The following is a 57,273-nucleotide window of genomic DNA, read 5'->3' as shown; positions in this document are numbered from 1 at the left end:
TCCGACGCCCACACGCGGTCGGTGCGGCCCAGGATCCCCAGGTCGACGCGGCCGCCGCCGCTCGCGCAGCTCTCGATCTCCAACGTCGGATGGCGGAGACGCAGCTCGTCGAGCAGCCGGTACAGCGCGAGCGTCTGAGCGCGCGAGCCGGCGCGGCCCGTGACTCGGTCGTACGCCTCGTGCAGCTCGCGGTTGTGGTCCCACTTGAGGTAGTCGACGCCGTACTCGCCCACCAGTGCGTCGAGCGAGTCCAATAAGTACTGGTAGGCCTCGGGGTGCGCGATGTTCAGGGAGTACTGGTTGCGCGAGGACGCGCCCAGGTCAGCAGGCCCGAGAAGCCACGAAGGGTGCTCCCGGGCCGTGTCGGAGTCGAGGTTCACCATCTCCGGCTCGACCCACAGCCCGAACTCCATCCCCAGCGCGTGCACGCGTTCCACCAGCGGCGTGAGGCCCTGCGGCCACACGGCGCGATCGACGGTCCAGTCGCCGAGGCCCGCGGTGTCGTCGCGCCGGCCGCGGAACCAGCCGTCGTCGAGCACGAGCCGCTCCACGCCGACCTTCGCGGCCAGCTCCGTGAGCTCCAGCAGGCGGTCGAGATCGTGCTCGAAGTACACGGCTTCCCACGTGTTCAACGTCAGCGGCCGCGGTTTGCCCGTGTGCGTGGCCCGTGCGCGGTGATACGCGTGGAACCGCGTGGCAAGCCCGTCGAGACCTTCGTCCGACCAGGCGAAACACACCACGGGGGCCACGTACGACTCCCCCGCCGCGAGCCGGACCTCACCGGGCCGCAGCAGCTCTCCGCCGCCGAGCACGCTCGCGTGCACGCCGGCGCCTTCGGGCAGCTGCTCGGCGAACCACTTCTGGTCGCCGCTCCACGCCACGTGCATACCCCAGACTTCCCCTGAGGCGAAGGAAAACCCGGGCTCGCCGACCGTCAACAGGTACGGCGAGTCCGCGCCCGGCTTGCCGCGGCGCACCTCGCGCACGTGGCCCCCGTACGCCAGCGGCAGCCGTTGCGGGCTGCGTTCCCGGCACCATTTGCCCGTGAAGTCGAGCACCTCCGCGGCCCGCCGGGGCAGCGGCAGCACGGCCACCACCCCGGCGAGGTCGTACGGTTCGGCGCCCGCGTCCGCGTGGCGGGTCACCTTGGTCGCGACCTCCAGTACCCCCGAAGGGGTCAGCCGGTAGATCAGCTCCACGTCCAGCCCGGACGACGCGTCGGTGAGCTCCAGCGTCAACGCACCGTCGTCCTGGGAGAAGCCCCGCAGCACCGGCCGCGGCACCGCGCCGCGGCCGGCGGTGTGGCCCGACACCGCGGGGGTGCCGGACCACGTTTCCGCTTCCGTGGGCCACACGGAAAACGCCCGCGGCACGTCGGGCGCGTTGTTGAGCACCGCGCCGCCGGCGGTCAGCCGCAGCGCCGTGGTGTCGACTTCGGACAGCTCGCCGAGGTCGGCGCCCCAGTGCAGCACGCGCGGCACCGGCCGGCCGAGTTCCACTGCGAAACTCGTACCGGCGGCCCGCAGGCCGACCACCGTAGGGCTGGACATGTCCTCACTCCTGACTCCCGGGCGTTCCTACTTCTTGGCGAGCAGCGAAACGCTCTGCTTCTCCATGTCGGGGAACACGTCGTCGTTGCGGTTGTGCGAGTAGAACGACTCGAGCAGCGGCTCCTCCGCGGCCTGCACGGCGGCGCCGTTGGCGTAGACCTCGGCCGGGTAGAGCGAGCCGTTCTTCAGCATCGCGGTGAACACCGACAGGTCCACACCCTGCGGCTTCATGGCCGCGGTGGTCGCGTCCATCGAGGCCGGGATCGACGGGAAGAACGTGCCCGTCTTCGACGCCGCGGTCTGGCAGTCCTGCGAACCCATGTAGGAGACCCACTTCCAGGTCAGGTCGGGGTTCTTCGTGCCGGCCCAGATCGTGTTCCCGTTGGAGTTCGACGTCAGCGCGCGGGTCTTGCCGTCGGGCCCGGTGGGCGGCGCCGCGATCCCGATCTTCACACTGGGCAGCTTCGCGAAGCTCGGCGCGGACCAGGAACCCGAGAGCTCCATGGCGACCTTGCCAGAGCCGATGAGGTCGGCGTCGCTGACGGTGGACTGGCCGCCTCCGGTGGTGAACGTGCCGATCTTCGGCGCGAGGCCGCGGTCGGTGAGCGTGCGGATGTAGTTCACGGTCTTGACGAACCGCGGGTCGCTGTAATTGAACTTCGTCGGCCATTCCGGCTTGTCACCGAGGCGCCAGCCCAGCGTCGAGGCGAACGCGCTGAAGGTCACCTGGCCGATGAAGTCCTTCGCCGCGAGCTGGCCCATGCCGTAGGTGGCGACGTTGTTCTTGTCGAAGCCCGGCTGGTCACCGCGCACGCCCTTCTTGTCGACAGTCAGGTGCGCCACCATCTTGTCGAACGTGCCGCCGTCGTCGGGGTTCCAGCTGAGGTTCTGCACGTCGGCGGCGGTGTAGCCGGCCTTGGTGAGCGAATCGGTGTTGTAGTAGAGACCGGCCGACGCCCAGTCGAGCGGCAGGCCGTACTGCTTGCCGTCGGTGAACTTCCACGAGTTGACGCCCACGGAGAACTTCTTGAGGTCGAAGTTGTCCTTCTTGATGTAGTCGTCGAGCGGCAGCAGCTGGTGCTGGCTCGCGTAGGCCTGCAGGTACTGCACGCTGTCCTGGAACGCGTCGGGCGCGGTGCCCGCGACGAACCCGGCGGTGAGCTTGGTGAAGTAGTCGGCCACGGTGTACTGGGAGATCTTCACCGTGGTGCCGGGGTTGGCCTTCTGGAAGGCGTCGGCGCACACCTGGTAGGCGGCGGCCTGGTGGTCGTCCCAGGTCCACCAGTTCACGGTGTTGCCGCCGGCGTCGGCCGAGCCACCGCCGCAGCCGGCCAGCACTGCTCCGAGCACCGCCGCCAGCCCGGTGGCGGCCCAAGTGCGGATCTTCATGGGATTCCTCGCTTCCGCGCCACTCGGACGCTTCTCCACTCCACTGTGGATTCGAAAACTAGGGATTTGAAACTGTGAATTTCAAAAATGCGGATTTGAAAAGGTGAGTTTCAGGTGCCCGGGTTGAGCAGCGGCGCGAACGTGGCGAGCACGTTCTCGAGGTCCTGTCCCCCGCCGGCTTCGTGCCCGTTGTACTCCCACACGTCGAGGTGTTTCCGGCCGCGATAAGCGTTGTAGGCGCCGAAAACCGTCGACGGAGGAACGATGTCGTCCATCAGCCCGATCGAGAAGTGTGCCGGGGCGATGGCACGGCTCGCGAAGCCGACACCGTCGAAATAGGACAGCACCTCGAACGTCCGCTCGACCTCGTGCCGTTGTGCGGCCAGGTAACCGGCAAGCTCGGTGTATGGCGGCTTGCCCGCGATCAGCGAGGCGCGCCGGAGGTCACACAGGAACGGCGCCTGCGCGTAGAGCGCCGCGACGTCGGGCACGAGTGCCGCCGCGGCCAGCGCGATCCCGCCACCCTGGCTGTTGCCCGCGACCGCGACCCGGTCCGGGTCGACGACGTCGAGCGCCCGCGCGGCCTCCACCGCGCGGGCCGCGTCGGTGAACACGCGGCGGTAGTAGTACGTTTCACGGCTTTCGATTCCGCGGGTCAGGAACCCGGGGAACGACGGGCCGCTGCCCACCGGGTCGCCGGTCGTGCCACCCGCGTGAGCGCCGCCTTGGCCGCGGACGTCGACCTGCAGCTGCGCATAACCCGCCGAAGCCCAGACCAGCTCTTCGAGCGCGCTGCCGCGGCCGCTGCCGTAACCGTGGAACTGCACGACGGCGGGCAACGGACCGGACTGGTTCCGAGGCACACGCAGCCAGGCGTTGATGGGGTGGCCGTCGAAGCCAGCGTAGGTCACCTCGAACACGTCGAGCGTCCGCAGCGCGGTCTCGACCGGTGTCACGGTCACGTCGAGCTCGAACTTCGCCGCTTCCGCGAGGGTTTCCCGCCAGAAGTCGTCGAAGTCTTCCGGAGCTTGGTACTCGCTGGTGTAGGTACGCAGCTGCGCCAGCGGCAGGTCGGTCAACATCAGAACTCACCGTCCAATTCGGACACCTCGCCGACGGCGATCTTGAGCGTCGTGCCGCCACCGGGCCACCGGACCACGACCTCGTCGCCGGCCTCGCCGGACAGCCGCGTCACACTCGCCGACACGACCTTCCCGGCCTGCCAGCTGACGTCGACCGCGAGCCCGCCCCGAGCCCGTAGCCCGTGCGCCGTACCGTCCGGCCAGGCCGAGGGCAACGCGGGCAGCAGGTCGATCGCGCCGGCGTGGCTCTGCACCACGAGCTCCGCCAGGCCGGCCGGGAAGCCGTAGTTGCCGTCGATCTGGAACGGCGGGTGCGTGCTGAACAGGTTGGGCAGCAGCCCGCCCCACTCGGAGCCGTCCACGGGCGCGTCGCGGTGGCGGTCGCCGGTGAACGGCTGGGTCGCCTCGGAAAGGAGCGAACGCGCGGTGTCGCCGTCGCCGAGGCGGGCGCGCAGCGCGATCTTCCACGCCCACGACCAGCCCATCGCGCCCGGTCCGCGGCGGTCCATCAACGCGGTCGCGGCCGCGCCGAGCTTCGTGCCGGCGGTGATCTGGCCGAGCGGGTAGACGGCGATCATCTGCGACATGTGCCGGTGCTGGGGGTCCTGCTCGTCCAAGTCCTCGGCCCACTCCGCGAGCCAGCCGCCGTCTGTCACGCGCAGCGGACGCAGGCGCGGCAGGGCGGCAGTGATCTCGGGCGTCACCGGGTGCTCGATGCCGAGCGCTTCGGCCGCCGCGAGCGTGCGGGAGAAGACCGCGCGGATCAGTGCCGTGTCCATCGCGACGGACCAGGTCAGCGACTCGGGCTCGCCGGCCTCGGAAACGAACAAGTTCTCGGGCGACGTCGACGGGATCGTGTCGAGGAAGCCGTCCGGGCCTTCGGTGAGCCAGTCGAGGCAGAACTCGGCGCAGCCCTTGAGCAGCGGCCACGCCGTGTCGCGCAGGAACGCGGTGTCGCGAGTGAAGTCGTAGTGGTCCCAGGCGTGCTGGACGAGCCAGGCGCCGCCCATCTGCCAGATCGCCCACGACGGGTTGCCGTGTCCCATGCCCACCGGCAGCGCCCAGCCCCACGGGTCGGTGTTGTGGTGGGTGACCCAGCCGCGGGTGCCGTAGAGCTCACGCGCGACGTCGGCGCCGGTCACGGCGAGCTTGCCCAGCAGGTCGAACAGCGGCGTGTGGCATTCGCCGAGCCCGGTCGTCTCTGCGGCCCAGTAGTTCATCTCGGTGTTGATGTTCACCGTGTAGTTCGACGACCACGCCGGGCGCAGCTCTTCGTTCCAGATGCCCTGCAGGTTCGCAGGTGGCGCGCCTGGCCGGGACGACGTGGCCAGCAGGTAGCGGCCGTAGGCGAACATCACCGTGGCGGTGAGCTGTTCGTCCTTTCCGGACAAGATGTCGGCGGCCACGTCGTAGGTGCCGGCACGGTGGTGCCCGAGCTGAAGTGTCGCCGCGGCGAGCAACGGCCGGAGGTCGGCTTCGTGCGCGCGCAGCAGCTCGTCGGCGCCTTCGGCCAACGCGGTCGCGGCGGTTCCGGCGGCGACGGCCTGGTGACGTTCGCGCGAACGCGGCGCCGTGCCCGTCCAGACGTCGGCGGCGTTGGTGGAGCTGGACACGGTGAGCAGCACCCGGGTGGCACCGGCGATCGCCAGCCGTCCGTCCACCGTGGACACGGAGCCGTCGGTGTCGAGCCGCAGAGCGAGCGCTCCGAATGGGTCATAGCCCGGCCGCGCCCGGTCGGCGTAACGCAGCGGTTCGGCGACCTCCGGTTCATGCTTGGGCGCGCCGTCCACCGGCAGCTCGATCCCGAGCGTGATCCCGCTGTCCTCGACGAGCCGCGTCACCCCACGCAGCGGCGTGCTCAGCTCGACAAGAAGGTCGATCGGCGCCGACGCCGTCAGCGACACCACCAGCGCACCGGCAGGCCGGCTCGCCCATACGGCACGGTCCACAGTGGCCTCGCCGAGCGACAACCGTTCAGTGACCACGCCGTTGGCCAGATTGAGCTGACGGCCGTGGCTCTCGCCGTCCGGCAGCGTCACCCAGACGTCTCCCCACGGCAGGAACTCCTGGCTGTACGGCCCTTCGAACGACATCAGCAACGCTTCGGCCCGCCGGTAGTCCCGCGCACGCACCGCCTCGCGGATTTCCGCCAGCCGCTGTGGTCCGGCGCCGGCGGCGACGACGTCCGCCAGCGCGTCGACCGGGCCCGCTGGCGTGCCGGACCAGACCGTCGCGTCGTTGAGCTGCACGCGGCTGCGGCCGCCGCCACCGAACACCATCGCACCGAGCCGGCCGTTGCCCACGGGGCTCGCCTCGGTCCACTCGAGGGCGGGCGCAGCCCAGCCGAGGCACAGATCTTCGTTCGTCACGGCAGTTCTCTCACTTGAGCCCGGTGAACCCGATGGAGTTCACGATCCGCCTGCCGAACACCATGAACACGAGCAGCATCGGCAGCGCGGCGATGATGGTCGCGGCCATCAGGCCCGACCAGTCGAGCGCCTCCTGCGGCGACGACTGCTTGAACACCGCCAGCGCCAGCGTCAGCGGGCTCGTGGACGTGTCGGAGGAAACGAGCAGCGGCCAGAAGTAGTCGTTCCAGGTGTTGATGAAGGTCAGCAATGCGAGCGTCGCGATCGGTGCCGAGCACATCGGGAGCACGATCCGGAAGCACACGCGCAAGGGTCCGGCGCCGTCGATGATCGCGGCTTCCTCGATCTCCGTGGAGAGCCCGAGCATGAACTGGCGCAGGAAGAAGATGTTGAACGCCGAGAAGAACGCGTTGGGCAGCACCAGGCCGGCGAACGTGTTGAGCAGGCCGAGGTCCTTCACCAGCACGAAGTTCGGCAGCAGCGTGAGCACCTGCGGCACCATCAGCGCCGTGAGCAGGATGGAGAACACGGTGTTGCGCCCGCGCCAGTGCAGCCGCGCGAACGCGTAGGCCGCGATGGCGGAGAAGAACACCGTGCACACGGTGAGCAAGGCCGCGTAGATGATCGAGTTGCGCAGCGCCAGCGTCAGGCCGAGCGACGCGCCGGAACCGCCCTGCGCCGCGGCTTCGGCCGGCGACGCGAGCCCGAGGGCACGCTTGAACGCGCCGAAGGTGAAGTCGACCGGGAAGAACGACGACGGGTCGGTGGAGAGTGAGTAGTTGTTGGACAGCGCGGTGCGCAGCATCCAGTAGAACGGGAAGATCGTGATCAGCAGGATCACCACGACGTAGGCCCAGGCGAGGATCCGGCCTGCGGACACGGGCTTGCGTGTGCGGGCGGGTGCCGGTCGAGTCAGCGTAACCATGTCCCTGCCCTAGTTCGTGTCGGATTCGTTGGCGCGCGCCATGCGCAGCTGCGTGAACGTGATGGCTATCAGGAGGACGAACAACGCCAGCGACATCGTGGCCGCGTAGCCGAAGTCGAACTGGCGGAACGCCTTGTTGTAGATGTACATCTGCAGCACGTTGGACGCGTTCTCCGGCCCGCCCTGCGTGGTCACGGCCACGATGTCGAAGATCTGGAACGAGCTGATCACCGTGAGGATCACGACCATCACGAGGATCGGGCGCAGCAGCGGGATCGTGAGGCGGCGGAACATCTGCACCTCGCTCGCGCCGTCGATGCGGCCGGCCTCGTAGATCGTGGCCGGGATCGTCTGCAAGCCCGCGAAGATCAGCACCGCGTTGTAGCCCATGGACTTCCACACGTTGATCGCCGCCAGCGTCGGCACGGCCCAGCCGCCGGAGCCGAGGAACAGCACGGGCTGGCCGAAGATCTTGGTGAGCAGCACGTTGAGGATGCCGAGGCTCGGGTCGAGCATCAGCGACCAGGTGAGCGCCGTGACCACGCCGGAGATCAGGAACGGCAGGATCATCAGGCCGCGCACGGTCGTGGACGCCGCGAGCCGGTGCAGGATCACGGCGGTCAGCAGCGACACGAGCATGCCCAGGACCACCGACAGCACCACGAAGTAGATCGTGACGAGCAGCGACTTCCAGAACACACCGTCGGCGATGAGCTCGGTGAAGTTGTCGAGCCCGATCCACTTCGGCGCGGACAGCACGTGGAACTCGGTGAAGCTCAGGTAGATGCCGCGGATGGTCGGGTAGGCGAAGAACACGCCGAACCCGAGGATGGCCGGCAGCACGAGCAGCCACGCGATCTTGGCGTCGTGCCGGTGCGCGGCCGCACCGGCGGGCCGTCGTTTGCGGGGTCTGTCCACACGGGACGCCGCAGTGGCGCCTCGCACGGGAAGGCTGTTGTTGTGCGTGGTCACCACCACGGCATCTCCTCACTCGTGTCCGTGAGTGGCGGCTCTCGCCGCCACTCACGGGGTTGTCAGACGGTCAGTTGGTCCACGTCGAACACGCTGTCGCTCGGGTTGCCGAAGATGACCTGGTTGTTGCCGGCCATCAGGTAGATCGGCACCGTGATCGTGCGCGCGGTGTTCCAGTCGTTGTCGTTCGTGCCCGGCGCAGGCAGCCGGAACGAGCTGCCGTTGACCGTGACCACGGCCGAGCGGCTGGTGTCACCGTCGACGTAACCGAGCTTCACCAGGTACGTGCCTTCGGCGGCGACCTTGATGTTGTTCATGGTCAGCAGACCGCTGCCGCCGATGTAGCCGACCTTCTTGCCACCGGAGCAGGCGCAGTCGTACACCGTCGCGCCGCCGCCGGGGCTGCCGTTCTCCGCCTCGTAGACGACCGGGCCGGAAGCCGCGGGCGTCACGTAGGACACCGCGGTGCTCGCGGCGGAGCTGCGGCCGAGGCGATCGTGGGCCACCACTGTGAAGGTGTACGACGTCGAGGGCTTGAGGCCGTTGAAGGTCGTGCTGGTGCCGGTGGCGGAAGCGACCTTGTGGCCGCCGGCGAACACGTCGTAGCCGGTCACCGGGGCGAGCTTGCCCGCCGATGCGTCCCAGGCCAGCGAGACGCTGGTCGGGGTCGAGGCGGTGCCGTGGACCACGGCGGGGGCGGAGACCTGCACCGGGTTGACCGGGGTCAGGCGCAGCAGCTTCGAGCCGTGGACGGGCAGGGTCGCGGTGAAGGAACCGTTGGACAGACCCAGTTCCTGGTGGCTCCAGAGGTCATGGGCCTTGGCCGCGCCGGTGAGGCCGAAGTCGCCGAAGTTCGCGGTGACCGACGTCGGGGCGGAGCCGAGGTTGAACAGCGCGACCGTGTAGCTGCCGTCGGCGTTGCGGGCGTACCAGACCTGCTGGTCGCTCTGCTGGCTCACGGGCTTGGCCGGCACACCGGCCTGGTCCACGGCGATGACCTCGTCGTTGGTGAGCAGCTTGGTGCCGTAGTCGTCGAGCTGCGTGAGGTCGTCACCGAGGTAGAGCGGCGCGGCTTCGATGGCCCACAGCGTCATGTAGCTCTGGCGCTCGGCCTCGGTGATGCCGTCCATCTTGCCGCTGCCGACGTCGAGGGAGTCGAGGTTGTTCCAGTGGCCCGGGCCGGCGTCGGGGATGTACTGCACGACGTCGTTCCAGCGGCCCTTCACCGAGTTGTTCCAGGTGACGAGGGTGTCGCAGTAGCACTCGACGTCGGTGTCGATGCGCCAGCCGTTGGAGTTGGCCTTCCAGGTGTCGATCTGGTTGTGCGACAACGACCACGACAACACGAACTGCATGGGCCGGCCGGTCTTCTTCAGCGCGGCGGACCAGGCCTTCACGTCCGGGGTGTTGTCGTGCGCCGCGTCGCCCTTGAACGAACCCGGGCCGACGCCGTCGAGCTTGAGGAAGTCGACGCCCCAGCCGGCGAGCACGTCGGCCTCCGACTGGATGTAGGCCTGGGCGCAGGGGCTGGCGAAGTTGATCTGGTACGACTGGTTGTCCCAGCCGCTCGTCTGGCGCAGGTCGGGGTAGACGAGGTCGCGCGTGTGGCAGTCGGTGGTGCCGAAGATCGGCGAGTTGCCGTCGTTGTAGGCCTTGAGGTCCAGGCCGACCGCGAGGTAGGAGCCGAGCTTGAGGCCCTTCTTGTGCACGTAGTCGGCGACGTAGGCCATGCCGTCGGGGAACTTCTTCGCGTCGACGACCGGGCGGCCGTACTGGTCGAAGGAGCCCACCCAGCCGGCGTCGATGTTCACGTACTCGTAGCCGTGCTGCTTGAACTTCGCCGCCAGGATGTCGGCTTGCTGCAGCACGTGCGCTTCGTTGAGCCAGCTGCCGCCGCCGGTCGGGTTCACGCCGGGGTAGTTCGTGGACTCGAGACTCCAGCTGCTCCAGCCCATGTACGGCTTCTGGGCGATCTGGGTGCTGGTGCTGCTCTGGGCCGGGCTGTTCTGGGTGGGAGCCGCCGGTGCGGCCGTGGCGGGGATCTGGATCGCCGAAAGCGTCAGCATCGAGGCGGCGATCCCGGTGAGTACGGCGAACTTCCGTCTCCCGGTTCCGCCCGATGTTGGCCTGACAACCATGACCACTCCTTTGAGGTCGGACCTTGGCACCGGACGGCCCGCGCGCCGCCCGGCGTTCCTGCTGACTTCAGCCACTTCGGGGGTGGGCTTCAGTCGCTGTGCGCGCCCAGACATCGGAGGTCCTGGCGCGGAAAGTCACTCGTTGACGGCGTTCTTCGCGAAGCACTCCCGGGTGTGCGACGGTGACAGATCGCCGTCCCGTGTCCCGGGACCACGACCTTTCGCCCCGCTGCCACCACCGACACCTCTTTCGGACCGAAGATCCTATAGGATATGTGAAACGAGATTCTCACCTCGCGCTTCGGCGGTGTCAACGAGGTCGCGGACAAAGATCTGACGAATAGGGCTCGGAGTCCAGTGGCCGCGAACACGGACAGAATTAATTTGACAACTGACGGTGAGAGCTGCAGGTGAGAGCACCCGGGGTCGGGAGCTTCGTAGTCACGATCGTTATCTGTCGGTGCGGCCGGATAGCGTCGGCCGCGTGCTGAAACCCTTGCCGTGGAGAACTACCGGTCGTTGCGTGATCTGGTGCTGCCCCTGTCGGAGCTGACCGTGGTGACCGGCGCCAACGGGAGCGGGAAGTCGAGCCTCTACCGCGCCCTGCGCCTGCTGGCCGACGCCGCGCACAACGGCGCCGTCGCCGCGCTGGCCCGCGAAGGCGGCCTGCCCTCCACGCTGTGGGCGGGCCCGGAGGCGATCGGGCGCGCGGTCCGTTCCGGGCGCTCTCCCGTGCAGGGCACGCGCCGCACCCAGCCGGTCGGCCTGCGGCTGGGGTTCTCGGGTGACGAGTTCGGCTACGCGCTGGACCTGGGCCTGCCGATCCCGGGTACCTCGATGTTCTCCCTCGACCCGGAGTTCAAGCGCGAGTGCGTGTGGTCCGGCCCCGTTTTTTCTCCGCGTACCCTGCTCGCCGACCGCGCGGGCCCCACCCTGCGCGTCCGCGACACGAGCGGCGCCTGGCCTTCCGAACCGCAGTCCATCGGGCTGACGGACAGCATGCTGAGCTCCTTCCCCGCCCCGGAGCTCCTCCTGCTGCGCGAACGCATCCGCGCGTGGCGCTTCTACGACCACTTCCGCACCGACGCCACCGCCCCGGCCCGCGAATCCCGCATCGGCACCCGCACCCCCGTCCTCGACCACGACGGCGCCGACCTCGCAGCGGCGTTGCGGACGATCCAGGAATCGGGTGATGCCGACGCGTTGGCGTCCGCCGTTCAGGACGCCTTTCCGCGGGCCACGGTCGAGATCACGTCGGCCGATGGCCGGTTCGAGCTGCGGTTTCAGCAGCACGGGCTGCTTCGGCCGCTCACCGCGGCCGAGCTTTCGGATGGGACGTTGCGGTATCTGCTGTGGGTCGCCGCGTTGTTGAGCCCGCGGCCGCCGGAGTTGCTGGTGCTGAACGAACCCGAGACGAGCCTGCACCCGGAGCTGCTGCCGGCGTTGGCGGCGTTGATCACCCGGGCGGCCCGCCGGACGCAGCTGGTGGTGGTATCGCACTCGCAACCGCTGGTCCGGGCATTGGAATCGACGGGCGCGGCTTTGCTGGAATTGGAAAAGGACTTCGGGGCGACTGTCCTTTCCGGACAGGGGAGGCTGGATCGGCCTTCGTGGCACTGGCCGAAACGGTGAGCTCGCCGGCCACCCAGCCGCGAAAACCCACCCGGGCAACGATCTCCGACCGGCGCAGGACCCAGCGCCACTCTCGGTGCCGCGTCCTTTGCGGACTCGGCAGGCGCCGGTGCTGTCGTGGCCCTGCGCGGTGAAAATCGGTTGCCCACCGACCCGTCCGCGGTCAGGCTTCCGGACATGACCACGACCACCACACCGCACCGCACGCCGATCGCCCCTGCCCGGGTGCGGCGTGGGCAGCAGTGCGAGCCACGGGGGCGTGGTCGGGCGCGGTCGTGACGGCGGCGGTGGTCGCCGGGGCGCTCGCGGGGTACGGGATCGCCGTGCCGGTGGGAGCGGTCGGGGCGGTGCTGGTGGGGCTGGCGGCGCGGACGTCGCCGCGGGTCGCCGCGGCGGCGGCGCTCGGAGTGGCCAGTGCGGATGGTGTCTACGCCGTCGTCGCGGTGAGCGGTGGGGCGGCGCTCGCGCCGGTACTGGCGCCGGTCGCGGGGCCGTTGCGGTGGGCGTCCGTGGTGGTGCTCGTGGCGCTCGCGACGCACACCGCGGTGGGCGGGTGGCGGAGGTACCGCGCCGGCGCAACGCCCGAAGCCGAGGCCGCGCCGCCGGGACCAGCGCGCGCGTACGTGAGTTTCCTCGGCCTCACTTTGCTGAATCCGGCAACGATCGTGTACTTCACGGCCCTCGTGGTCGGCGGTACAGCGACGGGCACGGTGTTCGCGCTGGCCGCGTTCGTCGCGTCGGCGAGTTGGCAGCTGCTGCTCGCGGGCGGCGGGGTGTTGCTGGGCCGCGTACTCGCCGGGCGTCGCGGGCGGTTGGGGACCGCGCTGGCATCGAGCGTCGTGATCGTCGTGCTGGCCATCCGGCTGGTCGTGCCGTACTGAGCGATTTACATCCGCGCCGGCAGCCGGTAGAGATGATCATCAAGTGAACCGGAGGTTCCGACGATGGTGCGTCCTGCCGTAGTGCTCGCGGTGCTGCTGTTCGGACTTTCCGGCGTGACCCCGGTCGCGCAGCCGCAGTGGCACCGGCAGACGCCACCGTTGAGTACACCGTGGACGGACGCCGTCTCCCCCACCAACGCGTTGCCGGAGTACCCGCGCCCGCAGCTGACGCGCGACGAATGGCAGAACCTCAACGGAGTCTGGGAGTTCGAGACCGGGACCCCCGGACCACCCTTCGGACGGCAGCTGCCGGAACGGATCCTCGTCCCCTACCCCGTCGAATCGGCGCTGTCCGGCATCATGCGCCACGAGACTCGCATGTGGTACCGCCGCACCTTCGACGTCCCGGAATCCTGGCGCTCCCAACGAATCCTGCTGCACTTCCAGGCCGTCGACCACGACACCGCCGTCTACGTCAACGGCCGCGAAGTCACCCACCACACCGGCGGCTACGACTCCTTCACCGCCGACATCACTGACACCCTGACCACCGGCCCGCAGGAACTCGTCGTCGGCGTCACGGACGCGACCGGCAATGGGCAGCCGCTCGGCAAACAACGCGCGCCAGGCGCCGGAGTCTTCTACACCGCGTCGTCCGGAATCTGGCAGACGGTCTGGCTGGAACCGGTGGCGCCCGTGCACATCACGCGCGTGGACACCACTTCGAACACCACAACCGGCGAGGCCACCCTCACCGTCCAAGGCGCCGACGGCACCCCCTTCCGAGCCACCGCCTCCGACCACGGCCACGTCGTCGCCCGAGCCGAGGGCACCGCCGGCCACCCCACCACGATCACCCTCCCCCACCCCCACCTGTGGTCGCCCGGCGACCCGTTCCTCTACGACCTCCGCGTCACATTGTCCACAGGAGACACCGTCGGCTCCTACTTCGGCCTGCGCTCCATCACGGTCGAAAACCACCGCATCCTCTTCAACGGCAAGCGGTTCGTCCAGCTCGGTCCGCTCGACCAGGGCTTCTGGCCCGACGGCCTCTACACCGCCCCCACCGACGCCGCCCTGGAATTCGATCTACAACAGGAAAAGGCCCTCGGCTTCACCATGGTCCGCAAGCACCTCAAGGTCGAACCCGACCGCTGGTACTACCACGCCGACCGCCTCGGCCTCCTCGTCTGGCAGGACATGCCGGCGATGACGGAGAACGTCACCCCGACACCTCAGGCCCGCGCGAACTTCGAGGCCGAGCTGCACCGCGTGATCGACCAGCACCGCTCGTTCCCCTCCATCGTCACGTGGGTCCCCTTCAACGAGGGCTGGGGCGACTTCGACGTCGCCCGCGTCGCCGACGAGGTCGCCGCCTGGGACACCACGCGCCTGGTCGACGCCGAATCCGGCGTCAACTGCTGCCGCTCCCAGCCCGACACCGGCCACGGCGACCTCCTCGACGACCACACCTACCCCGGCCCCGGCACCCCACCGCCGGACCTGCTCCGCGCCACCGTCGACGGCGAGTACGGCGGCCTGGGCCTCAAAGTCCACGGCCACGAGTTCGACCCGTCAGGCAGCTTCGCCTACGAGCTGGAACCCGACAGCGCAACTCTGACCAGGCGTTACGTCGAGCACCAGCACCAGCTCGCCACCGAGGTCCGCCGCGGCCTCTCCGCCGCCGTCTACACGCAGCTCACCGACGTCGAGAAGGAAGTCAACGGCTTCCTCACCTACGACCGCCGCGTCCGCAAGCTCGACTTCGCGGTGGCCCGTCGGGCGAACCTCGCCGTGCGATCCGCCGCGACTTGACCCCCGATCGGCCCGCACACCAGCGATCCGGTGCGGGGAAGGCCGTTCGGCGGCCTTCCCCGCACCGGATCCCATACGGTCGGAGCATGACCGAAGAAGAGCGTTACGCACTCGGCCTCGAGACCATGAACGCCGTGAACGAAGGCAGCGCCCAGAAGGTGCTGGACGGGCTGGGCGACATCGCGCCCGACCTGGCGCGGCAGATCGTGTCGTGGGGGTTCGGGGAGATCTACTCGCGGCCGGCGCTCGGGCCGCGCGACCGGCAGCTGCTGACGATCGGCATGCTGACCGCGATGGGCGGGTGCGAGCCGCAGCTGGAGCTACACATCGGGACGGCGCTGAACGTCGGCCTGACGCCCGCGGAGATCGTCGAGGCGCTGCTGCAGTCGGCGGGGTACTGCGGGTTCCCCAAGGCGCTCAACGCGACCGCCGTGGCGAAGAAGGTCTTCGGCGAGCGCGGACTACTGCCGGTGGGTGAAGCGTGAAGGTCGTCCTGTTCGGGGCGACCGGGATGGTCGGCCAGGGCGCGCTGCGGGAGTGCCTGCTGGACGGTCGCGTGGAGCGAGTGCTGACCGTCGGACGGACAGCGACCGGCGACCGGCACTCGAAGCTGACCGAGCTGGTGCCCGACGATCTCGGCGACCTGAGCCCACACGCCGAGCAGCTCGCGGAATATGACGCGTGCTTCTTCTGCCTCGGGGTCTCGTCGGCCGGGATGCCGGCGCCGGAGTACGAGCGGATCACCTACGCTCTCACCCTTTCCGTCGCCCGCACCTACGCGCAAGCGCGGCCGAACGCGACCTTCCTCTACGTCTCGGGCGCCGGCACCGACAGCACGGAACGCGGCCGCGTGCGGTGGGCGCGGGTGAAGGGCGCCACGGAGAACGCCCTGGCCCGGCTGCCGCTCGACGCGTACGCGTTCCGGCCCGGCTTCATCCAGCCACAGCACGGCATCACGTCGAAAACGCCGCTGTACCGCGGGATCTACCGCGTCACGACGCCGCTTTTCCCGTTGCTCCAACGGTTTCCGGCGGTGTTCATCACGACCGAGGTGCTCGGGCGCGCGATGATCTCGGTCGCGGCCGACGGCTACCCCCGGCGGATCCTGGAGTCACGCGACCTCAACGACGTCGGGCGACGAGACCGGCCAGGAGGTTCGCCAGGCCCTCGGTGAGGTTCTCCGCGAACAGGTCGGCGCCGGGGGCCACGCCCATTTCCGCGCTGGCCGTGGCGACCGCCTCGGTCGGGTTGGCGTAGGGCCACAGGCCGGCGACGATCACGAACACCGCGCCCGCGAAGTGCGCGGCGCCGGTGTGTGAGAGTTCCGGGACTTCGTCGCGCACCAACCCGGCCAGCCGGTCGATGTTGGCGGCCGCGCGGTGTTTGAAGCTGCGCGCGGTGTCCACGGAGATGTTGCGTTCCAGCACCGACGCCATGGAGCTGACCAGCTCGCACAGCAGCCGGTCTTCCTGCAGCGTGCGGGCGATCGTCGCGGCCACGCGTTCCTCGCGCACGAAGCCGGGGCCATCGACCGACACGACGGTGAGCGCCCGCGCGGCGACGTCCAGCCACCGCCGCCACACCTCGTCGAGCACCTCGAGGAAGATCGCTTCGCGGCTGTCGAAGTAGCGCAGCACGTTGGACTTCGCGAGGCCGACGCGATCGCTCAGCTCACGCAGGCTGATGTCGGCGACCGGCCGTTCGCGCAGCATCGCCGTGGCCGTCGCGAGGATCGTGGCGCGCCGGGCCTCGACCTGCTCGGGGCGGCGGGCGCGCTGGAAACCGGTGCTCACGGGCCCGAGGTTAGCAGCCCAGCAGTCTGTTAACCCGCCGAGATGGCCCGCGGGCAGACGCTGAAGAACCACCGGCCTCTTGAGCAGAACGCTGTGGCCCATGTCCCACGGACCCGCGGACGTCCGGCTTCCCGAACGCCCGCGAGCCCGGGTCAGGAGATGACGAGGCTGGCGATCTTGCCGTCGCGCAGGTCGATCGTCATCGTGCCGGTGCCGTTGAAGCGGTTGCTCTTCACGCCGAGCGTAAGGACGTAGTTGTCCTCGCCCTTGCCAGGCTTGATGCCCTTCACGATGAAGTTCGCCCCGACCCCGATGTTGTCGGTTTCGTTCCAGCTCAGCACGCCTTCATGGCCGTGGAACTTGCGTCCCCAGTCCTCGAGGAACGCGTCGGAGGTGAAGGCGTCGACGAAGCTCTTGGCGTCGGCCTTGTTGGTGGCGTCCACGAACTGCTGGATCGCGGCCGGCACCTGCGGGGAGTCCGAAGTGGTCATACCCGGATTCTGCCCGGCGGGCGACGCGAGCGCCTCCCCCTCACGGGACTTGACCCGTCGGTAGCTCCAGATGAGCAGGGCGAACAGGATGACGCCGGAGAGGATGATGCTCGACCCGGTGCTCCAGCCGCTGAACGGCAGCCAGTCGAGGGTGCCCCATACGATGCCGGCGGCGAAGAGCGCCAGGCCGGCGAGCACGGAACCCGCGATCCGCAGCGGCGAGGCCACGCTGTCCTCGGCGGCCTTCATCGCCCGCGTGCGCACCGGGTCGACGAACCGTTCCAGCGCCGGGAACTGCGAGGTCAGCACCACCAGTCCCGCGAGCACCAGCAGCAATCCGGGTCCCGGCAGCACCAGCAACGCGATCCCGACGAGGACCAGCACGCCGCCCACCACCGCGGCGATCGCCTGCTTCACCGGTTTGCCGAGTTCCACGCGGCCCCCTCCTGTCCGTTTCAGCCAGTGTGCCTGGCTCACGGACCGGGCGCCCGGAGAAACTCCGGATCACCCCGGGATCGGCGCACACGTCCGAAGTGGACCGACCGCAAAACCGGCTGCGGTCCCGAACCGGTATCAGGCCTGCGCGCCGAGGTGCGCGCCGAGTTTGTCGAGCCAGTCACCCGTGCCCTGCTCGCGCCACGCCGGCTCCTCGTGTCCGTCGAGGAACGTGCCCTGTTCGGTGAGCACCAACCGCGTGCCGGCGCCGTCCGGGACCAGCTCCACTGTGGTGACCGACACCGTGGCGAGGCCGGCCGGACCGCTGAGCGCCCCGGCGTAGACGATCCGCTCGCCGTCGACGATGTCGTGGTACTCGGCCGTGAACGAGAGGTCTCCGGCACTGTTGGTCTCGCGGCCGCCGACCCGGAAGTCCAGCGAGTGCTCACCGGCACCGAACCAGCTCGCCTTCGCGGCCGGATCCGCCCATGCGGCGAACACGCGCGCGGGCGGCGCGGGGTAACGGCGTTCGAGAGTGAACGTGGAATGTTTGACGTCGGTCATGACGTGTTCCCTTCCTGTCGGTCGGTGGTCAGAAAGCCACCGAGACGGTCGAGCCGGTGTTCCCAGCCGGTGCGCTGCTCGCCCAGCCACTGCTCGGCCAGGCGCAGGCCCGCCGGCTCCAGCCGGTACGTGCGCACACGACCGGCCTTCTCCGAGGCCACCAGCCCGCACGACTCGAGCACCCGCAGGTGCTGCATCACGGCAGGCAGCGACATCGCAAACGGTTGCGCCAGCTCCTTCACCGCGGCGGGTCCGGTGACCAGCCGCGCCACGAGCTCGCGCCGGGTCCCGTCGGCGAGTGCCTGGAACACCCGGTCGAGCTGATGGTCAACCATGTGCTTAACCATGCGCTCGCCGCGCCCAATAGTCAAGTAGATGCTTAACTAAAAACTTCGGCCGACCGTGTCGGTCCGCGCCGGCTCCGGTGGTCGCAGTGACGAACCGCCTCGACCGAACGCCCTCGGCGCGGTAGGAAATCACCAGAGAGAAGGGGCCAACCGATGCGCTACATGATGTTGATCTGCGGACGGAGCCACGACGAATCCCGGCCGCTGCCCGACGACCCCATGGACCCCGCCACCGAAGCGTGGGTGAAGGAGATGGACGAACGTGGCGTCCGGGTGACCGGCAACCGGTTGCGGCCGGTGAGCATGGCGACCACCGTGCGCGTCGAAAACGGCGAGGTGCTGCTGTCCGACGGGCCGTTCGCCGAGACGAAGGAGCAGATCCTCGGCTTCGACCTGCTGGAATGCGAAGATCTCGACGAAGCCGTCGAGGTCGCGTCGAAGCACCCGGCCGCGCGGTTCGGGCCGATCGAGGTCCGGCCGCTCTGGCTCTGGCCCGGAGAAACGCCCTGAGCGCCGAAGCCGCCGTCACGGCCGCCTTCCGCGAGGAGGGCGGCCGGGTGGTGGCCACGCTCATCCGGCTCACGGGCGACTGGGACCTGGCCGAGGAGTGCGTGCAGGAGGCGATGGCGCGGGCGCTGGAACGTTGGCCGCGCGACGGCGTGCCGGCCAAGCCGGCGGCGTGGCTCACCACCACCGCGCGCAACCACGCCCTGACCCGCCTCAAGCGCAGCGCGACCGAAGCCGCGAAGCTACGTGAAGTCGCCGCGCTGGCGCCGACCGAGGAACCCGAAGCCGACCCCAGCGGCGTGCGGGACGACCGGCTGCGGCTGATGTTCACCTGCTGCCACCCGGCGTTGCCGCTCGACGGCCGCGTCGCGCTCACGCTGCGGACGCTCGCCGGCCTGACGACGGCGGAGATCGCGCGCGCGTTCCTCGTGAGCGAGCAGGCGATGTCGCAACGGCTCGTGCGTACGAAACGCAAGATCCGCGAAGCCGGCATCCCCTACCGCGTGCCGCCCGCGCACCTGCTGCCGGAACGCACGGCGGCCGTACTCGGAGTGCTGTACCTGCTGTTCAACGAGGGTTACGCCGCGACCGCCGGCGACGCGCCCGCACGCCACGACCTCTGCGTCGAGGCCATCCGGCTCACCCGGACGCTGCTGACGCTCATGCCCGACGAGCCCGAGATCGAAGGCTTGCTGGCGTTGCTGCTGCTCCAGCACTCCCGCCGCGGCGCGCGGCTCGACGACGACGGCGAACTCGTGACGCTGGAAGAGCAAGACCGCGCTCGGTGGGACGCAGCGGCGATCGACGAAGGCCTCGCCCTCGTGGACACGGCGCTGCACCGCGGCTCGCCCGGCCCGTACCAGCTCCAGGCGGCAATCGCGGCCTGCCACGCGGCCGCGCCCGCCGCTTCGGACACGGACTGGCCGCAGATCGCCGCGCTGTACGGGGAACTCGCGAAGCGCGTGCCGTCGCCGGTCGTGCAGCTCAACCGCGCGGTGGCAGTCGCGATGTCCGATGGCCCGGCCGCCGGCCTGGCGCTCGTCGACGCGATGGCGGGCGACCTCGACGACTACCACCTGCTGCCCGCCACGCGCGCCGACCTGCTACGCCGCCTCGGCCGTCGCGAGGAAGCCGCGGACGCGTACCGCGCGGCGCTCGCGTTGGCCGGCAACGAAGCCGACCGCCGCTTCCTGCGCCGCCGCATGAGCGAAATCTCCCCCGAAACGCCGTGAAGGGCACCTTGGGGGAAGTCCTCCAAGGTGCCCTTCACGGACCGTCGGCTAAAAGCCCTCGCCGGCCAGCAGCTGCTCGAACGGCAACGACGTCAGCTCGTCCGAAGCCTTCGCCTCGGGAGCGGCCGAGACCGCCGCCGCCAGCTCGCCCGCCGCACGCTCGACGCGCCGCTGCAGCGAGCCGGTCGCGCTCGCGCTGCCCCAGTCCGACGAAGCCGCATACACGCCTGTCGCGACGGGAATCGCGCGCAGGTAAGCGAAGAGCGGCCGCAACGCGAAGTCCAGCACGAGCGAATGCCGTTCCGTACCACCGGTCGCGGCGATCAGCACCGGCTTGCCTTCGAGCGCTTCCTTGTCCAGGACGTCGAAGAAGGACTTGAACATCCCGCTGTACGAAGCGGTGAAGACCGGCGTCACGGCGATGAGACCGTCGGCGTGCGTCACCGTGTCGATGACTTCCTTCAGCTTCGGGCTGGGGAAACCGGTGAGCAGGTTGTTGGTGACGTCCACGGCGGTGTCACGAAGCTCGATCACCTCGACCACGGTGTCGGGGCCCAGTGCGGTGCGCGTCGCGTCCGCCAGCCGGTCGGCCAGCAGCCGCGTGGACGACGGCTGGCTCAGCCCGGCGGTGACCACGGCGATGGTGCGTGCGGTCATTTCTGCCTTCTTCTTTCCGAAACGGGGTTCAGACGCGGGTTTCTGCAGCAGGCTCTTCGGCGGTTTCTTCAGCGTCGCGCGCGGCCTTGAGCGACTCGTGGGTCGGCGCGTCGGGCACGTGCGCCGGGCGCATCGACTCGAGCTCCTTGCGCAGCACCGGCACCACCTGCTCGCCGAGCAGGTCGAGCTGCTCCAGCACGGTCTTCAGCGGCAGCCCGGCGTGGTCCATGAGGAACAGCTGGCGCTGGTAGTCGCCGAAGCTCTCGCGGAAGGTCAGCGTCTTGTCGATGACCTCCTGCGGGCTGCCGACGGTCAGCGGCGTCTGCGACGTGAAGTCCTCCATCGAGGGGCCGTGCCCGTACACCGGCGCGTTGTCGAAGTACGGCCGGAACTCGTTCCACGCGTCCTGCGACTTCGGCCGGATGAAGGCCTGCCCGCCGAGTCCGACGATGGCCTGGTCGGCCTTGCCGTGGCCGTAGTGCTCGTAACGCTGGCGGTAGAAGCCGATCAGCTGCTGGTAGTGCGAGGTCGGCCAGAAGATGTGGTTGGCGAAGAAGCCGTCTCCGTAGTACGCGGCCAGCTCGGCGATCTCCGGGCTGCGGATGGACCCGTGCCACACGAACGGGGGCACGTCGTCCAGCGGTCGCGGGGTGGAAGTGAAGCCCTGCAGCGGGGTGCGGAACTTGCCTTCCCAGTCCACGACCTCTTCCCGCCAGAGGCGGCGCAGCAGGGCGTAGTTCTCGATCGTGAGCGGGATGCCCTGGCGGATGTCCTGCCCGAACCACGGGTACACGGGGCCGGTGTTGCCGCGGCCCAGCATGAGGTCCACGCGACCGTCGGCCAGGTGCTGCAGCATCGCGAAGTCCTCGGCGATCTTCACCGGGTCGCTGGTGGTGATCAGCGTCGTGGACGTCGACAGCGTGATTGTCTTCGTCTGCGCGGCGATGTAGCCCAGCATCGTCGTGGGCGACGAGGGGACGAACGGTGGGTTGTGGTGCTCACCGGTCGCGAACACGTCGAGGCCGACCTCTTCGGCCTTGAGGGCGATCCGGACCATCGCCTTGATGCGCTCGTGCTCCGACGGCGTGGTGCCGTTGGTGGGGTCGGTCGTGACGTCGCCCACCGAGAAGATTCCGAACTGCATGACCGCTCCTCAGCCGGGTAGTTCGTGGTGCTGCTTCCTTGTCTGCACAACTGCTCGCGCGAAAGAAGTATTCCACGGTGACAGTGCGCGTGACCCGGCGCACTCCCCCGCCGGTACCCCTGACCCACGGGACTCTCGCCACACCGGGGCCCGAGCGCGCGGAAGCTGTCGGGGTGTGCGGATATCCTGCAGTACTGTGTCGGCTCGGGGCCTGCCCGGGACGCCACCGTCCGCAGGCACCCAGCCTGCCTCAACCAGCCTGAACAACGCCGTACAGCGAGCCAAGATCCGGGAGAGCGACCTCGTGACTGCTGAGACTCTGTACGGGGCCGACGACCTCACGCACCTCGAGGGCCTCGAAGCCGTCCGCAAGCGCCCCGGGATGTACATCGGCTCCACCGACAGCCGTGGCATCAACCACTTGTTCTCGGAGATCATCGACAACTCCACCGACGAGGGTGTGGCGGGCCACGCCACCCGCGTCGTCGTCACCCTCCACGCCGACGGCAGCGTGCAGGTCGACGACGACGGGCGCGGCATCCCCACTGGCGTCCACGCCAAATCGGGCCTTTCCGGCGTCGAGCTCGTGCTCACGCGGCTGCACGCCGGCGGCAAGTTCGGCGGTTCGGGGTACAAGACGTCCGGCGGTCTCCACGGCGTGGGCGCCTCGGCGGTCAACGCGTTGTCGCACCGCTTCGACGTCACGGTGAAGCAGGACGGCAAGGTGCACCAGATGTCGTTCGCGCACGGGGTGCCCGGCACGTTCGACGCGCCCGGCCCGAAGGCGAAGTTCACGCGGCATTCCGGCCTGAACCTCGTCGGCAAGATGAAGCGCGGCGAGCGCAGCGGCACGTCGATCCGGTACTGGTACGACACGCGCTACTTCGAGACGGGCGCGTCGCTCGACGTCGAGGGCGTGCGCGCGAAGCTGCGCAACACGGCGTTCCTGGTGCCCGGCGTCACGTACGTGCTGCGCACCGCCATCGAGGACACCATCACCGAGGAGACCTTCCACTACCCCCACGGGCTGGTGGACATGGTCGACTTCCTCACCCCGTCGGGCGAAAAGCCGGTGTGCGGCACCCTCGTGATCACCGGCGAGGGCACCTACAAGGAGAACGCCGCCGACGCCAACGGCGTGATGCAGTCCAATGTGGAGCGCCACGCCGAGGTGGAGGTCGCGCTGCGCTGGGGCACCGGCTACGAGCGCACGGTGGAGTGCTTCACCAACACGATCCGCAACGTGCACGGCGGCACGCACCGGCGTGGTTTCGACCGCGCCGTCACGCGCGCGCTGCAGGACGCGATCGGCAAGACCCGCGGGCTGCTCAAGCCCAAGGAGGACCCGCCGACGCTCGAAGACGTGCTCGAAGGCATGACCGCCGTGATCCACGTGCGCCTGCCGGAGCCGCAGTTCACGTCGCAGACCAAGGACGAGCTGTCCACGGCCGGCATCACGCGCGTGATCCAGGGCATCGTCGACAAGCACGTGAAGGCGTGGGTCGACGACCGCAGGACCAAGTCCGAGGCGAAGGTCGTGCTGCAGAAGGTGGTCGACGCCGCGCGCGTGCGGCTCACTCAGAAGCAGCAGAAAGACGCCGCGCGACGCAAGACCGCGCTCGAAGGCGCGGCGATGCCGCCGAAGCTCGTCGATTGCCGCACCACCGGTGTCGCGCGCAGCGAACTGTTCCTCGTCGAGGGCGACAGCGCTTTGGGTTCGGCCCGCATGGCGCGCGTGTCGGAGTACCAGGCGCTGCTGCCGCTGCGGGGCAAGATCCTCAACGTGCAGAAGGCCTCGCTGGGCGACACGCTGAAGAACGCCGAGATCGCGTCGATCGTGCAGGTGCTCGGCGCGGGCACCGGCCGCACGTTCGACCTCACGACGATGCGCTACGGCCGCGTGATCCTGATGGCCGACGCCGATGTCGACGGCTCGCACATCCGCACACTGCTGATCACGCTGTTCGCGAAGTACATGCGCCCCGTGATCGAAGACGGCCGGCTGTACGCGGCGATGCCGCCGTTGCACAAGCTCGTGACGAAGGGCCGCAACCCGGAGACGCACTTCACCTTCACGCAGCGCGAGATGGAGACGAAGTTCGCGGAGCTGGAGAAGGCGGGCAAGAGCATCGTCACGCCGGTGCCGCGGTTCAAGGGCCTCGGCGAGATGGACGCCGACGAGCTGTGGGAAACCACCATGAACCCCTCCACGCGCTCCGTCCGCCGCATCACCATGGACGACGCCGAAGCCGCCGAAAGCGCGCTCGAACTGCTGATGGGCGAAAAGGTCGAGCCCCGGCGCAACTGGCTCGTCGCCTCCTCCGACCGCGTCGACCGCGACGCCATCGACGTCTGAGTTTTCCTTAGCTACCAAGGAGTTCTACCGTGGCACGCCGCAAGGGCACCACCACCAAGGTCGATCCCAGCGCGTTCGACTCCGCCGGGGCCAACGTCTTCGACAACTCGCTCAAGACGGAGATCGAAGACTCGTACCTGGAGTACGCGTACTCGGTCATCCACTCGCGCGCGCTGCCTGATGCGCGGGACGGGTTGAAGCCGGTGCACCGGCGGATCTTGTTCTCGATGAACGAGAACGGCTACCGCCCGACGCATGCTTACGTGAAGTCGTCGCGCGTGGTCGGCGACGTCATGGGCAAGTACCATCCACACGGTGACGTGGCGATTTACGACGCCATGGTGCGGCTGGCACAGGACTTCTCGCTCAACGTGCCGCTGATCGACGGGCATGGCAACTTCGGTTCACCGGACGACGGCCCGGCCGCAAGCCGCTACTGTCTCACCGGCGACACTCGGGTCCGGCTGGCCGATGGGTCCAGCCCGCGTATCGGCGACCTGGTGAACCTGCCCGCCGACTCCGAGGCCGACGCCGACTTCGAGGTACTCGACAAGGACGGCAAGGCGGTCCGGGTCGACAAGGTCTTCAACTCCGGAGAGCACCCCACCGTCCGCATTACGACGAAGTCCGGGTTCTCGATCCAGGGCAGCGAAAACCACCCGGTGCTGTGTCTCGAGGCACCCATGGGCGTCCCGATGTTCCAGTGGCGCCAGCTCGACGAGGTCAAGCCGGGCACCGTGGTGTGCCTGGCTCGCAACGCGTGGACGCAGGTCGTTCCGACCGCCGATGAGCACATCACCGCCGAGTTAGCCTCCGCTGATGCCGAGTTCGTGCCCGAGTCGGTCTGGGCCGGCGGTCCCGGCGTCAAACGAGCATTCCTGATGGCCCTGTTCGAGCGCGGTGGGGAATGCCGACAGGCCGGTGGCGCGTACACGGTCGAATACCCGACCCGCAGCGAGCAGCTCGCATCGGAGATTCAGGAACTGCTGGCCGAGTTCGGTGTCATCGCCACGCACGAACGCGGCAACGTCGGTTCGGTCGAGCACCGGCTGGTCGTGTCCGGTCCGCGCGAGATCCAGGCGTTCGCCGAACGAATCGGCTTCCTGAAGACCAAGCACGCCGACCTGCAGGGCCTACTGGAGCAGTTCGGTCGGCACGCGCACCAGCTCAGTGACGACCGGGTGCCGTTCGTCGCGGACTACGTCGGTGGCGATGTCGACTTCGATCGCATGGAGCGCTGGGAGACCGAGCGGCTCCGGATCATCGACCGGATCAAGGACACAGAGGTCCTCTCCACGATCCTGCCGATCATGGACTCGGGTTACCGCTTCGAGGAGATCACCGAAGTCGAGGCCTGTGATCCGGCCGAGGTCTACTCGGTTCGAGTGGTCACGGAGGATCACTCGTTCCTCGCCGGTGGCTTCGTCAACCACAACACCGAAGCACGCATGTCGCCCGAGGCGATGCAGCTCGTCGGCGAACTCGGTGAAGACACCGTCGACTTCCGGCCCAACTACGACGGTTCCCTCGAAGAGCCGTCGGTGCTGCCCGCGGCGTTCCCGAACCTGCTGGTCAACGGCACGTCCGGCATCGCGGTCGGCATGGCGACCAACATGATCCCGCACAACCTCGGCGAGGTCATCGCGGCGGCGCGGTGGCTGATCACGCACCCGACGGCGACGCTCGACAAGCTGATGGAGTTCGTGCCCGGCCCCGACCTGCCGACGGGCGGCAAACTGCTCGGCCTGGACGAGGTGCGCCGCGCGTACGAGACGGGTCGCGGCGTGGTGCGGATGCGCGCGAACGTCGAGACCGGGCCGCTGGAAGGCAGCCGCGGGCGGCAGGCGATCACGGTCGTCGAGCTGCCCTACGGGGTGGGCCCGGAGAAGGTGATCGAGAAGATCACCGACGAGGTCAACAAGTCCAAGCGGCTCACCGGCATCGCCGACGTCAAGGACCTCACCGACCGCGAGAACGGCACGCGGCTGGTGATCGAGTGCAAGGTCGGCGTGAACCCGCAGGCACTGTTGGCGGACCTGTACCGGCTGACGCCGCTGGAGCAGTCGTTCGGCATCAACAACCTGGTGCTCGTCGACGGTCAGCCGCAGACGCTCGGGCTCAAGGAGCTGCTGGAGGTCTTCCTCCGCCACCGCTACGACGTGGTCACGCGGCGCACCAAGTTCCGCCGCCGCAAGCGCGAAGAGCGGCTGCACCTCGTCGACGGCCTGCTGATCGCGCTGCTGAACATCGACAAGGTCATCAAGCTCATCCGCGAGAGCGAGAACGCGCAGGCGGCCAAGGACGGCCTGATGACGCGCTTCAAGCTCTCGGAGATCCAGGCCACCTACATCCTGGACACGCCGCTGCGCCGCCTGACCAAGTACGACCGGCTGGAGCTGGAGTCGGAGCAGGAGCGGCTGCGCGAGGAGATCGCCGAGCTGACGACGATCCTCGACGACGAGTCGGTGCTGAAGAAGCTCGTGTCGACGGAGCTGGCGAAGATCGCGAAGGACTTCCCGACGGAGCGGCGCACCGCGCTGATCGACGGTGACCTCAAGGAGGTGCTGGCGGCGTCGAAGCCGTCCGGGCCGCTGGAGGTCACCGACGACCCGTGCCAGGTCATCCTGTCGGCCACCGGCCTTGTCGCCCGCACGGCGGCGGAGTCGGAGGAGTCGTCCGAGGTCAGGCGACGCAACGGCCGAGTGAAGCACGACGCCGTGTCCGCCATCGTGCACACGACCGCGCGCGGGCAGGTGCTGCTGGTGACCAGCCGCGGGCGCGCGTTCAAGACGGACGTACTGCCATTGCCGGTGCTCCCCGAGCAGGCCGGCACGGTCTCCCTGCGCGGCGGCATGGCGGCGCGCGAGCTGGTGCCGTTGGAGAAGGGCGAGACGGTGGTCGGTGTCGCCCCGCTGGGCGAGCAGGCGACGGGTTCGCCGGGCCTGGCGATCGGCACGCGCGCCGGCGTGGTGAAGGTGGTCGCGCCGGAGTGGCCGGTGCGGTCCGACGAGTTCGAGATCATCACGCTCAAGGCAGGCGACGAGATCGTCGGCGCCACCTGGCTCACCGATGGTGAGGAAACGCTGGCGTTCATGTCGTCCGAAGCGTCGCTGCTGCGCTTCGCCGCGTCCCTGGTGCGGCCGCAGGGCCTGAAGGGCGGCGGCATGGCCGGCATCAACTTGGGCGCCGGCGCTTCGGTGGTCTTCTTCGGCGCCGTCCGCACCGATGACGACGACCACGGCGAGCCCATGGTCGTCACGGCCACGGGCCAGTCGGTGAAGGTCACGCCGTTCAGCGAGTACCCCGCGAAGGGCCGCGCCACGGGCGGCGTGCGTGCCCACCGCTTCCTCAAGGGCGAGGATTCGGTGGCCGTCGCCTGGATCGGTCCGCGCCCCGCTGCCGCGGCCCGCAACGGCGACCCCGTGGAGCTGCCCGAGGTCGACCTCCGCCGCGACGGCTCCGGCCACGCCCACCCCGGCCCGGACGTCGTGGGCCACACCATCGAGCGAGACTGAGTTCTCTTCCGGCGGGGCACTTGCCAGGTGGCGGGTGCCCCGCTTTTTCGTGTCTCTCGATCGTGCGATGCGTTATATATCGCCCTACGATACATTGGAGCCGTGGCCACTCCGCGCAGCATGTCCGAACAGGCGTTTTTCATCCTCACCGCACTCGTCGACGCCCCTCTCCACGGGTACGGCATCGTCGGCGAGGTGAAGACTCTGTCTTCCGACCGCCTCACCCTGCGCGTGGGCACCCTGTACGGCGCCCTCGACCGGCTGACCACCGAGGGCCTCGTGGAACCCGACCACGACGAGGTCATCAACGGCCGACTGCGGCGGTACTACCGGCTGACTCCCGACGGGCGGACCACTCTGGCCCTGGAGGCCGAACGACAGGCGGCGAACGCCCGGGTGGCGCACCGACGGTTGGGGCTGGGTCTCGCCGGGGAGGGGTCCTCGTGAACGGCGCCGAACCGGAACCGAGGAACACAGCAAGGAGGTGACGACGTGAAGCCCCTGGAACTCAAGTATCGCCGGCTCACGCGGGTGTTGCCGGCGCACTACCGGCGGGCATGGGAGGACGACATGGTCTCCACGTTCCTCGAAACCACGACCACACACTCCGAGGATCCTGAATTCGAGCTGGACTACGGACGGCCGGACGCCAGGGAGACAGCGAGCGTCCTCGCGCTGGCGGTGCGGCTGCGGTTGAGCGACGAGGGGCCGACCCGCTATGCGCTCGCCGGAGAAGTCGTCCGGCGGCTGGCCTTGGCGGGCGTGGCGTTCCAAGCCGCGTCGGCGCTGATCACCGGGGTTCTCCGGCTCACGTGGCCGCCGCCGCTGGTGCGGGAGGCGCCGACGGTTGCCCTTGTGGCGGAGCTGTTGTGGTTGCCCGCGTTGGCCGCGCTGCTGACTGGACGGAGGAAACTCGCCGCGGCGTTCACCCTGGCGGCGACCATCGGCACATTTCTGACCCTTCCCGGCCATTGGGGCCAGCTCGTGCTGCAAGTCGCGACACTGGCGGCGATCGCCGGATATCCCAAGCCCGTGACCGTCCACACACGACAGTGGCTGGCTGCCACCGGGATCACCGCCGTCGTGGCGTTTGCCGTGCAGTGGCTGGGAATCGTGGACGAAGTCGCGGTGGCCGGGGTTCTGACGATCGCCGTCGGGCTCGTGCTGCTGACCATCGCACGGCCGGCAGCACGCGAGACCTGGCTGGCCGCGGCGACCATCGTCATGATCGCCGTGCTTGCTACCGTGCCAAGCCTCGTCGGACACCTCGTCCCGATCGCATGGGGAGTGATCGGAGCCCTCGCCATCACCGCCGCCGCACTGGCCATCCGAACAAGGCGGACCCACAAAACCACCTGAGCATCACACCCCGAGCTCACCTCGACCCTTTACGTGAGAGTTAAGCAAGGCGATCCTGCTGTACCGCGGCGAGTACTTCCGCGCGACGCACAGCGACTTCTACCACCAGACGCCCACCGAGCACCCGATCAGCCTCCAGCAGGCGCGCGACCTCGTGGCTACCGCACACCCGAAGTTCTCCCCCGCGTGGGTGAGCAACGACGGCGGCGTGATCGCGGTCGGTGACCCGGACTTCGCCGAGGCGTACGCCGTCGACCCCGGGACCGGGCACATCAACGGGAGCACCCGGCTCGAGAGCGGGGTGATGGGGTTCCTTGCGAACCTCCACGACTGCGCCCTGACGTGCGAGGGCTATCCGGGCTACGTGTCGTGGCTCGCGAAACCCGTGCCGACCATCGGGTTCGCCTGGCCGCCCGGCACGAACTGGGGGCTGCTGCTCGTGGTCGTGCTCTGGCTGTTGATGGTGCTGCTCGCGATCACCGGCATCGTCGTGTGGTGGCCCGACTTCCGGCGCTTCTCACACGGCTTCCGCGTGCGCACGGGCAAAGGCCGCTTCGCGCGTGACTACGACCTGCACAACGTGATCGGCATCGTCGCGGTGCCGTTCGTGCTGATGTGGGGCGTCACCGGCGCCGCCTTCTACCTGCCGCCGGTCAAGGACGCGTGGCTGGCGGTCACCGGCGGGACGGCCGCCGACCCGCAGAAGTACTCGTTCACCGCCAACGCAGCCGCGCCCGGCACCCGGGAGATCGGCATCGACCGGGCGGCCGCGGCGGCGCTGGCCGAAACCCCCGGCGAAATCAGGTACCTCACCACGCCGCAGGACGGCTACTACAGCGTCTCCATCGCCAGTGAGGGCTACCAGCCCTACGGCGCTCGCGCGTTCTTCGGTGGCGACCACACGGTGTACGTCGACAGCCACGACGCCACCCAGCCGTCGCAAAGCCCGGGCACAACGGGAAACACCGCGCGAAACACCGGCGAACACAGAACCACGCCAGGCGACGGCGTGATCGAAACACTGGCCTTCGCCACCACGATGGTCTGCGTGGCCGGCGGGCTCGCCGTGCTCGGCGCCGGGCTCGCCGGCCGCTACCGCCCTGAAAGGGCACTGCCGGCACTCGCCGTCGTGGAGCTGGCCCTCGTCGTCCAGGCCATTGCCGACGTCACCGGCCTCCGCACCGGAGACCGCCCCGCCGAACCGGCCACGCACCTCGCCTATCTCGCGACGTCCCTCGTCCTGCTCCCCGCCGCCACGGCGTGGGCCGCCAACGAACAAGACCGCTGGGCCGCCGTCGTCATCGCCGTCGCGCTCCTCGCGCTCGCCGTCGTCGTGATCCGCGCGCAAACCACCTGGCGACCGGCATGAAAAGGCCGCCCCGGGGCAGGAAACCCCGAGGCGGCCCCGGAGCCGGGTCAGCCGCCGCGTCAAGGCGGACCCGGCACGTACCGAAAACTCAAGCGATCTTGAACGACTGTGCCGCCCCGCCGTTGCAAGTGGCCTGCACGAGCCGCACGGAGTCGGCCGTCGAGCCGCCCGGCACCGTCAGGCACTTGCCGCTGTGCCGCGCGGTCAGGTGGTAGTAGCCGCCGCCCTCGGACACCGGCAGCCACTGCTGGTTGGCGCCATTGCTGTAGGACCACAGCTGAATGCCGGCGTTGTCCGCGGTGGACACATCCTGGACGTCGAGCACTTCCGCCGCGTTGCCGCGGTTGTTCACGCGCACGTACCCGTCGCTGGTCGGCTGGAACTGGTACTGCTGCGCGTTGGTGGCGTTGCAGGTGTACTGCTGCACCACGGTGCCGTTGGTCGTGCCCGCCGCGGCCGCGTCGACGCATTTGCCGGTGGCCTTGTTCACCACCGGGTACCACGCGCTGGACGAGATCCCACCGGCGGGCGGCGTGGTGCCGCCGTCACCGGTCGCGCCGCCGAGCCAGCGCAGGCCGTCGAGCACGAAGCGGTTCTGGTCGGGGCTGGCGAACGTCGACGACAGCGCGGTGTTCGTGTCGTAGTTCATCTTGTTGTGGCCGAAGTTCGCGTAGATCATCTTGTAGCTCTTGTTCGTCCACATGATCGGGTAGTAGCCGCTGTACCACGTCTGCGACGGGTCGTCGCCGACCGGGAACGTGCCCGGGTCGAGCGAGGCCAGGATCGAGATGTTCGGGTTCTGGCGCAGATCCTTCTGCCAGGAGTACCACTCGCTGACCGACGACTGGATCGTCGCCGGCAGGTTCACCGTGGACGGGTGCGTGCGGTTCTCGATCTTCAACGTCTCACCGGTCGGGCCCCACGAGTTGGAGACGAAGCGGCCGGTGCCGAGGAAGTCGTTGTGGAACCAGTTCGAATACGACGGCGACGAGCTGTCGTTGTACGCCGTCACGTGGAAGCCGAAGAACCCGCCGCCGGAGTCCATGTAGCGCTTGAACCCGTCGAACTGCGCCTGCGACTGCGGCTGATCGTCGAGGAACATCACCACCGCGGCCTGCGAAGTGGTCAGCGAGGTGAGCTGGTTCCAGTTGTTGGTGGCCGTGAACGTGTAGCCGTTGGCCGCCGCCTGCTGCTGGAACCACGGGCGCGCTTCGTTTTCGAAGCTGATGTGCGCCGCGTCGTAGGTGCCGCTGTAGAACGCGAGCACTTTGAACGGCGTGGCCGCGGCGGCCTGTGGCGTGAGCGCGGGCGAACCGTACGCGAGGCCGAGGCACGCGGTGAAGAACACCAGCGCTTTCCCGGCCAGCCCGAACGGGCGTCGTTTGGCGAACATGGATGGTCCTTCCGGTGGGGAGGGGGGCAGGGGGAGGGGAAAGGAGAGGAGGAAGGGTTTTACTTCTTCACCACGGGAAACGCTGGTGGTAGCGCAGCCCGTAGCCATAGGGGAACAGCGCGGGCTTCCCGTCGCCGACGTTGATCGGCTGCTGGTCGGCGCTGCGCATCCAGGTGACCGGCAGCTTGGCGGTCGGGTTGTAGTCGCCGAAGAGCACGTCGGCCACGCCCTGGCCTTCGCTGCCCGGCAGCCACGATTCGATCAGGCCGGCCCAGTCCGGCAGCTGCTTGGCGATGTCCAGCGGACGGCCCGACACGAGCACGACCACCGTCGGCACGCCCGAGTCGTGCAGCTTCTGCAGCGTCGCGAGGTCGGTGGCGTCGAGGCCCATGTCCCCCGGCCGGTCGCCCTTCGTCTCCGCGTACGGCGTCTCCCCCACCACGGCGACGGCGACGTCGTAGGACTTGTCGATCCCGCTGCCGTCCTTGCTGAAGGTGACGGTGGACGATTTCTTCACGGTCTTCTCGATGCCCTGCAGGATCGTCGTGCCCGGGATGACCGGTCCCGACGTGCCCTGCCAGCCGACGGTCCAGCCGCCGGCCTGGTTGCCGATGTCGTCGGCGCTCTTGCCCGCCACGAAGACCTTGTTGTGGCTCTTGTCGAGCGGCAACACGTTGTGTTCGTTCTTCAACAGCACCTGTGACTCCCGCACCGCCTGGCGCGCGAGGTTACGGTGTTCCTGACTTCCGATGGTGCCGAGGTAACGCCGGTCGGTGAGCGGATGTTCGAAAAGCCCCAGCTGGAACTTCTTCGTGAGGATGCGGCGGTTGGCGTCGTCGATGCGGGACATCGGCACCTTGCCGTCCTGCACGAGGGAGCGCAGGGTGTCGATGAACTTCTGCCAGTCGTAGGGCACCATCACCATGTCGATGCCGGCGTTGATCGACGCCTCGACCTCGTCGGGCGTGAAGCCGGTCTGGCCGTCGATCTTGTCGACGCCGTTGTAGTCCGAGACGACGATGCCGTCGAACCCGAGCTCCTTCTTGAGGACATCGGTGACGAGGTATTTGTTGGCGTGCAGCTTCACGTCGTTCCAGCTCGAGTAGCTCACCATCACCGAGCCGACTCCGCGCTTCACCGCCTCCTTGAACGGCGGCAGGTGGATCGCACGCAGCTCCTGCTCGCTGAGCTGCGTGTTGCCCTCGTTGACGCCGCCGGTGGTGCCGCCGTCGCCCACGTAGTGCTTGGCCGTCGCCAGCACAGACGCCGGCCCGCCGAGCGAATGCCCTTGCAGCCCGGTGATGATCGACGTCATCTCCGTGGCGAGCTGCGGCACCTCGCCGAAGGATTCGTACGTGCGGCCCCAGCGATCGTTGCGGGCGACGCACAGGCACGGCGCGAAGTCCCAGTCGATGCCCGTGCCGGACACCTCTTCCGCCGTGGCGCGGCCGATCTTCTCCACCAGCTTCGGATCGCGCGACGCGCCGAGCCCGATGTTGTGCGGGAACACGGTCGCGCCGTACACGCCGTTGTGGCCGTGCACCGCGTCGACGCCGTAGATCAGCGGGATGCCCAGCGGCGTTGCCAGCGCGGCCTTCTGGAAGCCGTCGTACATGTCGGCCCACGTTACCGGCGTGTTCGGCGTGGGCTGCGAACTCCCGCCCGACAGCAGCGAGCCCAGCCGCGCCGTGGTCACGTCGGCGGGTGACTTCACGCCGAGCCGCTCGGCCTGCATCATCTGGCCGAGCTTGTCGTCGAGAGTCATGCGCTTCATCAAGTCGGCCACGCGCACCGAAACCGGCCGCCGCGCATCCTTGTAGGCGGGCTGGTTCCCGGCCAGCGCTGGCGCGTGCGCGCTCACCGTCAACGCCGCGGCCAGCACCCCCAGCGTGATCGAACGACCGACGCGCATCCGGCTACTCCTCGTCGAGAGACCAAACTTCACGCCTTGAATTAATACACAGCTTTCCCGAGTGGTCCAGACCTTGCGAACAAACCGGTTGCCGGTGACCGGGACCGCCGAAAGGGCGAACAATGCAGCGGTAGCGGGTAATCTGGCTCTCGGCCTGGGGAGGGACCATGACCCGGAAGTTCGTCGCGCCCGCACTCATCGTGCTCACCGTGCTGGTGATCGGTGCGCTCGTTTACACCTTCACGCGCGCGACGCCGAAAACCTCACCAGCCGCGGCACCGGACTGGATCACCACGGCGGCACCGGTCGACGGTGTCCGCCCGGGCGCGGACCCGGCCTCGGTCGTGATCCACGTGTCGCTGCCGGCCGGCGGCGCGGGCTGCTCGCGGTCACCGCGGGTGGAACCGCTCTCGGAAACACCGGACGAGCTGGCCACCGCCGTGAACGTCAACGTGGTCTTCGATTCGGCGAACCAGGCCTATGGCGGCTGCCCCACCAAGCAGCCGGCCGAAGTGCCGTTCACGCTCGCGGCGCCGCTCGGCGACCGCGCCCTCGTGCTGAACACCGAGGCCTGGCACCGCACCGGTACCACGTTCGCCCGCTGCGACAAGTTCCTCGGCTGCACCCCGCCCGCCGATCACTGCGCCGGACAGTGGGTGGACCGCGCGGTATTCGACCTCGACGTGCCGGTGAAGCACCTCAACGGCGTGCGCACGGTGCTCGCGTGCGACGGCAGCTGGCTGGTGCTCGACCTCGACCGCCACGTCGGCGACTGCCCGGCCGAAGGCACGAGCTGCGTCCCCGGTGCCGGGCCGATCCAGCGCATCGTCTATTCGTGGGACCCACGCGGCTGGAAGCTGGAAACCGGCACGAAAACCGGGACTTGCGCCGAAATCCGGGCCGCACTGCCGAAGTTCCCCGCCGCGTTGTGCGCGAAGCTGCCCTAGTCCGACCAGGGTGACGCCTGGTCGAAGTAGGCGTCGTCTTCGGCGTTCGACGGTGGCCGGGTCGAGGTGCGCCGCGCCGGCGGGGCGAGGCGTTCCGCGCGCAGCCGCTGGAATTGTTCCACCGTCATGCCCGGGTCGTCGTCCGGGGAGCGCGCCGGGGCCGGTTGGCCGGACAGCTGCTCGATCAGCCAGGTGACGTCTTCACCCAGCTGGAGCGCGACTTTGTCGTAGCAGTCCTGTGTGGCCTCGACAATGGCCGGCCGCGTCACCTCGAGGATCAAGGCAGCGAGCCGCGCAGGGTCCGCGTCAATCACCGACGGCGCGAGCCACAGGCGGCGCAACGCGCCCAGTGCGTCGACGGTGGCCTCGACCGTGCCGTCGAGGGCGTGGGCCGAGCCGCGGGCGTCCGCCATCAAAGCAGCGACCTGGGACAGCGCGGCCTCGCGGGCGCGGGCCTGGTCGATCAGGTCACGAGTACTGGGCATCGGGATCATCCTCGCTGAGCCGTTCGTACCCCAGCGACGCCAGCTGGTCCTCCTCCAGCACCGGCGAAAGGACCTCGTTCATCCGGTCACCGGCACGTCGGGTGGCTCGACCGGACAGCTCCATGATCAACGAACCCAGCGCGTCCGAGCCGGAACGCAAGGCGGTGCGCGAAATCGCCAAGCCCACCAGCAAACCGCCGGGCGCCACCGACACGGCAACCCCGTGCGATTCCGCCTTGCCCACCACCGGGCCCGAACGCGTGAACCGCGCCCGAAGCCTCCACACCAGCGCGCGCGGAAGCGTCCGCGATGCGCGCGGCTTCCAGACCGACATCGAACTCAGCCACGAACCTCACCCACTGGTCGATCGACGGCACCTCCGCGCCCACAGTCTGCTGCCGGGCCGTGCGCGGCAGCTGCAAACCCGCGGCCTGGTACGACGTCATGGTCAACCCACTGCAGTCCAGCCCCTGCCCGCGCGCGGTGCCGCCTCACACGTACGGCACGCCGACCTGCGACAACGCGGCGCGCACGGCTTTCGCGGCCGTCTCGTTGGGCGCCTTGACCGTCCGCCCGCTGGGCAGGTTGATGTCGACGCCCGTGCCCGGCTGCGGCGGGATCGCCACCGGCGGCCGGGGCTTCCCGGCGAACCCGCCAAACCCACCACCGCCACCGCCGGCGTGCGAGCCGTTGCTGTTGAACGACTGCGGCACGTGAGACGCCGAGCTGGTGGTGGTCGCGTCGGACCCACCCAGCTGCCGGCCCAACGAGGTCAGCTGGTCGATCGTCTGTTCCGAGAACGTAGCCGCCTGCCCGGTGAGCTGCCCGGTCTTCGTCTGCAGCCGCAGCAGGGTCTGCCGGGCCGCGGCCGCGCGGCTCTCCGGCGGCTGGATTCCGTTCACAGCCTGCGGTGCCTTCATCGACGCCGCGATTTCCCGCACGATCTGGTCGCGCACCTGGTCGTTGCGGATCTCGCCGACGTGCAGCGTCTGGGCCGCCGCGGCCGCGGCCTTGTCGATCTCGGCGCTCTCGTCGAGCAGGTCCTGGATCTCCTTCTCCAGGCGCTGCGACGTCGCGGTCGCGCGATCGGCGGTGTAGCCGGACGCGGAGTCGGCGAGCTGAGAGCGCTGCGAACCGGCTTGATCACGGACGTGGCCGACGGACGTCCGCAGCGCCAAGTGCCCGTCACGCGCGCCGTTGACGGCACCGGGGTCGTGCTTGAGCTTGGCCGCGAACTGGTTGGTTCGCGGTGTCCAGCCCGCCGCGCACGACCTGCTCGACCTCGGCGGTCACCGAAGCCTGCGGAGCGCGTCGCCGTGCTCCTCCTCCACCGTGGCGAACTTGCCCTGCGTGCGCCGCGCGGCTTCGCCGACCTGGTGGAACCCACCGCCGAGGGCGTGCAGCCGCTGCTGCAGCGAACGCATGCGCGCGCCGTACGCACCGGAGAAGCCGGACTCGTGGCCCATGTCGGAGAAATCGACCGTCACGTGCGGGGCGATGTGCCGCGAGCCCGCCTGCCGGACGTCGTCACCGAGTGGATCGACCTGGCGCGCGTACGTCTCGTAAGCGCCGTCGTCGGCGTGAAAACCAGAATGAAAACCGGACACACCCCGCCCCTCCCCTGAGCCGCGAGGGCCAGGTCAACGGACGGGTTGTGCCCGGACAGGCGAAATGACCGGATCAGGTGGTCAGCTGCCGGTGCCGTTCAGCACGCCGGTGAGCCAGTCGCCCTGGGTCGAGATGGCCTTGCCGTTGACCGCGACGGTCGGCGTGCCGAAGCCGTGCGCGCCGTTGGGGAAGTCCTGGGCCAGGTTCGGGTCGTTCTCCGTCTGCTGGAAAGCGGCCTGGATCTGCTGGTCGTAGGTCCCGGCGTTCACCGTCTGGTCGAACTTCGGGTCGGTGATGCCCAGGTCGTGGCCGAGCTTGATCAGCTGTGCCTTGTCGTAGCCACGGCCGCCCTCTTCCGGCTGGCTCTTGAACAGCGCGTCGTGGAACGCGGTGAACTTCTGCGACGAGACCGCGGCCAGCGCCGCGTTGGCCGAGTCGAGCGAGTAGCCCGGCGGGTCCGAGTTCTCGTTCAACAGCGTCACCATGTGATACCGCACGGTCAGCTGGCCGCTGTTGACCGCCTGCTCCATCTTCGGACCGTAGGTGTCCTGCAGCTGCTTGCAGTACGGGCACAGGAAGTCGGCGTACAAGTCGATGGTCTTGGGCGCGCCGGGCTTGCCGACGGAGACGACCACGCCGTCGAGCTTCTCGACCACGCCGGGGCCGAGCGTCGTGGACGTGGTCGGCGCGATGGCCGTGCCCTCGGTGGAGTTCTTGCTCGAGTTGATCCACACGACGCCGCCGATCACCACCGCGGCGACGACCACGACCGCCACCACGACGGCGATGATCTTGTTCCGGTCGCTCGAGGCACCCCTCGCCTGCGCGACCGACTTCGCGGCCTGCGCCTGGCGTTGGCGCTTCCGCGCTGCTTCACCCACGGTTCCTATTTCCCTTCAGCGATGCTCGGGGAGTACTCGTCCCCCAGCGCCGCGGAGCTCCCTGTCTCCGCGGAATCCTCCACAGCGGAATCCTCCACAGCCGCGCGCCGCCGTCCCCAGCCGAGCCAGCCGTCGACCGAGAAGAACGAACGCGGACGCACCATCAGCCACACGGCCAGCACCGCGAACCCGGTGTCGCGCAAGATCTCCTGCGGGTACTCGGTCTGGCCGGCGGCCACGTGCCCGCCGCCGCCGAAGCAGCCGCAGTCGATGCTCAGCCCGCGTGCCCACGACTGCGCGATGCCCGCCACGAGCACGGCCAGCATGACCAGCGCCGCGGTGGCGACCCAGCGCGTGGCCAGCCCGAACAGCAGCAGCAGGCCCAGCACCAGCTCGACCAGCGGCAACGCGGTCGCGACCGGCCGGACCAGCGCGCTCGGCAGCACGTCGTAGGCCTGCACGGCGATGAACGTCTGCCCCGGCGAGGCCAGTTTTATGGCACCTGAAACGAGCCACACGGCCGCGAGCCCGAGACGGGCGAGGGTGCCGATGGTGTCGAGCGCGGGTTGGGACAGTCGTCGCACACGCTTAGGCTAGCCGCCGGACCTGAGAACTTCGTGAGTTGTCAACACCCACCGAGGGGAGGCGGGCATGCGAGTTCGCGCGGTGGTCGCCGCCCTGTTGTTGCTGGTCACGTGCGTGGCCTGCGGTCCAGGAACGGTTTCGCCCGGCGATTCGCTCGTCAAACGCGCGCGTGACGGTGACCACCTCACGATCGGGATCCGCTTCGACCAACCCGGCCTCTCCCAGCGCACGGTCGACGGCCGGTTCGTGGGCTTCGACGTGGACGTCGCCAAGTTCGTCGCCGGTGAGCTGGGCGTGGACCCGGCCCACATCGCGTGGCACGAGACCACGCCGGCCACGCGCGAGTCCGACCTCACCTCCGGCAGCGTCGACCTCGTGGTGGCCACGTACTCGATCACCGACAAGCGCAAGCAGCTCGTGTCGTTCGCCGGGCCGTACTTCGTGACCGGCCAGGACCTGCTGGTGCGGCGCACGTCGTCGGACATCACGGGCCCGGAGAGCCTCAACGGCCGACGGCTGTGCTCGGTCACCGGCTCGACGCCGGCGCAGCAGGTGCGGGACAAGTTCGCGCAGGCCGTGCAGCTCGTCGAGTACCCGCGGTACCCCGACTGCGTCACGGCCCTGCTCGCCGGTCAGGTCGACGCCGTGACCACCGACGCGGTGATCCTCGCCGGCTATGTCGCGCAGGACCCCGAGCTGCTGCGCGTGGTCGGGCACCCGTTCTCGACCGAGCGCTACGGCGTGGGCCTGCGCAAGGGCGACACCGCGGGCCAGCACGCCGTGGACGACGCCATCCGCAAGATGGTCTCGGACGGCGACTGGCTACGGTCGCTGGAGGCCAACATCGGCCCGTCGAACTACCCGTTGCCGAAGCCGCCGGAGATCACCGAGCAGTGAGCCGCCTGGAAAACCTGCCCGACCTGCCGGTGCGCGCGGTGCTGCCCGACGTGCTGGCGGCGCTCGCGGACCACGGCACCGCCGTGCTGGTCGCGCCGCCCGGCACCGGCAAGACCACCCTCGTGCCGCTCGCGCTGGAGGACGGCGGGGGCCGTGTCGTGGTCGCCGAACCGCGCCGCCTGGCCGCCCGAGCCGCGGCTTCGCGGATGGCCGCACTGCTGGGTGAACCCGTGGGCGAGACGGTCGGGTACTCCGTGCGCGGCGACCGGAAGGTGTCTGCGCGCACCCGGATCGAGGTCGTGACGTCCGGTCTGCTCGTGCGGCGCGTGCAGAACGACCCCGAGTTGGCCGGTGTGTCGACGGTGCTGCTCGACGAGTGCCACGAACGCCACCTCGACGCCGACCTGCTGCTCGCCCTCCTGCTCGACGTCCGCGCCGGCCTGCGCGACGACCTGCGGCTGCTCGCGACGTCGGCGACCGTCGCCGCCGGACGGCTCGCCGAGCTGCTCGGCGACGCACCCGTGGTGACCGCGCACGCCCGCACCTACCCCGTCGAGCTCACCTACCGCGCGCCCATCCGCGGCGCGCGGATCGAGGCCACCGTGGCGTCGACGATCCGGCTGGCACTGTCCGAAGGGGACGGTGACGTGCTCGCGTTTCTGCCCGGCGCCGGGGAGATCGCGCGTACGGCCGCGCAGCTGGGCTCACTCGACGCCGACGTGCTGCCGCTGCACGGCCGCCTCACCGCCGCCCGGCAGGACGACGCGCTGCGGCCCCGCGACCGCCGGCGCGTGGTGCTGGCCACGGCCGTCGCGGAGTCGAGCCTCACCGTGCCCGGCGTGCGGTCCGTTGTGGACTCCGGGCTCGCCCGCGTGCCGCGAGTGGATCACCGGCGCGGCCTCGCCGGGCTGGCGACCGTGCGCGTGTCCGCGGCCGTCGCCGAGCAACGAGCCGGGCGCGCGGGCCGCGAAGCACCCGGCCGCGCGTACCGCTGCTGGCCGGAGCACGAGCAGGCGACGCTGCCCGCGTACCCCGAGCCGGAGATCCGCACGGCCGAGCTCGCGCGGTTCGCGCTGGAGCTCGCGTGCTGGTCGACCCCGGACGGCAGCGGCCTGGCCTGGTGGGACCCGCCGGGCGAGGGCGCGCTGGCCGCCGCCCGGACGTTGCTGGTCACGCTGGGCGCGACGACCGCCGACGGCACCATCACCCCGCGCGGACGCCGGATGGCCGACCTCGGCCTGCACCCGCGGCTCGCCCGCGCGCTGCTCGACGGATCCGCTGCCGTGGGTACGCGAGTGGCCGCCGAAGTCGTGGCGCTCCTCGACGCGGGAGCGCAGCTGACCGACGTCGAGGCCGAGCTGCGGCGCCTGCGCAGCGGCACGGACGACGCGGCGCGGCGGTGGAAAACGGAGGTCCGGCGGCTTTCGGGCTTGGTGAAATCCCCTGCCAGTACGGGCAAACCCGACGCCGCGTTGGTCGTCGCCCTGGCTCACCCCGAACGGCTCGCGAGGCGTCGCACGGGAGGCGCGCCCGTGTACCTCATGGCCGGCGGTACCGCGGCCGAGCTCCCCGCGGGCAGCGGTCTCGGCAACGCCGAATGGCTGGCCGTCGGCGAAGCCACGCGCGACCCCGGCCGCGTGCAGGGCACGATCCGGCTCGCCGCCGTCGCCGACGAAACCCTCGCCGTGCGGGCCGCCCCCGCCCTGGTGTCCGAAGTGGACGAAGTCGCGTGGGACGGCGACGTGGTGGCCCGGCACGTCCGCCGCCTCGGCGCCATCGTGCTGGCCGAACGCCCGCTGCGTTCACCGCAACCCGGGCTCGTGCACGAAGCCCTGGTCACCGGCCTGCGCACCGAAGGCCTGGGCCTGCTGCGCTGGAACGAAGACGGCCGGCGCCTGCGTGAGCGGATGGCGTTCCTGCACCGCGTGCTCGGCGCCCCGTGGCCGGCCGTCGACGACGACACCCTGTTGTCCGAAGTGGACAGCTGGCTCGACCTCTCCCGCGCCCGCCGCCGCACGGACCTCGCCACGGTCGACGCCGGCAGTGCCCTGCGCGGCCTGCTGCCGTGGCCCGAAGCCGCGCGCCTCGACGAGCTGGCGCCCGACCGCCTCGAAGTCCCGTCCGGCTCGCGTATACGCGTGGACTACACCGCCGACCAGCCCGTGCTCGCGGTGAAGCTGCAGGAGACCTTCGGGTGGACGGCCACCCCGACCGTCACCGACGGCCGCGTCCCGGTGCTGCTGCACCTGCTCTCCCCCGCCGGCCGGCCCGCCGCCGTGACGGCCGACCTGGAGTCGTTCTGGCGCACCGGGTACGCGGCCGTGCGCGCCGACCTGCGCGGCCGTTACCCGAAACACCCCTGGCCCGAGGACCCCGCGACGGCCACGCCGACGCGCCGCACCACCCGCAGGTCGCGCTGACCCCTGTCGAAGGTCGGGGGTAGCGCGAGCCGGAAGTCCGATGTCCGCGGCGCCCCTCGAATCGCAGACTTCCTACCCAAGGGATCGAACCCATGGGAGGGCACATGATCACGCTTCGCGGACTGACGAAGCGCTACGGGGAGAAGACTGTCGTCGACGGGCTCACGTGCGCCGTCGCACCCGGCAGCGTCACGGGGTTCCTCGGGCCGAACGGTTCGGGCAAGTCGACGACGATGCGCATGACGGTGGGCCTCGACCGGCCCACGGCGGGCAGTGTGCTGGTGAACGGCAAGCCCTACGCCGAGCTCAAGCACCCGCTGCGGGAGGTCGGCGCACTGCTCGAAGCCGAAGCGCTGCACCCGGGCCGCAGCGCCGGGCGGCACCTGCTCGCGATGGCGCGCAGCAACGGCATTCCCGCGTCGCGCGTCGAAGAGGTGCTCGCGACCGTCGGGCTCACCGACGTCGCCGGCAAGCGGGCGGGCCAGTTCTCGCTCGGCATGGGGCAGCGGCTGGGGATCGCGGGCGCGCTGCTCGGCGACCCCGGCGTGCTGATGTTCGACGAGCCGGTGAACGGCCTCGACCCCGACGGTGTGCGCTGGGTGCGTCAGCTCATGCGCTCGCTCGCCGAGGAGGGCCGCACGGTGTTCGTATCGAGCCACCTGATGAGCGAGATGCAGCTGACCGCCGACCACCTCGTGGTGATCGGCAAGGGAAAGCTGCTCGCCGACGCACCCGTCGACGAGTTCATCGCCGGCAACTCGCTCAGCTCGGTTTCGGTGCGCGTGCCGACGCCCGTCGAGCGCGACACGCTCGCGCGGCACCTGCTCACGCGCGGCGCGGCGGTTGAGCCAGGCGAGGCCGACGAGTTGGTGGTGACCGGCGCTGGCGTCGGCGAAGTCGGCGATCTCGCGCACGAGCTGGGCGTGCGGCTGCACGGTCTGGGTGAGCGGACGGCCTCGCTGGAGCAGGCGTACATGGAACTGACCGCTTCGTCGGTGGAATACGGGGTGACGGCATGACGACCACGCAGGTACGCGCGGGCGGCGGGCTTTCGGGGGCCGTCGCTTCGGAGTGGACGAAGTTCTGGTCGGTGCGCGGCACGTGGTGGAGCCTCGCCGGCGGGGTGCTGCTGATGCTGCTCTACAGCGGCGTGTCCGGGCTGTCGCAACGGCTGGGCGACACCGAACCACCGCAGGGCCCGCACGACATCGTGGTGAACGGCTCGATCTACCTCACCGAGTTCTGCGTGATCGCGGTGGCCACGCTGTTCGTCACCAGCGAATACGCCAGCGGCAGTATCCGCTCGACGCTGCAGTGGGTGCCGGTGCGCTCGACCTTGGCGCTCGCGAAGGCGGCCGTGCTGGTGCCGGTGCTCTTCGCCTACGGCGTGGTGGTGGCGCTGCTGGGCATGGCGACCTCGGCGGTGCTGATGCCGGGAGCGGCCGTGACGACGACGTTCGGCGACGGGTTCGCGGCGGCCGCGGGCATGGGGGCGTTCTTCGCGCTGCTGGGGGTGCTGTGCGCGGGCATCGGGTTCGCGCTGCGCAGCGCGGCGGGGACGATCGTGGTGACGATGGTGCTGCTGCTGCCGTTGCCGATGCTGCTTTCCGCTTATGTGACACCGGAAATCATGAACTACTTTCCGGCGTTCGCGGGGCTCAACGGAATGGTTCCCGCAGGGGAGACGAACCCGTTGCTGGGTGGGGTTTCGCCGTACTCGCCCTGGGTGGGAGTGCTGATCTGCCTGGTGTGGGCGGCGGCGGGCCTATTCCTCGGCACTTCGGTGCTGAAGCGGCGTGACGCCTGATTTCTTTGCCGGAGGGGCCCCGAGCGCGAGGGGCCCCGTCACCGGGTGAGGGGCAGGCCGAGTCCGGTGAGGACCGCGCGGGCGCCGTCGGCGAGTTCCTGCTTGCCAGGAGGATTTGTCGACCCGGTGCCGGCGAGCGCGTCGAAGATCGCGCCGTCGAGCCAGTTGAGCAGCACGCGGGTGTGCTGCTCAGCCCGCGGCGAACCGGCCGCCGCGAGCAGTTGGACGCAGCGGTCCCGGATTTCACGGCCGCCTTCGGCGTAGGCGGCGCGCAGCTCCGGGCGACGCGTGGCTTCGAGCGCGAACTCGTAGCGGGCGAGCATGCGGGTGCGACCGGCGGTGATGGCGGCGTGGACCGTCGCGGCCAGCACGTCGGCGAGATCGCGCGCGTCGGGATCGATCACGGCCTGGTCGAGCTCCACCATTCGCGCCATGGCGAGCTCCAGCAGCGCGAGGCGGGTGCGCGCGTAGTACGACGTCGAGCCGGCCGGCAGACCCGCCGCCCGATCGACTGCGCGGTGGGTGAGCCCGCGCATGCCGTCGGCCGCGATCACCTCGATGGCCGCGTCGCCGATCGCCGAAATCCTGTCCACGATCACCACTCTACAGGTGTAGAGTCCTCTACAGACGTAGAGGAGGCGGTCATGCGACACGCGGTCGTGATCGGCGGCGGCATCGGGGGACTGTGCGCGGCGATCGGCCTGCACCGCACGGGCTGGCGAGTCACGGTGTACGAGCGCGCGCCGGAGCTCACCGGCATCGGCGCCGGGATTTCGATCTGGCCCAACGCGCAGCGGGCGCTCACGGAGCTGGGTGTCGAGGCGCCGCTGAGCCCGCAGCGCGACGGCGTCCTGCTCGACCCTCGCGGCCGGCGGCTCGCGGGCTGGGACATGAGCGCGTACGTCCGGCGCTACGGCCTGCCGCTCGCCGCGATCCACCGGGCGGACCTGATCGAGGCCCTGTGCTCGGTGCTGCCGGAGTCGAGCCTGCACACCGGCGTCGAGGTGCTCTCCGCCACGCCCGACGGCGTCGTCCACCATCCGAGCGGCTCGATCCGCGCCGACCTGGTCGTGGCCGCCGACGGCATCCACAGCCCCGTGCGGCAATCCCTGCACCCGCACGCTCGCCTCGCCTACAGCCGTGGCACGGCGTTCCGTGGCATCGCCGAGGTGCCGTCACGCTTGAGCACCGCTTGGGGCCGCGGCACGGAAGTGGGGATCCTGCCCCTGCTCGACGGGCGCGTGTACTGGTGGATCGCCGAGGCCCGCCCGGAAGGCCTCCGGCACGAGGACGTTCGCGCCTACCTGCTGGACACCTACGGCGACTGGCACGCCCCCGTGCGCTCCCTGATCACCGCGACGCCGGAGATCCTCCACCACGACCTCTACCACCTGGCCACCCCGCTGCCGACCTACGTCGCGGGTCGCCTCGCCCTCCTCGGCGACGCCGCCCACGCCATGCCGCCGTACCTCGGCCAAGGCGGCTGCCAGGGCATCGAGGACGCGGTCGTGCTGGCGGCTGCTTTGGCTTCGACCTCCGATGTGGCCGCGGGCCTGCGCGAGTACGACGCGATGCGCCGGGCGCGGAGCCAGCGCGTCTGGCGGACGTCGATCCGGGCGGGCTCGCTGGGGCCGCTGCTGCGCAACCCGGTCGGGGCCGCCGTGCGCACCGCGGTGCTGCGACTGGCTCCGCCGTCGGCGATGGCTCGGGCGGAGAGCTGGATCAACGACTGGACCCCGCCGCGGCTGCCCCGCCCGGCTGACCTGTCGTAGGCGCCGTTACTCCGCTTCTCCCCCGACCAACCCCGCTTCGAAGGCCGTGATCGCCGCCTGGACGCGGTTGCGCGCGCCCAGGCGGGTGAGGATGGTGCTGACGTGGGCTTTGACCGTGCCTTCGACGACGAACATCCGCGAGGCGATGTCGGCGTTGGACAGGCCCGTCGCCAGGAGGGTCAGGACTTCGCGTTCGCGGGCCGTCAGAGCGGCGATGCGGTCGCGCGCCGCGGCGCCGCGGGTGAGGGCGCCGCCGGAGAGGCGGGCGATGACGCGGGACGCGACTTTCGGGGAGAGGAACGCGGCGCCGTCCGCGACGGCGTGGATGCCGGAGAGCAGTTCGCGCGGGTCGCCGGCCTTCAACAGGAACCCGCTGGCGCCGAAGCCCAGGGCGCGTTCGATGTAAGCGTCTTCGCCGAACGTCGTCAGGATGATCACGCCGACGTCCGGCAGCACGCGGCGGATCTCGGCGCCCGCGGCGAGGCCGTCGAGCACCGGCATGCGGATGTCGAGCAGCACCACGTCGGGGCGGGTGGCCAGCGCCTGGGCCACGGCTTCGCGGCCGTCGCAGGCCTCCGCGACGACCTCGATGTCCGCGTCGGCCGCCAGGATCGCAGCAACACCAGCGCGGATCATGGCCTCGTCGTCGGCCAGCAGCACCCGGATCACGGTTCGTCCTCACTGTAGAGATCCTTCGTCACGAGCCGGTCGCCCTCGAAGCAGAGCCGGATCGCGGCGTAGCGAACGTTCCACCAGCTGCGCGAAGTGCCGTAGTACTCGCACGTGCTCCCCGCGGGCTTCGGCGGCTCCCCGTACTGCGGTTTCGACAGCCTTTGCTGCGCAGGCAGCAGCGGCGCGATCGACGCCCGCGTCGCCCCGAGCCGGATCTGCTGGTAGACCCCCATTGACACCTGCGAGCCGTACCACTGCACGAGGAACGCCACCCCGCTTCCGCCGATCACCACGCCGAACAACGCCAGCGGGATCACGATCGCCTGCACCAGGCTGCGCCGCACGTCGCGCCGCGCCAGCTCCCACTCGCGCGCCGACTCGGACTGCTCGACGTCGGCGCCGTCCTCCGGAGCCGGCCCCGGAGCGGAGTCGTGCGGCAGCGTGGCCACGACCTCGAAGCCGCCGTCCGCGTTGGGTCCCGCCCGCAGCGCACCCCCGACCAGCCGCACGCGTTCGCGCAGCCCGATCAGCCCGCGTTTACCCGACGCCCCCGGCAACGGACCCGCGGGCGGCCGCGCGTTCCCCACCCGGATCTCGGTGCTCGCCGGCGAGCTGAGCACCCGCACGGTCACGGCCGCGCCCGGCGCGTGCTTGGCGACGTTCGTCACCGCCTCCTGAATCACGCGGTAGGCCGCCCGCGCGACCATCGGCGGCGTCGCCTCGAGACTGTCCACTTGCGACTCGATCAGCAGCCCCGACGCGCGGGCCCGCTCCAGCAGCTCCCCCAGGTCACCCTGTACGGGCTCGATGGGCGCCGCGTCCTCCCGCAGCACACCGATGATCTGGCGCAGCCGCTCGGTCGCCGTCGCGGCGTTGGCGCGCAGGTCACCGGCCGCGGCGCGCTGCGTGTCGTCGAGACCACCCGCCACTTCGAGAGCGGCGGCGCGCACGGCGATGAGGCTCAGCTCGTGGCCCAGGGAATCGTGCATGTCGCTGGCGATCCGCGCGCGTTCACGCAGCCGGGCCTGGTCGGCGACGAGCTGCTGGCGGCTCTCCATCTCCTCCGCCCGCCGCCACCCCGCGCGCGCCAGCTCACGCCGCAGCCGCACGTGGCGCCCCAGCAGCCACGGCGCGACCCCCGCGAACGCGAGCACCCCCAGCATCGCGCCCCACGCGCCGAACCCCGCCGAGGGCAGCACCAGCGCCACGGGCAGTCCGGCCAGCGCGATCCCCGAACACGTCAGCACGGCCACGCGCACCTGCGTCATCCGCAGGCCGGCGAGGTACCCCACGGTGACCATGAGGAAGACCTCCCACACGGCCACGCGCCCGCCCCAGCCGAACGCCACCACCACGGCCGTGGCCATCGTGACGATCAGCGACACCGCCGGCAGCCGGCGCCACGCCGCGACCGACACGGTGGTGGCGGCCAGCCCGAAGATCAGCTCCCACGGGTTTGGGTTGTTCGAGGCGTCGATCGCGACGACGCCGGACAGGAAGACCCAGAGCAGGACGTCGAGCACCACCCGCCACCTGCGCCTGGTCACCTCCCTCATGGGCGCTGACGCTACAAGGCCCACGGCGGCGGTCACCACTGTCGAAAGTCAACCGCTGAGGCATGATGGCTCACCATGGCTGAGCGCACACTCGCCGAGCAGCTCGGCGGCCCCCTGCCCGACGGCATCGAAGCCCTGCCCGAGGACGCGCGGCAGGACCTCGCCGCCGCGTTGCGCGACGCGCGGCACCGGCAGGCCAAAGCCCTCGCCCAGGCGGGTGAGGACGGGCTCAAGTACGTGCCGGCGCTCCTGCGCGGCGCCGTACGCAAGGCGGTCGGTCTGTGAACCCGGAAATCCTCAAGCTCGCGCGCGTGCTCGACGTCGAGCCCGAACGGCTGGCCTACCTCGCCGACGTGGACGTCGCCGACCTGCAGCTGTTCCGCGAACAGGTGACGACCACGCTGTTCGACGCGAACCTCGTGGTGCTCGAACGGATGGCGCTGGCCAGCCGGCTGCTGCCCGCGCCCGTGGTCGCGAAGATCGCCGAGAAGGTGTTCGGACCACTGCTGTGCGCGCGGATCGCCGGGCTGGTGGACGTGTCGCGCGGCGTGGACGTCGCGAAGCGGCTGCCGCCGAAGTTCCTCGCGTCGGTGGCCGCGGAGCTGGACCCGCGGCGCGCGACGTCGATCATCACGCGCATCCCGTTCGACACCGTGGTCGCGGTGGCCGCGGAGCTAACGCGTCGGGAGGACTGGATCACGCTCGGCCGGTTCGTCGGGCACCTGCCGGACCCGACCGTGCGGCGCAGCCTCGCCGTGCTCGAGGACGCCGCGCTGCTGCGCACCGCGTACGTCCTGGACGACAAAACGCGCATCGACCACGTGATGGGCCTACTGCCCGAGGGCCGGCTCCCGCGGCTGATCCGCGCGGCCGGCGCCGACGAATCGCTGTGGGAGCCGGCGCTCGACGTATTGGCCAACATGGGGAAAGCTCGCCGGGAAGCGGTGTTCCCGCTTCTCGACGAGCTTCCGGACGAACTACGCGGCCGCGCTCAGGCGGCGATCAAATAAATCCCGTACGCGACCACCGCGGCGCACACGGCGAAGCACACGATCGAACCCGTGAACGCCGCGACGCCGGAGCCGCCTTGTTCACGCGCGGTTTCGCGCGCCGAAAGCCCGCGGATGCCGTAGGCGAACAGCACCGTGAGCACCACCGCCGCGGCCAGCGCGACGACGAAGACGGTGCCGAGGGCACCCCAGTCGATGTCCATGTCCGCTCCCTCAGGCCGCGACCGGAGCGGCCTTGGCGGCGTCCGGCTCGTCGTTGACGGTGTTGGCGCTCACGGGGTTGCGGCGCGACGCGAGCCAGATGCCCAGCGCCACGAGCACCCCGACGGCGCCGATGAGGATCGTGCCCCAGCTGCCGCGGGTCGAGACCGCCGCCGCAATGGCGCCGACGATGGCGGCCGCCGGCAGCGTGAGCACCCAGGCGATGACCATCTTGCCCGCGACGCCCCAGCGGACCTCCGCGAGCTTGCGGCCGAGGCCCGAGCCGATGATGCCGCCCGAGGTGACGTGGGTCGTCGACAGCGCGAAGCCGAGATGCGACGACGCGAGGATCACGGCCGCGGAACTGGTCTCCGCGGCGAAGCCCTGCGGCGTCTGGATCTCGGTGAGCTTCTTGCCCATGGTCTGGATGATCCGCCAGCCGCCGAGGTAGGTACCGGCCGCGATCGCGAGGCCGCACGCCCCGATGACCCACAGCGGCGGGTTCGAACCCGGCGCGAGCGTGCCGCCGGCGATGAGCGTCAGCGTGATGACACCCATGGTCTTCTGCGCGTCGTTGGTACCGTGCGCGAGCGAGACGAGGCTGGCCGAGAGGACCTGGCCGGTCTTGAAACCCTTGCCCACCACGCGTTCCTTGGCCGTCTCGGTGATGCGGTAGGTCAGGAACGTGCCGATGAGCGCCACGACCCCGGCCACGATCGGCGACGCGACCGCGGGGATCAGCACCTTCTCGACGACCTTGCCGAAGTGCACGGCGTCCGCGCCCGACGCGATCCACGTCGCGCCGATCAGACCGCCGAACAGCGCGTGCGAGGAGCTCGAGGGCAGTCCGACGAGCCACGTGACGAGGTTCCAGATGATGGCGCCGACGAGCCCCGCGAAAATCACCACCGGGGTGACCTTCGTGTCGTCGACGATGCCGCCGGAAATCGTTTTCGCGACCTCGATCGACAGGAACGCTCCGACCAGGTTCAGCACGGCCGAAATGGCCACGGCGATTCTGGGCTTGAGGGCTCCCGTGGCAATAGAAGTGGCCATGGCGTTGGCCGTGTCGTGGAACCCGTTGGTGAAGTCGAAGGCAAGTGCCGCGACGATCACCACCAGGACAATGAGGGAAAAGTCCATGGGCGTTTCTCCAACTCGGTGGTCGTGCTGTTGAGAAGCTACCCATCAACCGAGCGACGACTAATCTCGTACGAGTGGCCGCTGGTTGAACTCTGTGTAAACGAGTGCGCGCGCGGGCAGGTCCATTTCCCGCATTCACCTGGTGATCAACCGATCGACTAGCCAGGTTGGGTGAATCCGTGTTTGCACTGTTAATTCCCTATGTCGGAATCATGCGCTTTGGGGTGGTGCCAGCCCTACCCCGAATACTCCGGTGCAGCCCAGTGCTTCGGCGGCCGCCGGCTGCGACGGTGGTAGTCCCACGGCGAGAGGGGTCGCCCGGATGACCGCCACAGCAAGCGTTTCCACGTCCACTGCCACTGATGTGCACCGCCACCTCGGCTGGGCGCTCGCCGCCACCGTCGCGTCCGGCGTGCTGATCCACTTCGGGCTGGGGTTCGAACCAGTCGCCGTGCTGGCGTGGCTGGCGCCGCTGCCCGTACTTCTGCTGGCATCTCGCACGGGGGCGTGGGTGGCGAGCGCGGCGGCGTTCCTCGCCTACCTGGGCGGGAGCGCCGGCAGCTGGCACTACTTCCTGAACTCGCAGGCGGTGCCGGTGCCGGGCGCGCTCGCGATCCTGCTGGGGTCGCCGGTGCTGTTCGCGGCGACGGTGGCGCTCTTCCGCCGGCTCGTACGGGTGGGACGGCCGGTGCTCGCGACCGTCGCGGCGCCCGCGGTCTGGACCGCGGTTCTGTACGGCGTCTCGGTGGCCAACCCGTTCGGCGTGATGGGGACGTTCATGACCAGCCAGGGCGACCAGCCCGACGTGCTGCGCCTCGCGTCGGTGCTCGGCGGGTGGGGTGTGGAGTACCTCGTGCTGCTGGCGCCGGCGGCGCTCGCCGCGGTGCTCGCGCCCGGTGTCCGAGTTTCGGCGCGGGTCGGCATCACCGTGGTGACAGCCGCGGCGATAGGCGGCGCGTTGGTTTTCGGCGCGACGCCGGCTGCGGTTTCCGTGGGCCAGGTGCGCGTCGCGGTGGTGGCGCGCAGTGAGCCGGCGTGGGCAGCGGATCCGGATTCTCCTGCCGGCCAGCGCGTTCTTCAGTCCTATGTAGACGCTCTCATCGCGTTGCCGGCCGACGTCCGCATCGCCGTGCTCCCGGAAGCCGCGTTCGGCACCGACCGCGCCCGGCTGGCCGGCCTCATCGGGCCGTTGGCCGACGTCGCCCGGGCCAAGAACCTCCACGTTGTGACCGGCGCGATCGTGAAGGACCCCGGTCACCAGGCCTACAACACCGCCCTCGACGTGCCCCCGGCCGGCCCGACCGTCGAATACCGCAAGTGGCGCAACGGGTTCTCGCCCGTCACATCCGGCCACGACCTCGCCCGCCTCGCCGGGCAGCCCATCGGCCTCGAGGTCTGCATGGACGTCAACGGCCCGTCCCCCACCCGCGACTACGCCCGCACCGGCACCGGACTGGTGCTGATCCCCGCCTCCGACGAGGACGTCGACGGCTGGCAGCACAGCCGCACCGCCCTGCTTCGCGGCGTCGAGCACGGCGTGTCCGTGGCCTGGAGCGCCGCCCGAGGCAACTCGATCCTGAGCGACCCCCGCGGCCACGTCCTCGCCCAGACGCGCACCGGTCCGACCCCGATGGCCGTCGCAGTCGCCGACGTCCCCCTCGGCACGGGCGACACGCTCTACAGCCGCTTCGGCGACTGGTTCGCCTCGCTCTGCTGCCTCGCCGCCGTGGCCGGGCTCGTCTTCACCCGCGGACGCGCCACTCGCCCTTGAGGCGCCGCTCGCCTTTGATGGCAGCGCTCGCCCTCGAGGGCAGCGACCGTGCCCCAGCTCGCACTGGCGTTCCATGATCATCACGGCCTACGGTGAGAGCGTGAACTACCAGGGCACCCGCGTCACCCGCAGTGCGCTCCCCCGCTCCGCGACCGTGCGAGCGCACCGGCGAGCCAGCTGCGCGAGGTGACCCTGCGGGCCGGCGACCACCAGCACACGGCCCTCGCCGCGGGACCGGAGGACAGCGAGCCCGTCCTGCTGCTCCACGGCTGGCCCGAGTTCGCCGACTCGTGGACCGCCGAACTCCACACCCTCGGCGACGCCGGCTACCACGCCCTCGCCGTCGACCAGCGCGGCTACGCCCGCGAGGCCCGCCCGGCGGGCGTCGAGCGCTACTCCATCGACACCCTCGTCGCCGACACACTGTCCTTTGCGGACACGCTCACCACCGGCTCCGCGGCCCCGAGGCGCTTCCACCTCGTGGCCCACGACTGGGGTGGCATGGTCGCCTGGGTGTTCGCCACGCGGTACCCCGAGCGGCTCAAGTCGCTCACCGTGCTGTCCACGCCGCACCCCGGCGCGCTGAAGCAGGCGGCGAAGGACGAGGAGCAGCAGAACCACGACCTCGACTACGTCCGTTTCTTCCGCGCGCCCGGCGGTGTCGCTGAGGCGTCGATGCTGGCGGACGGCGCCGCTCGCCTGCGGGCGGCCTACGCGGGCCGCATCGCGGAGCACCAGGTCGAGCGCAACGTCGCGCGGCTCACCGAGCCGGGCGCCCTCACCGCGACGCTCAACTGGTACCGCGGCGCCACCGACGACGAGTTCACCGTCCCCGCCGGCCGCATCACGGTGCCGACGCTCTACGTGTGGGGCGCCCAGGACACCAAGCTCGGCCGCACGGCCGCCACGAACACCGCGGAGTTCGTGGACGCCGCCTACCGGTTCGAGGTCTTCGAGGACGCCGGCCACTGGCTGCCGGAGGAAGCGGCCGACCGCGTCAACCCGCTCCTGCTCGCGCACCTGTCAGCCCACAGCTGAGACGGTTGAGGCTTCATCCCATCCGCTCACCCCGCCGCCACACCGCGTGGGTGAGCGGCACGCCCGGCCGGTACGCCAGGTGTGTCACCGAAGGCGCGTCTAGCACGTGCACGTCGGCCCGCGCGCCCGGGCGCAGGTAGCCGACATCGTCGCGCCGCAGCGCCCGGGCGCCCCCGGCTGTCGCCGACCACACGGCTTCCCCCACCGTCATCCGCATTTGCAGCACGGCCGTGGTCACGCAGAACGCCATCGACGTGGTGTACGAGCTGCCCGGGTTCGCGTTGCTGGCCAGGGCGACGGTCGCGCCCGCGTCGAGCAGCCGCCGCGCCGGCGCCAGCGATTGCCTTGTCGACAAATCGCAAGCCGGCAGCAGCGTCGCCACCGTGTCCGACGCCGCCAGCGCCTCGACGTCCTCGTCACTCAGGTACGTGCAGTGGTCCACGCTCGCCGCGCCCAGCTCCACTGCGAGACGCACCCCAGGGCCCTCGCCGAGCTGGTTGCCGTGCACCCGTAACCCCAGCCCACGTTCGGCCGCCGCCTTGAGCACCCGAGCCGACTGGGCCTCATCGAACGCCCCCGTCTCACAGAACACGTCGGCCCACCGCACGTGCGGCGCCACTGCGTCGAGCATTTCGCCGCACACCAGGTCCACATAGGACTCCGCGTCGGCGCCCGGCGGCACGAGGTGCGCGCCGAGATAGGTGACCTCGTCGGCCACCGTCGCCGCGATCCGCGCCGAGCGGGCCTCGTCGGCCACGGTCAGCCCGTACCCGGTTTTGGTCTCCAGACAGGTGGTGCCCTGCGCGGCCGCTTCCTCGACGTGCCGGCGCAGGTTCGCCGCCAGCTGCTCGTCCGACGCCTCCCGCGTCGCCCCGACCGTGACGGCGATTCCGCCCGCCGTGTAAGGCTTTCCGGCCATCCGCGCCTCGAACTCGGCCGTGCGGTCGCCGGCGAACACTAGGTGCGTGTGGCTGTCGACCCAGCCGGGCAGCACCGCGCGCCCCTCGACGTCCACGCGCTCGTCGGCTGCCGGCGCCTGCGCGGCCGGTCCGGCCCACGCGACGGCACCGCCGTCGAGCACCAGCGCCGCGTCGCGCAGCCGGCCCAGCTCGGGGTCGTTGGTGGTGAGCTCGCCGATTCCCGTGATCAGAATTGCCACAGCGCCTCGATCTCCTCGGCCAGTACGGTTTCCGGTCGCTCCAGGAGCACGTGCGCACCCTCGCGCACCACGTCACGACCCGCCACCACGACGTGCCGCACGTCCGCGGCCCCCGCCGCGAACACCACCCCGGACGGCTCGATCCCCGCCGTCCGCACGGAATCCAGCGCGACCGTGACCAGGTCCGCCCCGGCGCCGACGGCCAGCCGGCCCACCTCCGGCCACCCGACGGAAGCGTGGTCGGTGCCCGCCGCCAGCAGCTCGTCGGCGGTGAACCGGCCGCGTTCCTCGCTGGCCAGGCGGTCGTCCAGCTCCAGCGCGCGGGTCTCCTCGAACGCGTCGACCACCGCGTTGCTGTCGCTGCCGACGCCCAGCCGGACGCCCGCGTCGAGCAGCTGCCGCGCCGGGCCGATGCCGTCGCCGAGGTCGCGCTCGGTCGTCGGGCAGAAGCACGCGGCGGACCGTGCCTCACCCAGCCACTTCACGTCTTGGTCCGTCAGGTGCGTCGCGTGCACGGCGACGAGCCGCTCACCCAGCACCCCGTGCTCCTTCAGCAACCCGGTCGGCGTCCAGCCGTACGCCGCTTCGCACTGCTCGTTCTCCGCGCGCTGCTCGGACAAGTGAACGTGCAACGGCCGCTCGCCGGACACAGCCTGGTTCACGGTCGACAAATCGTCCGCCGGCACTGCGCGTACGGAGTGAATGGCCCCGCCGACGCGGAACAGTTCGTCCTCCGCCAGCGACGCCACGCGCGAAGCCCACTTCTCGGCCGAGCCGTCGGAGAAGCGCTGCTGCACCTCGTCCGGCGCCACGCCGATCCCGCCCGCGAGGTAACAGGTGTCCAGCAGCGTCAGCCGGATCCCCGCGTCCCGCGCGGCCTGGCGCAGCGCGTCGCCCATCGCGTTCGGCGACGCGTACGGGTGCCCGCCCGGCGCGTGGTGCAGGTAGTGGAACTCGCCGACGCTCGTGTACCCGCCGAGCACCATTTCCGCGTAGACGCCGCGTGCGAGCCGGTAGTACCGGTCCGGGTCGAGGCGCGCGGCCAGCGAGTACATCCGCTCGCGCCAGGTCCAGAAGGTGCCGCGCTCGTGGTGCGTCCGGCCCCGCAGCGCGCGGTGGAACGCGTGCGAGTGCCCGTTGGCGAACCCCGGCAGCGTGAGCCCGGCCAGGACGGTCCCGGACTTCGGCGCGCCCGACGTGACCGACGTGATCCGCCCGTCGCGCACCACGAGCAACACGGCTTCGGCGATCCCGTCGGGCAACCAGGCCCGTTCGCACCAGTACGTGGTCATCCCGCCAGCCGCTCCAGCACCCCGGCCAGCGCCCGCGCGCCGGCCTCCATGTCGTCGGCCTCGGCGAATTCCTCCGGCGAGTGGCTGATGCCAGTGGGGTTGCGTACGTAGAGCATCCCGGCAGGCACGAACCCGGCCAGGATCGCCGCGTCGTGGCCCGCTCCGGTCGGCAGCTCGGGCACCTCGCCGAGCCACTCCCCCAGGTCACGCCGCAGCTTCTCGTCGAACACGACGTCGTCGGAGTACGACTCGCGTGTGACGGTCAGCGAGCAGCCCTCCGCTTCCGCCGCGGCCCGCGCCGCGTGCGAAATGTCTTCGACGAGCTCCGGTGTCACCGTGCCGGGCACGCGCGCGTCGAGCCAGAGGTCCACAGTGGACGCGATGACGTTGGTGCCACCCGGCGTCGGCACGAGCCGGCCGACGGTCGCCCGCGCGTCCGCCCGCGTCTTCGCCAGCCGCCGCACGGCCACCACGGTCTCGGCCGCGGGCAGCATCGGGTCCACGCGGTCGGCGATCAGCGTCGCACCGGCGTGGTTTCCCTGGCCGGCGAACGAGAACCGCCACCGCCCGTGGGCGATCACCGTACTGCCGACCGCCACTGCCGACCCGAGGTCGATCAGGCCGCGGCCCTGTTCCACGTGCAGCTCCAGAAACCGGCCGATGAGCCCCAGCCGCTCGGGCTCCGCCCCGATCCGGTCCACGTCGAGACCGGACTTCGCGGCCGCCTCCCACAACGTGACGCCGTCCGGGTCCCGCAGCGCTCGCGCTTTGTCGGCGTCGATCGTGCCGGTCATCAGCCGCGAACCGAGGCAAGGCACACCGAACCGGCCGCCTTCCTCCTCGGCGAACACGACCACGGCGAACGGCTTGGCCGGCCGGACCCCCTTGGCCTGCAGCGTTTCCACGGCCGCCAGCGCGCTCGTCACGCCGAGCGGCCCGTCGAACGCACCGCCGCCCGGAACCGAGTCGAGGTGGCTGCCGGTCACCACGGCGTCCGGCCCCGGCGCGCCCCACCAGGCCCAGAGGTTGCCGTTGCGGTCGGTCTCGACCTCCAGGCCCAGCCGCTGCGCGCGTTCGACGAACCACGTGCGCAGGTCGTGCTCCGGCGCGTCGAACGCGTGCCGCGAGTAGCCGCCACGCTTCGCGTCGCGCCCAACGTCGGCGATCTCGCCGAGCAACTCGGATGCTGTATTCATACCGCCTCCGCGGGAAGAAGTACGTCGGCGGTCACGAGTTGTCCCGCATCGGAATTCGCACGCCACGCTCGTCGGCGACCTCGGCGGCGTGGTCGTAACCGGCGTCGACGTGGCGGATCACGCCCATTCCCGGGTCGTTCGTGAGCACGCGCTCGAGCTTCTGCGCGGCCAGCGCCGTGCCGTCGGCGACACTGACCTGGCCCGCGTGGATCGAGCGGCCCATGCCGACGCCACCACCGTGGTGGATCGACACCCAGCTCGCGCCCGACGCGGTGTTGACCAGCGCGTTGAGCAGCGGCCAGTCGGCGATCGCGTCGGACCCGTCGGCCATGGCCTCGGTCTCCCGGTACGGCGAGGCGACGCTGCCGGAGTCGAGGTGGTCGCGCCCGATCACCACGGGCGCCTTGACCTCGCCGCTGGCCACCATCTCGTTGAACCGCAGGCCCGCCAGGTGACGCTCGCCGTAGCCGAGCCAGCAGATCCGCGCCGGCAGGCCCTGGAACGCCACGCGCTCGCCGGCCAGCTTGATCCAGCGGGCCAGGGACTCGTTCTCCGGGAACAGCTCCAGCATCGCGCGGTCCGTGGCCGCGATGTCCTCGGGGTCGCCCGAGAGCGCCGCCCAGCGGAACGGGCCGTTGCCCTCGCAGAACAGCGGGCGGATGTAGGCGGGCACGAAGCCGGGGAAGTCGAACGCACGCTCGCAGCCGCCGAGTTTGGCCTCGCCGCGCAGGGAGTTGCCGTAGTCGAAGACCTCGGCGCCGGCGTCGAGGAAGCCGAGCATCGCGTTCACGTGGTCGGCCATGGACTCGCGCGAACGGTCGGTGAACTCGTCGGGCTTCTTGGCCGCGTAGTCGTGCCAGTCGTCCACGCTGACGCCCTTGGGCAGGTACGACAGCGGATCGTGCGCGGAGGTCTGGTCGGTGACGATGTCGACCTCGACGCCGCGGCGCAGCAGCTCCGGCAGCACCTCCGCGGCGTTGCCGACCACGGCCACCGACAGCGGCCG

The 57,273-nt window shown here is 70.2% G+C and carries 50 protein-coding genes and 4 pseudogenes (2 of these 54 running past the window's edge); 24 read left to right on the top strand and 30 right to left on the bottom strand.

Features of this window, described 5'->3' with window-relative positions; all coding sequences use genetic code 11:
• The 7 genes from AB0M56_RS27520 to AB0M56_RS27490 form a co-directional block, all read right to left on the bottom strand.
• On the bottom strand, positions 1-1,550 hold the 5' portion of the coding sequence (locus AB0M56_RS27520) for an alpha-galactosidase (protein ID WP_364180676.1). The gene continues 610 nt to the left of window position 1, outside the view; only the first 1,550 of its 2,160 coding nucleotides appear in the window; it begins with the start codon at positions 1,548-1,550; the stop codon falls past the left edge of the window.
• Positions 1,551-1,577: 27 nt separating this feature from the next.
• Positions 1,578-2,939, bottom strand: a complete 1,362-nt coding sequence (locus AB0M56_RS27515; protein ID WP_364180674.1) for a sugar ABC transporter substrate-binding protein — start codon at positions 2,937-2,939, stop codon at positions 1,578-1,580.
• A gap of 110 nt (positions 2,940-3,049) precedes the next feature.
• Positions 3,050-4,021, bottom strand: coding sequence for an alpha/beta fold hydrolase (locus AB0M56_RS27510; protein WP_364180672.1), 972 nt, complete (start codon positions 4,019-4,021; stop codon positions 3,050-3,052).
• Entirely contained in the window at positions 4,021-6,390 is a 2,370-nt protein-coding gene (locus AB0M56_RS27505; protein ID WP_364180670.1) for a glycoside hydrolase family 95 protein, read from the bottom strand. The genes AB0M56_RS27510 and AB0M56_RS27505 overlap by 1 nt, the downstream gene beginning before the upstream one ends.
• A gap of 10 nt (positions 6,391-6,400) precedes the next feature.
• Positions 6,401-7,270: a carbohydrate ABC transporter permease gene (locus AB0M56_RS27500; RefSeq protein ID WP_255638692.1), complete on the bottom strand. Its 870-nt coding sequence runs from the start codon at positions 7,268-7,270 to the stop codon at positions 6,401-6,403.
• 54 nt (positions 7,271-7,324) lie between these two features.
• Positions 7,325-8,293: a sugar ABC transporter permease gene (locus AB0M56_RS27495; RefSeq protein WP_364180668.1), complete on the bottom strand. Its 969-nt coding sequence runs from the start codon at positions 8,291-8,293 to the stop codon at positions 7,325-7,327.
• A gap of 56 nt (positions 8,294-8,349) precedes the next feature.
• Positions 8,350-10,425, bottom strand: a complete 2,076-nt coding sequence (locus AB0M56_RS27490; RefSeq protein ID WP_364180666.1) for a fibronectin type III domain-containing protein — start codon at positions 10,423-10,425, stop codon at positions 8,350-8,352.
• A 501-nt stretch (positions 10,426-10,926) separates the two neighbouring features.
• Between AB0M56_RS27490 and AB0M56_RS27485 the strand changes: the two genes are divergently transcribed.
• The 5 genes from AB0M56_RS27485 to AB0M56_RS27465 all read left to right on the top strand — a co-directional run bounded on the left by AB0M56_RS27485 (position 10,927) and on the right by AB0M56_RS27465 (position 15,927).
• On the top strand, positions 10,927-12,057 hold the full coding sequence (locus AB0M56_RS27485) for an AAA family ATPase (RefSeq protein ID WP_364180664.1): 1,131 nt from the start codon (positions 10,927-10,929) through the stop codon (positions 12,055-12,057).
• 275 nt (positions 12,058-12,332) lie between these two features.
• On the top strand, positions 12,333-12,938 hold the full coding sequence (locus AB0M56_RS27480; protein WP_364180882.1) for a LysE family transporter: 606 nt from the start codon (positions 12,333-12,335) through the stop codon (positions 12,936-12,938).
• Between the two features lie 63 nt (positions 12,939-13,001).
• On the top strand, positions 13,002-14,753 hold the full coding sequence (locus AB0M56_RS27475; RefSeq protein WP_364180662.1) for a sugar-binding domain-containing protein: 1,752 nt from the start codon (positions 13,002-13,004) through the stop codon (positions 14,751-14,753).
• 86 nt (positions 14,754-14,839) lie between these two features.
• The gene (locus AB0M56_RS27470; RefSeq protein WP_364180661.1) at positions 14,840-15,238 is read left to right on the top strand and encodes a carboxymuconolactone decarboxylase family protein; all 399 of its coding nucleotides are present in this window, start codon (positions 14,840-14,842) and stop codon (positions 15,236-15,238) included.
• The gene (locus AB0M56_RS27465) at positions 15,235-15,927 is read left to right on the top strand and encodes an epimerase (RefSeq protein WP_364180659.1); all 693 of its coding nucleotides are present in this window, start codon (positions 15,235-15,237) and stop codon (positions 15,925-15,927) included. The genes AB0M56_RS27470 and AB0M56_RS27465 overlap by 4 nt, the downstream gene beginning before the upstream one ends.
• Here AB0M56_RS27465 and AB0M56_RS27460 read toward each other — a convergent pair.
• From AB0M56_RS27460 to AB0M56_RS27445, 4 genes and pseudogenes are all read right to left on the bottom strand, one after another.
• On the bottom strand, positions 15,875-16,546 hold the full coding sequence (locus AB0M56_RS27460) for a TetR family transcriptional regulator (protein WP_364180657.1): 672 nt from the start codon (positions 16,544-16,546) through the stop codon (positions 15,875-15,877). The genes AB0M56_RS27465 and AB0M56_RS27460 overlap by 53 nt on opposite strands.
• A 533-nt stretch (positions 16,547-17,079) precedes the next feature.
• Positions 17,080-17,472 (bottom strand): annotated as a pseudogene (locus AB0M56_RS27455) (PGPGW domain-containing protein); the annotation flags it as partial.
• Positions 17,473-17,610: 138 nt separating this feature from the next.
• Complete coding sequence (locus AB0M56_RS27450) at positions 17,611-18,036, bottom strand: SRPBCC domain-containing protein (RefSeq protein WP_364180655.1); 426 nt, start codon at positions 18,034-18,036, stop codon at positions 17,611-17,613.
• On the bottom strand, positions 18,033-18,371 hold the full coding sequence (locus tag AB0M56_RS27445; protein WP_364180653.1) for a metalloregulator ArsR/SmtB family transcription factor: 339 nt from the start codon (positions 18,369-18,371) through the stop codon (positions 18,033-18,035). Before AB0M56_RS27445 ends, AB0M56_RS27450 begins: the two co-directional genes overlap by 4 nt.
• A 165-nt stretch (positions 18,372-18,536) precedes the next feature.
• Here AB0M56_RS27445 and AB0M56_RS27440 point away from each other — a divergent pair, with 165 nt between their 5' ends.
• Positions 18,537-18,893 (top strand): YciI family protein, encoded by a 357-nt coding sequence (locus tag AB0M56_RS27440; protein ID WP_364180651.1) that lies wholly within the window; start codon positions 18,537-18,539, stop codon positions 18,891-18,893.
• Positions 18,890-20,122: an RNA polymerase sigma factor gene (locus AB0M56_RS27435; RefSeq protein ID WP_364180879.1), complete on the top strand. Its 1,233-nt coding sequence runs from the start codon at positions 18,890-18,892 to the stop codon at positions 20,120-20,122. Before AB0M56_RS27440 ends, AB0M56_RS27435 begins: the two co-directional genes overlap by 4 nt.
• A gap of 48 nt (positions 20,123-20,170) precedes the next feature.
• On the opposite strand, the gene AB0M56_RS27430 is transcribed toward AB0M56_RS27435, so the two are convergent.
• Complete coding sequence (locus tag AB0M56_RS27430; RefSeq protein ID WP_364180649.1) at positions 20,171-20,779, bottom strand: FMN reductase; 609 nt, start codon at positions 20,777-20,779, stop codon at positions 20,171-20,173.
• A 28-nt stretch (positions 20,780-20,807) separates the two neighbouring features.
• Entirely contained in the window at positions 20,808-21,923 is a 1,116-nt protein-coding gene (locus tag AB0M56_RS27425; RefSeq protein WP_364180647.1) for an LLM class flavin-dependent oxidoreductase, read from the bottom strand.
• Between the two features lie 304 nt (positions 21,924-22,227).
• Here AB0M56_RS27425 and AB0M56_RS27420 point away from each other — a divergent pair, with 304 nt between their 5' ends.
• The 7 genes and pseudogenes from AB0M56_RS27420 to AB0M56_RS27390 all read left to right on the top strand — a co-directional run bounded on the left by AB0M56_RS27420 (position 22,228) and on the right by AB0M56_RS27390 (position 30,522).
• Positions 22,228-24,279, top strand: a complete 2,052-nt coding sequence (locus tag AB0M56_RS27420; protein WP_364180646.1) for a DNA topoisomerase IV subunit B — start codon at positions 22,228-22,230, stop codon at positions 24,277-24,279.
• A gap of 29 nt (positions 24,280-24,308) precedes the next feature.
• Positions 24,309-24,716, top strand: a pseudogene (locus tag AB0M56_RS27415) (DNA gyrase subunit A); the annotation flags it as partial.
• 12 nt (positions 24,717-24,728) lie between these two features.
• Positions 24,729-25,367: pseudogene (locus AB0M56_RS27410) on the top strand (LAGLIDADG family homing endonuclease); the annotation flags it as partial.
• Between the two features lie 348 nt (positions 25,368-25,715).
• Positions 25,716-27,794, top strand: a pseudogene (locus AB0M56_RS27405) (DNA gyrase subunit A); the annotation flags it as partial.
• Positions 27,795-27,896: 102 nt separating this feature from the next.
• The gene (locus AB0M56_RS27400) at positions 27,897-28,241 is read left to right on the top strand and encodes a helix-turn-helix transcriptional regulator (RefSeq protein WP_364180645.1); all 345 of its coding nucleotides are present in this window, start codon (positions 27,897-27,899) and stop codon (positions 28,239-28,241) included.
• A 45-nt stretch (positions 28,242-28,286) separates the two neighbouring features.
• Positions 28,287-29,153 (top strand): hypothetical protein, encoded by an 867-nt coding sequence (locus tag AB0M56_RS27395; RefSeq protein ID WP_364180643.1) that lies wholly within the window; start codon positions 28,287-28,289, stop codon positions 29,151-29,153.
• 52 nt (positions 29,154-29,205) lie between these two features.
• Positions 29,206-30,522 (top strand): PepSY-associated TM helix domain-containing protein, encoded by a 1,317-nt coding sequence (locus AB0M56_RS27390; protein ID WP_364180876.1) that lies wholly within the window; start codon positions 29,206-29,208, stop codon positions 30,520-30,522.
• 88 nt (positions 30,523-30,610) lie between these two features.
• Here AB0M56_RS27390 and AB0M56_RS27385 read toward each other — a convergent pair whose 3' ends face one another.
• Positions 30,611-31,915, bottom strand: coding sequence for an RICIN domain-containing protein (locus tag AB0M56_RS27385; RefSeq protein ID WP_364180642.1), 1,305 nt, complete (start codon positions 31,913-31,915; stop codon positions 30,611-30,613).
• Positions 31,916-31,982: 67 nt separating this feature from the next.
• Positions 31,983-33,827, bottom strand: coding sequence for a glycoside hydrolase family 3 N-terminal domain-containing protein (locus AB0M56_RS27380; protein ID WP_364180640.1), 1,845 nt, complete (start codon positions 33,825-33,827; stop codon positions 31,983-31,985).
• Between the two features lie 167 nt (positions 33,828-33,994).
• Here AB0M56_RS27380 and AB0M56_RS27375 point away from each other — a divergent pair, with 167 nt between their 5' ends.
• On the top strand, positions 33,995-34,774 hold the full coding sequence (locus AB0M56_RS27375) for a hypothetical protein (protein WP_364180638.1): 780 nt from the start codon (positions 33,995-33,997) through the stop codon (positions 34,772-34,774).
• Here the strand turns inward: AB0M56_RS27375 and AB0M56_RS27370 are convergent.
• From AB0M56_RS27370 to AB0M56_RS27345, 6 genes are all read right to left on the bottom strand, one after another.
• On the bottom strand, positions 34,771-35,259 hold the full coding sequence (locus AB0M56_RS27370) for a YbaB/EbfC family nucleoid-associated protein (RefSeq protein WP_364180637.1): 489 nt from the start codon (positions 35,257-35,259) through the stop codon (positions 34,771-34,773). The two genes, AB0M56_RS27375 and AB0M56_RS27370, sit on opposite strands and share 4 nt — an antisense overlap.
• A complete protein-coding gene (locus AB0M56_RS27365) occupies positions 35,243-35,593 on the bottom strand; it encodes a YbaB/EbfC family DNA-binding protein (RefSeq protein WP_364180888.1) in 351 nt (116 codons plus the stop codon). The genes AB0M56_RS27370 and AB0M56_RS27365 overlap by 17 nt, the downstream gene beginning before the upstream one ends.
• A gap of 157 nt (positions 35,594-35,750) precedes the next feature.
• Complete coding sequence (locus AB0M56_RS27360) at positions 35,751-36,437, bottom strand: hypothetical protein (RefSeq protein WP_364180635.1); 687 nt, start codon at positions 36,435-36,437, stop codon at positions 35,751-35,753.
• A 111-nt stretch (positions 36,438-36,548) separates the two neighbouring features.
• Entirely contained in the window at positions 36,549-36,866 is a 318-nt protein-coding gene (locus AB0M56_RS27355) for a hypothetical protein (RefSeq protein WP_364180633.1), read from the bottom strand.
• A gap of 81 nt (positions 36,867-36,947) precedes the next feature.
• Complete coding sequence (locus AB0M56_RS27350) at positions 36,948-37,748, bottom strand: thioredoxin domain-containing protein (protein WP_354866922.1); 801 nt, start codon at positions 37,746-37,748, stop codon at positions 36,948-36,950.
• Between the two features lie 5 nt (positions 37,749-37,753).
• Positions 37,754-38,299, bottom strand: coding sequence for a MauE/DoxX family redox-associated membrane protein (locus AB0M56_RS27345; protein ID WP_364180873.1), 546 nt, complete (start codon positions 38,297-38,299; stop codon positions 37,754-37,756).
• A 100-nt stretch (positions 38,300-38,399) separates the two neighbouring features.
• On the opposite strand from AB0M56_RS27345, the gene AB0M56_RS27340 reads away from it, so the two are divergent.
• From AB0M56_RS27340 to AB0M56_RS27325, 4 genes are all read left to right on the top strand, one after another.
• On the top strand, positions 38,400-39,230 hold the full coding sequence (locus tag AB0M56_RS27340) for a glutamate ABC transporter substrate-binding protein (RefSeq protein ID WP_364180632.1): 831 nt from the start codon (positions 38,400-38,402) through the stop codon (positions 39,228-39,230).
• Positions 39,227-41,650, top strand: coding sequence for an ATP-dependent helicase HrpB (gene hrpB, locus AB0M56_RS27335; RefSeq protein ID WP_364180630.1), 2,424 nt, complete (start codon positions 39,227-39,229; stop codon positions 41,648-41,650). Before AB0M56_RS27340 ends, hrpB begins: the two co-directional genes overlap by 4 nt.
• A 104-nt stretch (positions 41,651-41,754) precedes the next feature.
• Positions 41,755-42,669: an ATP-binding cassette domain-containing protein gene (locus AB0M56_RS27330; RefSeq protein ID WP_364180628.1), complete on the top strand. Its 915-nt coding sequence runs from the start codon at positions 41,755-41,757 to the stop codon at positions 42,667-42,669.
• Positions 42,666-43,457, top strand: a complete 792-nt coding sequence (locus tag AB0M56_RS27325; protein WP_364180626.1) for an ABC transporter permease — start codon at positions 42,666-42,668, stop codon at positions 43,455-43,457. The genes AB0M56_RS27330 and AB0M56_RS27325 overlap by 4 nt, the downstream gene beginning before the upstream one ends.
• A gap of 38 nt (positions 43,458-43,495) precedes the next feature.
• Here AB0M56_RS27325 and AB0M56_RS27320 read toward each other — a convergent pair whose 3' ends face one another.
• The gene (locus tag AB0M56_RS27320; RefSeq protein WP_364180871.1) at positions 43,496-43,993 is read right to left on the bottom strand and encodes a TetR/AcrR family transcriptional regulator; all 498 of its coding nucleotides are present in this window, start codon (positions 43,991-43,993) and stop codon (positions 43,496-43,498) included.
• A 108-nt stretch (positions 43,994-44,101) separates the two neighbouring features.
• On the opposite strand from AB0M56_RS27320, the gene AB0M56_RS27315 reads away from it, so the two are divergent.
• Positions 44,102-45,229 carry an FAD-dependent monooxygenase gene (locus tag AB0M56_RS27315; RefSeq protein ID WP_364180624.1) on the top strand — a complete coding sequence of 376 codons (1,128 nt, stop codon included), beginning with the start codon at positions 44,102-44,104 and terminating at the stop codon, positions 45,227-45,229.
• 6 nt (positions 45,230-45,235) lie between these two features.
• On the opposite strand, the gene AB0M56_RS27310 is transcribed toward AB0M56_RS27315, so the two are convergent.
• Both AB0M56_RS27310 and AB0M56_RS27305 read right to left on the bottom strand, forming a co-directional pair.
• A complete protein-coding gene (locus AB0M56_RS27310; protein WP_364180623.1) occupies positions 45,236-45,898 on the bottom strand; it encodes a response regulator transcription factor in 663 nt (220 codons plus the stop codon).
• A complete protein-coding gene (locus AB0M56_RS27305) occupies positions 45,895-47,457 on the bottom strand; it encodes a histidine kinase (protein WP_364180621.1) in 1,563 nt (520 codons plus the stop codon). Before AB0M56_RS27305 ends, AB0M56_RS27310 begins: the two co-directional genes overlap by 4 nt.
• A gap of 75 nt (positions 47,458-47,532) precedes the next feature.
• On the opposite strand from AB0M56_RS27305, the gene AB0M56_RS27300 reads away from it, so the two are divergent.
• Positions 47,533-47,742, top strand: coding sequence for a hypothetical protein (locus AB0M56_RS27300; protein WP_364180619.1), 210 nt, complete (start codon positions 47,533-47,535; stop codon positions 47,740-47,742).
• Complete coding sequence (locus AB0M56_RS27295) at positions 47,739-48,467, top strand: hypothetical protein (RefSeq protein WP_364180617.1); 729 nt, start codon at positions 47,739-47,741, stop codon at positions 48,465-48,467. The genes AB0M56_RS27300 and AB0M56_RS27295 overlap by 4 nt, the downstream gene beginning before the upstream one ends.
• On the opposite strand, the gene AB0M56_RS27290 is transcribed toward AB0M56_RS27295, so the two are convergent.
• A complete protein-coding gene (locus AB0M56_RS27290; protein WP_326568648.1) occupies positions 48,449-48,670 on the bottom strand; it encodes a hypothetical protein in 222 nt (73 codons plus the stop codon). The genes AB0M56_RS27295 and AB0M56_RS27290 overlap by 19 nt on opposite strands.
• Positions 48,671-48,680: 10 nt before the next feature.
• Complete coding sequence (locus AB0M56_RS27285) at positions 48,681-49,811, bottom strand: inorganic phosphate transporter (RefSeq protein WP_364180615.1); 1,131 nt, start codon at positions 49,809-49,811, stop codon at positions 48,681-48,683.
• A gap of 322 nt (positions 49,812-50,133) precedes the next feature.
• On the opposite strand from AB0M56_RS27285, the gene AB0M56_RS27280 reads away from it, so the two are divergent.
• Positions 50,134-51,582 (top strand): nitrilase-related carbon-nitrogen hydrolase, encoded by a 1,449-nt coding sequence (locus tag AB0M56_RS27280; protein ID WP_364180613.1) that lies wholly within the window; start codon positions 50,134-50,136, stop codon positions 51,580-51,582.
• Positions 51,583-51,768: 186 nt separating this feature from the next.
• Positions 51,769-52,620 carry an alpha/beta hydrolase gene (locus AB0M56_RS27275; protein ID WP_364180611.1) on the top strand — a complete coding sequence of 284 codons (852 nt, stop codon included), beginning with the start codon at positions 51,769-51,771 and terminating at the stop codon, positions 52,618-52,620.
• A 13-nt stretch (positions 52,621-52,633) separates the two neighbouring features.
• On the opposite strand, the gene hutI is transcribed toward AB0M56_RS27275, so the two are convergent.
• The 4 genes in view from hutI to hutU are tightly spaced (at most 31 nt apart) and all read right to left on the bottom strand, a layout consistent with a single transcriptional unit that may run on beyond the window.
• A complete protein-coding gene (gene hutI, locus AB0M56_RS27270) occupies positions 52,634-53,779 on the bottom strand; it encodes an imidazolonepropionase (protein ID WP_364180610.1) in 1,146 nt (381 codons plus the stop codon).
• A complete protein-coding gene (locus AB0M56_RS27265; RefSeq protein WP_364180608.1) occupies positions 53,767-55,071 on the bottom strand; it encodes a formimidoylglutamate deiminase in 1,305 nt (434 codons plus the stop codon). The genes hutI and AB0M56_RS27265 overlap by 13 nt, the downstream gene beginning before the upstream one ends.
• On the bottom strand, positions 55,068-56,267 hold the full coding sequence (locus tag AB0M56_RS27260) for an allantoate amidohydrolase (protein ID WP_364180606.1): 1,200 nt from the start codon (positions 56,265-56,267) through the stop codon (positions 55,068-55,070). Before AB0M56_RS27260 ends, AB0M56_RS27265 begins: the two co-directional genes overlap by 4 nt.
• A 31-nt stretch (positions 56,268-56,298) precedes the next feature.
• Positions 56,299-57,273: the 3' portion of a urocanate hydratase gene (gene hutU / locus AB0M56_RS27255; RefSeq protein WP_364180604.1), read on the bottom strand. Its footprint extends 678 nt past the window's final position; only the last 975 of its 1,653 coding nucleotides appear in the window; its start codon lies beyond the right edge, outside the window; its stop codon occupies positions 56,299-56,301.

It is taken from the genome of Amycolatopsis sp. NPDC051372 (genome assembly GCF_040682095.1).
Classification (GTDB): Bacteria; Actinomycetota; Actinomycetes; order Mycobacteriales; family Pseudonocardiaceae; genus Amycolatopsis.
This window is presented reverse-complemented; position numbering and strand designations above follow the sequence as displayed.

Excerpts from the sequence above, each read along its gene's own strand:
- AB0M56_RS27425 (WP_364180647.1), bottom strand. The coding sequence starts at position 21,923 with ATGCAGTTCGGAATCTTCTCGGTGGGCGACGTCACGACCGACCCCACC.
- AB0M56_RS27290 (WP_326568648.1), bottom strand. The coding sequence starts at position 48,670 with ATGGACATCGACTGGGGTGCCCTCGGCACCGTCTTCGTCGTCGCGCTG.
- AB0M56_RS27515 (WP_364180674.1), bottom strand. The coding sequence starts at position 2,939 with ATGAAGATCCGCACTTGGGCCGCCACCGGGCTGGCGGCGGTGCTCGGA.
- AB0M56_RS27265 (WP_364180608.1), bottom strand. The coding sequence starts at position 55,071 with ATGACCACGTACTGGTGCGAACGGGCCTGGTTGCCCGACGGGATCGCC.
- AB0M56_RS27510 (WP_364180672.1), bottom strand. The coding sequence starts at position 4,021 with ATGTTGACCGACCTGCCGCTGGCGCAGCTGCGTACCTACACCAGCGAG.
- AB0M56_RS27325 (WP_364180626.1), top strand. The coding sequence starts at position 42,666 with ATGACGACCACGCAGGTACGCGCGGGCGGCGGGCTTTCGGGGGCCGTC.
- AB0M56_RS27305 (WP_364180621.1), bottom strand. The coding sequence starts at position 47,457 with ATGAGGGAGGTGACCAGGCGCAGGTGGCGGGTGGTGCTCGACGTCCTG.
- AB0M56_RS27300 (WP_364180619.1), top strand. The coding sequence starts at position 47,533 with ATGGCTGAGCGCACACTCGCCGAGCAGCTCGGCGGCCCCCTGCCCGAC.
- AB0M56_RS27315 (WP_364180624.1), top strand. The coding sequence starts at position 44,102 with ATGCGACACGCGGTCGTGATCGGCGGCGGCATCGGGGGACTGTGCGCG.
- AB0M56_RS27340 (WP_364180632.1), top strand. The coding sequence starts at position 38,400 with ATGCGAGTTCGCGCGGTGGTCGCCGCCCTGTTGTTGCTGGTCACGTGC.
- AB0M56_RS27450 (WP_364180655.1), bottom strand. The coding sequence starts at position 18,036 with ATGACCGACGTCAAACATTCCACGTTCACTCTCGAACGCCGTTACCCC.
- AB0M56_RS27260 (WP_364180606.1), bottom strand. The coding sequence starts at position 56,267 with ATGAATACAGCATCCGAGTTGCTCGGCGAGATCGCCGACGTTGGGCGC.
- AB0M56_RS27370 (WP_364180637.1), bottom strand. The coding sequence starts at position 35,259 with ATGCCCAGTACTCGTGACCTGATCGACCAGGCCCGCGCCCGCGAGGCC.
- AB0M56_RS27430 (WP_364180649.1), bottom strand. The coding sequence starts at position 20,779 with ATGACCGCACGCACCATCGCCGTGGTCACCGCCGGGCTGAGCCAGCCG.
- AB0M56_RS27440 (WP_364180651.1), top strand. The coding sequence starts at position 18,537 with ATGCGCTACATGATGTTGATCTGCGGACGGAGCCACGACGAATCCCGG.
- AB0M56_RS27380 (WP_364180640.1), bottom strand. The coding sequence starts at position 33,827 with ATGCGCGTCGGTCGTTCGATCACGCTGGGGGTGCTGGCCGCGGCGTTG.
- AB0M56_RS27385 (WP_364180642.1), bottom strand. The coding sequence starts at position 31,915 with ATGTTCGCCAAACGACGCCCGTTCGGGCTGGCCGGGAAAGCGCTGGTG.
- AB0M56_RS27330 (WP_364180628.1), top strand. The coding sequence starts at position 41,755 with ATGATCACGCTTCGCGGACTGACGAAGCGCTACGGGGAGAAGACTGTC.
- AB0M56_RS27475 (WP_364180662.1), top strand. The coding sequence starts at position 13,002 with ATGGTGCGTCCTGCCGTAGTGCTCGCGGTGCTGCTGTTCGGACTTTCC.
- AB0M56_RS27490 (WP_364180666.1), bottom strand. The coding sequence starts at position 10,425 with ATGGTTGTCAGGCCAACATCGGGCGGAACCGGGAGACGGAAGTTCGCC.
- AB0M56_RS27365 (WP_364180888.1), bottom strand. The coding sequence starts at position 35,593 with ATGTCGGTCTGGAAGCCGCGCGCATCGCGGACGCTTCCGCGCGCGCTG.
- AB0M56_RS27445 (WP_364180653.1), bottom strand. The coding sequence starts at position 18,371 with ATGGTTGACCATCAGCTCGACCGGGTGTTCCAGGCACTCGCCGACGGG.
- AB0M56_RS27470 (WP_364180661.1), top strand. The coding sequence starts at position 14,840 with ATGACCGAAGAAGAGCGTTACGCACTCGGCCTCGAGACCATGAACGCC.
- AB0M56_RS27375 (WP_364180638.1), top strand. The coding sequence starts at position 33,995 with ATGACCCGGAAGTTCGTCGCGCCCGCACTCATCGTGCTCACCGTGCTG.
- AB0M56_RS27320 (WP_364180871.1), bottom strand. The coding sequence starts at position 43,993 with ATGCGCGGGCTCACCCACCGCGCAGTCGATCGGGCGGCGGGTCTGCCG.
- AB0M56_RS27280 (WP_364180613.1), top strand. The coding sequence starts at position 50,134 with ATGACCGCCACAGCAAGCGTTTCCACGTCCACTGCCACTGATGTGCAC.
- AB0M56_RS27285 (WP_364180615.1), bottom strand. The coding sequence starts at position 49,811 with ATGGACTTTTCCCTCATTGTCCTGGTGGTGATCGTCGCGGCACTTGCC.